We start from the raw sequence: 57,671 nt of genomic DNA, 5'->3' as shown, positions 1-57,671 counted from the left end.
CCGTTACCCTCACCGGTTGGGTTGCCCGCCGACGAGATCACGGCGGCGTGATCTTCATCGATATGCGTGACTGCTCAGGCCTGGCACAGGTGGTGTTCCGCGAAAGTGACGTCGCTGAGCGTGCTCACTCGTTGCGTTCCGAGTACTGTTTGCGCATTACTGGCGTCGTCGAGGCTCGTCCAGAAGGGTCCGAGAACCCGAACCTTGCTTCCGGTGAGATCGAGATCAACGTCACCGAGCTGGAGATTCTCAATGAGGCTGCTCCGCTTCCGTTCCAGATCGATGACCAGTCTAATTCTGGTGAAGTGGGCGAAGAAACCCGCCTGAAGTACCGCTACCTGGATCTGCGTCGCAAGTCCCAGGGTGACGCTTTGCGGCTGCGCTCCGAGGTCAGTAAAGCTGCGCGTCGCGTGCTCGACGCTAATGAGTTCACTGAGATCGAAACTCCTACGCTTACTCGTTCCACCCCGGAAGGTGCCCGCGACTTCCTGGTGCCAGCACGCCTGAAGCCAGGCTCTTGGTACGCGCTGCCTCAGTCCCCTCAGCTGTTCAAGCAGCTGCTGATGGTGGCAGGTATGGAGCGTTACTACCAGATCGCTCGCTGCTACCGTGACGAAGACTTCCGTGCTGACCGCCAGCCTGAGTTCACCCAGTTGGACATCGAGATGTCTTTCGTGGACCAGGACGATGTCATGGCGCTGGGCGAGGAGCTCGCTACCGAAATCTGGAAGCTCATCGGTTACGAAGTTCAGACTCCGATTCCGCGCATGACCTACGCCGACGCTATGAAATACTACGGCTCGGATAAGCCAGACCTGCGCTTTGACATCAAAATCGTCGAATGCACCGAGTTCTTCGAAAACACCACATTCCGCGTGTTCAAGAATGACTACGTCGGTGCCGTCGTTATGCAGGGTGGCGCATCCCAGCCACGTCGCCAGCTTGATGCCTGGCAGGATTGGGCCAAGCAGCGTGGCGCCAAGGGCCTGGCTTACATCCTCATCGGTGAAGACGGCGAGCTGGGTGGTCCAGTGGCCAAGAACATCACAGATGAAGAGCGTGCCGGCATCGCTGAGCACGTTGGCGCACAACCTGGTGACTGTATCTTCTTTGCCGCCGGAGATGTCAAGAGCTCCCGCGCACTCCTCGGCGCAGCTCGTGGTGAGATCGCCCGCAAGCTCGACCTCATTAAGGACGGGGACTGGGCATTCACCTGGATCGTTGACGCACCGCTGTTCGAGCCAGCAGCGGACGCCACGGCATCCGGAGACGTCGCCCTGGGACACTCCGCTTGGACTGCGGTCCACCACGCCTTTACCTCGCCAAAGCCTGAGTGGATCGATAACTTCGAAGAAAACCCAGGCGAAGCAACTGCCTACGCGTATGACCTGGTCTGCAACGGCAATGAAATTGGTGGCGGTTCCATCCGTATTCACCGCCGTGACGTGCAGGAACGTGTGTTCAAGGTCATGGGCATCACCGAAGAAGAGGCGCAGGAGAAGTTCGGCTTCCTGCTAGAGGCATTCTCCTACGGCGCCCCTCCGCACGGCGGCATCGCTTTCGGCTGGGACCGTATCGTCTCCCTGCTGGGCGGGTTCGATTCGATCCGCGATGTCATTGCCTTCCCGAAGTCCGGTGGCGGCGTGGATCCGCTTACTGACGCTCCGGCACCGATTACTCCGCAGCAGCGTAAGGAAGCTGGCATTGATGCCAAGCCGAAGCAAGCAGTGGACGCTGAGGCTGCCAAGTAAGCGCCGTCTTTTACCGTAACTAATGCGAAGTGGCTTGGCTGAAATTGACCAAGCCACTTTCTGCCCTGTTCGCCCAAAGGACACCATTATCAATAAAGGTATGTTACCGAGGGCTTTTTCGACGTAGAATGAGAGCATCCTGAGCTTATGGGTTCACGAAAGGACCATGAAATGCCGACGGAATCGGAGATAGTTGGGCTGGCGGCCGAGCTGCTTACTCGCAGACTCGGTGGCACCCAGACACTCTCCGACCCCGAAACATTGGGTGGTTCCGGCTCGGCCAGGGTGCTCCGCGCCCGCGTTGCTGCCTCGCCATTTTTGGACGAGCGGTCAGTGGTGATCAAGTATGTGCCAGCCTCTGATGATCCCATCGATGACGCAGCGCTGGTACGTGAAATCGTTGCCTACCAGTTCACCAATTCGCTGAGCGAAGAAGTTCGGCCCGGTCCTATGCTGCTCGCTTACGATATCGACCACCGCATCATCGTAATCACCGACGCGGGCGACAGTGAGACGTACGAAGAACTGCTGGCAAGCCCGAATAACGAACTCCGCAAGCAACACCTGCGGAACCTGGGACGCTCATTGGGCAAGCTCCACGTCGGTACCGCCATGCATGAGCCAGACTTCGAGGTTTTGCTCAATCGCATGCTGAAGAGCCACCCAGATACCGCGCACTTGCAGAATTTGCGCGACTTGTCGTTGCTCGCCAGCATTGACAATGGTCTGGAGCTCATTGAGCAATCCGGGGTTGCTGTCCCCGCGGAAGTGCGGGTGGCTGCCAGCGAAGCAAAGCGACGCCTTACTTCCGGAAAACACCGCGCGTTCACTCCGTTTGACTTGTCTCCGGACAACATCGTTTCTGCCAAGCGCACGTATTTCCTGGATTACGAATGGGCTGGTTTCCGCGATGTCACTTTTGACGTGGCCTGCGTTATCGCCGGATTTCCACAATTCGTATCCGCTCAGATCATCTCCGATGACGAGGTCGATGCATTCGTAGAATCGTGGGCCCGCGAAGTTCGAGAGATGTGGCCGAACGCTGACAACATGGACCGACGTGGCAACAGGATCGTGACCGCTTTGGTGGGCTGGGCGCTTGCCAGCGTCGCCTACTTGTACCACGGCTCGATGAACCAGGCAGTGTCCTTGGTGGGGGCGGTTGAGGACACTTCCCTGGGGCAGGAGCTGGAGCCGGAGATCGAAGCACTGGTTGCAGCGGATATTGACGCCGAGTTCAATCTGTTTACGGCTGATTTTCTCTCTGAAGGCACCGCGGAAGGTCGTTTGGTGCGCAAGGACTTGTATGAGACTTTCGAGGCGCTAGCTCGGTTTACGGCCCGTTGGGACGATGGCCGCTTTGCGTCGGTTCGGCGATTCGCGGCCGACATTGTGGAGCGCCTGCGGAACTCAGATGGGTAGCCGTGAGCCAAGAATCGTTGTTTTCCTCCGAACCTGACAATTCTGCGAGTGACTATTTTCACCCATCGCACGACGCACCGTTAGCCGTGCGGATGCGGCCGCGTTCGCTCGATGAGGTGATGGGGCAGGGGCATGTGCTCGGTCCCGGAAAGCCACTGCGTCGCATCATTGAGGGCTCGGGTGAAGCATCGGTGATCCTGTACGGTCCACCAGGCACCGGAAAGACCACCATAGCTTCGCTGATTAGCGCCGCGGCCGGCGACAACTTTGTCGGATTGTCTGCACTGTCATCAGGGGTGAAAGAGGTGCGCGCGGTCATCGACCAGGCCCGACGCGATCTGGTGCACGGCAAACGCACCGTCCTCTTCATCGATGAGGTCCATCGCTTCTCCAAGACTCAACAGGATGCATTGCTAGCTGCAGTTGAAAATCGCACGGTGTTGCTGGTCGCTGCGACCACGGAGAACCCGTCGTTTTCTGTGGTGGCACCGCTGTTGTCGCGTTCGCTGCTTATCCAACTGAAATCTTTGGGGCCGGAAGATATTCGTGCGGTCCTTATGCGGGCGCTTATCGACGACCGGGGTTACGCAGCCAAGTTGAAATCAACCGACGATGCCATCGATATGCTCGTGCAACTTGCAGGCGGAGATGCTCGTCGCAGCCTGACCTACCTAGAAGCCGCCGCCGAGGCGCTTGCTGAAGGGGAGACCCTTACTGCCGAAATTGTTGGTGTGAACATTAACCGAGCGGTTGCCCGCTACGACCGGGACGGCGACCAGCACTATGACATCACCTCGGCGTTCATCAAGTCCATCCGTGGCTCAGATGTCGATGCAGCGTTGCACTATCTGGCGCGGATGATCGACGCCGGTGAAGACCCGCGCTTCATCGCTCGGCGCTTAGTGATTCACGCCAGTGAAGACATTGGGATGGCCGATTCCACAGCGTTGCAAACCGCGATTGCTGCCTACCACGCGGTAAGTTTCATCGGCATGCCGGAAGCGCGCATCACCCTTGCCCACGCGACGGTTCACCTGGCCACCGCGCCAAAGTCGAACGCGGTGTATATGGCCATCGACCGCGCGCTTGCCGACGTCCGTCGCGGCAATGTCGGGGTGGTGCCACCGCATTTGCGCGATGGGCACTATGCGGGAGCCGAGAAACTCGGCAATGCTGTGGGCTACCAGTACCCACACGATGACCCACGAGGCGTAGTCACCCAGCAGTATCTGCCGGATGAGCTTAATCAAGCGGTGTACTACGAACCGACAACGCACGGCGCCGAAAAGCGCCTCCATGACTTTCTGGGTCGCTTACGGAGGATTGTTCGGGGACTTGGCTAGATAATTTAGCTATGGCCGTCGAAAAGCGGTCGGCGAGAGCGGGTAAAGTAGTGTCCCGTAACTTTATTCGCCACCTGAAGCAAGGAACACCTGTCGTGCAGACTCATGAGATCCGGGAACGGTTCACCCAGCACTTTGTTAACGCCGGACACACCGCCGTGCCCAGCGCGTCCCTGATTCTCGACGATCCGAACCTGCTCTTCGTCAACGCCGGCATGGTGCCGTTCAAGCCATACTTCCTGGGTCAGCAGACCCCACCTTTCGAGACCGCGACGAGTATCCAGAAGTGCGTTCGTACGTTGGACATCGAAGAAGTGGGCATCACTACTCGCCACAACACCTTCTTCCAGATGGCCGGCAACTTCTCCTTTGGCAACTACTTCAAAGAAGGTGCCATCAAGCACGCTTGGTCGTTGCTGACCAACTCCGTCGAGGACGGCGGCTACGGCTTCGACCCAGAGCGCCTATGGGTCACTGTTTACCTCGACGATGACGAAGCTGCCGACATCTGGCACAAGCAGATCGGTATTCCGGCCGAGCGCATTCAGCGCCTCGGCATGGCCGACAATTACTGGTCGATGGGCGTACCAGGCCCATGTGGCCCATGTTCTGAGATCTATTACGACCGTGGCCCGGAGCATGGCAAGGACGGTGGCCCTGAGGCTGACGACAACCGTTACCTGGAAATCTGGAACCTCGTGTTCATGCAGAACGAGCGTGGCGAGGGCATCGGTAAGGACAACTTCGAAATCCTCGGCCCACTGCCGAAGCAGAACATCGATACCGGCATGGGCGTCGAGCGTATCGCTTGCTTGCTACAGGGCGTGGACAACGTTTACGAAACCGACCTGCTCCGCCCGGTCATCGACACCGCAGAAAAGCTCACCGGCGCAACATACGGCTCCAACGACCAGGACAACATTCGTTTCCGCGTCATCGCGGACCACTCCCGCACCGGCATGATGCTGATCCTCGATGGTGTCACTCCAGGCAACGAGGGCCGTGGCTACATTCTGCGCCGCCTGCTGCGCCGCATTATCCGTTCTGCACGACTGCTCGGCGCGCAAGGCGCCACCATGGAAGCGTTCATGAACACCATCATGGACACGATGACCCCGTCCTACCCAGAGATTGCGGATTCTCGCGAGCGCATTTTGGCTGTTGCAGTCAACGAGGAGAAGGCCTTCCTCAACACCCTGGAATCCGGCACCAAGCTCTTCGAGGACGCTGCTGCCGAAGCTAAGTCCGCAGGCAAGACCACCATCGCCGGTGACGAGGCGTTCACTCTCCATGACACCTACGGTTTCCCGATTGACCTCACCCTGGAGATGGCCGCCGAGGCTGGCCTCAAGGTGGACGAAGAGGGCTTCCACTCGCTGATGGCAGAGCAAAAGGCCCGTGCCAAGGCCGATTCGCAGGCCAAGAAGCATGGCCACGCCGATCTGACGATCTACCGCGAGTGGGTCGACCAAAACCCAACCGAGTTCGTGGGCTACGACAATCTCGAAGCTGAAGCTCGCGTCCTCGGACTGATCTCGGGTGGTGAAAAGAAGACCACTGTTGGTCAGGGCGACGAGGTTGAGGTCATCCTTGATGTCACGCCGATGTATGCCGAAGCTGGCGGCCAGCTGGGCGACCGCGGCTTGATCCGTGCTGTCGGAGCATTGCTCAACGTCACAGACGTGCAGAAGATCGGCAAGAAGCTGTGGGTACACAAGGCCGTTGTCCAAGAAGGTCAACTGGGATTGGAGGCCGTGACTGCGAGCGTCGATAAGCAGTGGCGTCACGCTGCGCGCCAGGCTCACACCGGCACCCACTTGATCCACGCTGCGCTGCGCCAGGTGCTCGGCCCGACGGCCGTCCAGGCAGGTTCCATGAATAAGCCTGGCTACCTCCGCTTTGACTTCAACTACACCGAAGCACTGACCCCAGAGCAGCTGCACCAGATCGAGCAGATCACGAACCAAGCAGTGGACAATGACTGGGCCGTCAACACCTTCGAGACCACTTTGGCTGAGGCCAAGGCCATGGGTGCGATGGCGCTGTTCGGTGAGAACTACGGCAACGAGGTGCGCCTGGTGGAGATCGGCGGCCCGTTCTCCATGGAGCTGTGTGGCGGAACGCACGTCGCGCACTCTTCGCAAATTGGTCCAGTTGCCGTGCTCGGCGAGAGCTCTGTCGGTTCCGGAGTTCGTCGAATCGAGGCGTACTCCGGCCTGGATTCCTTCAGCTACCTGTCTAAGGAACGCGCTCTGGCTGCCGGTTTGGCCGCCTCCTTGAAAGCACCATCGGAGGAACTGCCGGATCGTATCGCGGCGCTCACCGAAAAGCTCAAGGCTGCCGAAAAGGAAGTTGAGCGGATGCGCCGCGCACAGTTGGTCGCACAAAGCCTTAAGTACGTTGAGTCCGCTCAGGATGTCAATGGTTTCCACGTTATTGCTGTTCAGCTTCCGGCTGGCATCGAAGCTGGCGAGCTGCGCGGCATCGCAACTGAGATGCGCGGCCAGATCGCCAACAAGGATGCCGTTATCGTGCTGGGTGCGGAGTCAGCGGGCAAGGCGCCGTACATCGTTGCAGCGACGAAGTCCGCTATCGCCCGAGGCGTCAAGAGCGGTGATTTGGTCAAGCTCATCGGTCAGTACGTTGATGGGCGTGGCGGCGGTAAGCCTGACATGGCTCAAGGCGCAGGTTCCAACATCGCAGGTCTCCAGGCAGGCTTTGAGGCCGTCAAGAAGGAATTGGAATCTCTTTAGGGACACGCCCGCAAAACTGCAGCTGATTCATTCAGCGAAACGATAGGTTAGATGCATGGTGAAACCGGACATTCCTGGACATGATGATCCAGGGCACGGGCGTCGACTCGCACTTGACGTCGGCACGGTCCGGATCGGGGTTGCTTACTCCAATCGAGAGGCAACCCTAGCCATGCCTTTGGAGACAATCCCGCGTAAGACCGGTCTTAAGGACCGTGACCAGGAAGACATCGAGCGCATCTTGGAGCTGCTTGATGAACACGAGGTTGTTGAGGTCGTTGTCGGCCTGCCACGCGACCTCAAAGGACAAGGCTCGAGCAGCGTCAAGCACGCTAAAGAGATTGCTTTCCGCATTCGTCGCCGCAGCGATGTCATTGTCCGGATGGGCGACGAGCGCCTCACTACCGTCGCAGCGCTCGGCGCAGTGCACGCAGCTGGCAAGACGGAGAAGCAAACCCGCGCGATTATCGACCAAGTGGCAGCAGTAGAGATTCTGCAATCCTGGTTGGACGCTCGACAGCGGTACCTAGAAAGGGCTGAAAGCTGACATGAGAATGGAACCTAAGTACCGGAAGCGTCGTGAACGTGGGCTGGCTGTCCTCGTCGCGTGTTTACTCCTCTTGATTGGAACGGTGGTTTATGTTGCCTATGTGCGAGCCAATCCGCCTAGCTTGATGGACTACCAGGGCACTGGCAACGGTGAAGAGGTAATGGTCGAAATCGCCGAAGGCGAAACTATCTCAGAGCTCGGCCCCGAGTTGGTGGAAGCCGGCGTGGTCAAGTCCAATGGTGCATTCCAAGCCGCTGCGGGACAAAACGATTCCGCCGCAAACGTCACTCCTGGTTTCTATCGGGTACAAAAGGAAATGTCGGCCAAGGAAGCTGTCTCGGCTCTGGTGAACCCTCAGAACAAGGTAGAGCTGCTGCAAGTCCCGGGTGGTCAGACACTTGCGGACGTACGAGTGGTGGGCGGTCAGCTCCGAAAGGGCATTTACTCGACTATCGAGGAAGTGACCTGCAAGCATTCCAACAACTGTGTCAAGGTTGCCCAGCTGGAGCAGGTGGCAGCGACGGCCGATCCGGCGACGCTCGGCGTGCCAGAGTGGGCGCGGGAAGTCGTCGCAAAGCGTGGCAACGATCCGAAGCGGCTGGAAGGCCTCATTATCCCTGGCCAGTACGTGATCAACCCGCAGCACGATGCCACAGCGATCCTGCAGGATCTGATCACGCGTTCGGCGAAACAGTATGAGGAATCGGGCATTGTCGCGCGTTCGCAGGCTATTGGCTTGAGCCCGTATGAGCTGCTCACAGCCGCCTCTTTGGTCGAGCGGGAAGCTCCGCGCGGTGATTTTGACAAGGTTGCCCGCGTTATTCTCAACCGTCTGAAGGAGCCGATGCGACTCGAATTCGACTCCACCGTCAACTACGGTTTGCCGGAACAGGAAATCGCGACCACTGACCAGGATCGCGCCCGCGTGACTCCGTGGAACACCTATGCCAAGGACGGATTGCCAGAGACACCAATCTCTGCTGCTTCGATGGAAGCTATTGCGGCCATGGAGAATCCAGCGCAGGGCGATTGGCTCTTCTTCGTCACCATCGATAAGGACGGCACCACGGTGTTCAACCGCTCCTTTGAGGATCACCAGCGGGATACTCAGAAGTCGATCGACAACGGTGTCTTGGATAGCCAGCGCTGATGGCTAAAGCAGCTGTATTAGGCAGCCCGATCGAACACTCGCTGTCTCCGTTGCTTCATACCGCTGGTTATCGGGCGCTCGGCCTGGACTGGAGCTATGAAAAGCAGGAGTGCACCGCCGAGCAGTTGCCGGCACTCATCTCCCGGGACTATGCGGGATACTCCGTCACCATGCCCTGCAAATTCGCAGCCTTGGAGTTCGCGGACGCGGTAACTCCCAGGGCCAAAGAAATTGGTTCCGCGAACACTTTGGTGCGTACCGACGATGGATGGCTGGCCGATAACACCGACTGTCTCGGCGTCCTGGGCGCTCTAGACGAACTAGGAATCGACAGCCCTACCTCGGCTGTTGTCCTTGGCGCCGGGGGAACCGCACGCGCAGTCCTGTGGGCCCTGCGGGAAAGCGGAGTCACCGACATCACGGTAATGAACCGCAGCGATCGAACCGCCGAGCTGGCAGAGCTTGTCGACGCTCATTGGCTCCCCTTAGGGCCGATCCCGAAAGCCGATGTGGTTATTTCGACGTTGCCCGGAGCCGCTGCTGGTCATCTCGAGATTTCCAGCCCGTTGTTCGACGTCAGCTACAGTCCGTGGCCTCCGCCTTTGATTGCCCAGGCACAGGAGAAGGGGATTCCGTGTGTGGCTGGACACGTTATGCTTGCCCACCAGGCGTATGCCCAGTTTGAGCTGTTCACCGGTTATTCGGCCCCGCGTCCTGAGATGCGGGCTGCTCTGGAATCCGAACTGTTTTAGTTCCGGCAGATTGCTCGAAGGGCAACGGCTCGCCCGCCACGACCGTTTTGAATTATTCTTGTCTACATGGGGGTATATCTGTGGGGGACTATTCTCTGTGGTTTTGACGTGTGCTTTCGGCGTTTGCCAGATTGGTTGACGCTGCCCGCTGCCGTTGTTGCTGCCTATTGCTATCCGAACTGCGTGTGGGGTGGCCTGTTATGGGCTGCGCTCTATAGCCGTCGGGGGATCGGCGGTGGAGATGTGAAGTTGGCGCTGAGTTTGGGCACGGTTGCACTAGCCGGCAATTTTCTCGCTCTTCTCATGGCGATAGCACTGGCATCGCTATTGACAGTTGCTGGCTGTGCTTTAATGCGGCGCCGGTCATTGCCACATGGTCCTTCGATGATTGTGGCAACGTGGCTAGCGGCGTTCGTGCTTCCAAGTGGCCAAATAGGGGGTATCAGCTACTAATGAACCCGGTCACATGAGACAATGTTGGGCATGCTTCGATGGACAACTGCAGGTGAATCCCACGGCCAAGCCCTTATCGCGATGGTAGAGAACATGCCAGCTGGCGTGCCACTGTCATCCGAGGAGGTCTCCGCCCAGCTCGCACGCCGTCGCCTCGGCTATGGGCGCGGAGCGCGCATGAAGTTTGAAGCCGATGAGGTCACGCTGCTCACCGGCGTACGACTAGGCAAAACGCTGGGTAGTCCGGTTGCCATCATGATCGGCAATACCGAGTGGCCGAAGTGGACCACGATCATGTCCGCTGATGCGGTTGATATGTCTGATGAAGAGAATCAGAAAGCATTCGAGTCCGGTCGAGGCGCCCAGCTGACGCGTCCGCGCCCGGGCCATGCGGACTACTCGGGCATGCTCAAGTATGACTTCGAAGATGCCCGCAATGTGCTGGAACGCGCTTCCGCCCGCGAGACCGCGGCCCGTGTGGCAGCAGCAACCCTGGCCCGCAGTTTCCTACGGGAGGTCCTTGGAGTCGAGGTTGTCTCCCACGTTATCGGAATCGGCGAGTATTCCTACGAGGGTGAGCTCCCGAGCTTTGCGGATCTTGAGCAGATCGATGCCTCGCCAGTGCGTGCCCTCGACAAAGATGCAGAAGCGAAGATGATCGCGGAGATCGAAGATGCGAAGAAGTCTGGAGATACTCTGGGCGGTGTGGTTGAGGTCGTAGTCCATGGTCTACCCATTGGACTCGGTTCCCACGTGTCTGGTGAGCAGCGACTGGATGCACAGTTGGCCGCAGCGCTGATGAGCATCCAGGCCATCAAGGGCGTTGAAATGGGCGATGGTTTCGCGCAAGCTCGCAGCCGGGGCAGCGCTGCCCACGATCAAATCGTGCGTGATGGAGCCGGTATTCATCGTGAAAGTAACCGTGCCGGTGGTCTGGAAGGCGGGATGACGAATGGCGAGTCCCTGGTGGTCCGCGCCGCTATGAAGCCTATTTCCACGGTTCCCCGAGCGCTGAAGACTATCGATATGAAAGACGGCAGCGCAGCCAGCGCCATTCATCAGCGTTCCGACGTGTGCGCTGTTCCCGCGGCTGGGGTGGTGGCCGAGGCTATGGTCGCCCTGGTGCTAGCACGCGCTGTATTGGCTAAGTTTGGTGGCGACAGTCTGGCGGAAACAAAGCGGAACGCCGAGAGCTACTTGGCCTACGTGAATCAGCGATTGGAGTTCAAGTAGTGCGTGTGTTGGTCCTAGTAGGTCCACCGGGTGCAGGTAAGTCGACCATTGGGCGTCGTCTAGCTCGCGCCCTCAGCATGGAACTCATTGACACCGATGCCATCATCGAAGAGCGCTTCAGCAAAACCTGCGGCGAGATCTTCTCTGAGCTGGGCGAGCCGAAGTTCCGCGAGATTGAAGAAGAAGTCGTGGCCGAGGCGCTGCAAGGATGCGGCGTCATCAGCCTTGGTGGCGGCGCCGTGCTGAGTCCCAAGACGAGGGACCTACTCGCAGACCTCGAGGTCATTTGGCTGGATGTCTCTGCCGAGGAAGGTCTGCGACGTACTCAGGATGATTCTCGTCCGGTACTACAAGCTGCGGATCCCGCGGCGCGGTACCAGCAGATATTGACTGATCGTGAACCGCTGTACCGCGAGGTAGCAAGCTTCAAAGCACGTACGAATGGCCTTAGCCCACAGAAGATAGTCACTGAAATCTTGTCGCACTTGGAGAACCAATGAGCATTGCAGTAGGGGATTCTTACCACGTCCATATCGGCGCGGGACTACTCGATCGCGTTGCTGAGACCGCAACGAACAAGGCTCTCATCGTGCATCAACCGGTGCTTCGCTCGCAGGCGGAAGCGTTGGCTGCGCAGTTTTCCGAGGCCTACACTTTCGAGATCCCGGATGCCGAAGACGGTAAGACTCTCGGCGTTGCTGAGCGGGCCTGGGATTTTCTAGGGGAGAAGAACTTTAGCCGTTCCGACCTCGTGGTCGGGCTTGGCGGTGGTGCCACTACTGACATCGCTGGATTCATCGCTTCGGCGTGGATGCGCGGGATTCGAGTTGTACAAGTTCCTACCACTCTGCTGGCTATGGTCGATGCTGCGGTTGGCGGAAAGACCGGTATCAATACCGCGGCGGGAAAGAACCTAGTGGGCGCGTTCCACGAACCGCATGCGGTGTACGTTGACCTTGATTTCCTCAAGACACTGCCGGAGGAAGAAATCATTTCGGGTTCTGCCGAGATCATCAAGACCGGCTTCATCGGTGACGAAGAGATCCTGCGCATCTACGAATCGGGCGAGGACAAACTGCCCGAGCTCATCGAACGATCGATCGCAGTCAAGGCGCGAGTCGTAGCAGCCGATCTCAAGGAAAGTTCCCTGCGCGAGATCCTCAACTACGGCCACACTTTCGGACACGCCGTCGAACTAGTCGAAAACTACCGTTGGCGCCATGGCAATGCGGTTGCCGTGGGCATGAGCTTCATCGCCCATCTCTCGCACCAGCAGGGGCTTATCGACGCCCCATTGCTGCAGCGTCACCTCGATATCATCACCAGTGTTGGATTGCCGATCCGTTATGAGGGTGATTTCGATGCCCTGTACGAGGCAATGACTCGCGACAAGAAGAACCGGGGCGGAGGCATTCGTTTTGTGGCCATCACTCAGGTCGGCAAGACGACGCGACTTGAAGGCATGACGAAAGAGCAGTTGCGTGCAGCATTTGAGGCGATGAATCAATGATCTTAGTTTTGAATGGCCCCAACTTGAACCGTCTGGGCAAGCGCCAACCGGAGATCTATGGGCATACGACGCTCGCTGATGTAGAGGCCCGCGTCGGTGAACTCGCCCGCGAGCTCGGGGCAGCAGTCGAATTTCGCCAGTCAAACCATGAAGGCCAGCTCATTGACTGGGTACACGAAGCAGCCGAGAACGGTTGGCAAGTCATCATCAATCCAGGTGGCTACACTCACACGTCTGTCGCACTGCGAGACGCTCTCGTAGAGGTGGAGTTCATCGAGGTACATATCTCTAATGTGCATGCGCGCGAGCCATTCCGCGCTCACAGCTACTTGTCACCGGTGGCCAAGGGCGTGATCGCAGGTCTTGGAACAAAAGGATATGAATTAGCGCTTCGGAGCTTTGTCGAAGAAGTATCATAAGTCACATGACTTCCTTTGCCGATACTCGCTTTTCTAATCGTCGACGTGCCTTGGCTGCCACACTCGCCGGGCAGCGTATTGACGCGATGCTGGTCACTCATTTGACTCACGTTCGATTCCTGTCGAACTTTTCCGGGTCGAATGCTGCATTGTTGGTGTCCAAGGATTTGTCTGCATCCATGTGCACGGATGGTCGCTACACCACTCAGATTGCTCTGGAAGTTCCTGATATCGAGGTGATTATTGAGCGCAATAGTGCCAAAGCTTTGCTCGCCACTGTCGAGGGTCCTCGCCGTGTCGGGTTCGAAGCCGATTATGTCTCTGTTGCGCAACTTGATCGCCTGCAGGAAGCTGTGGGGGAGGACGTGACTCTCGTTCCTGTCACTGGTGTGATCGAAGAACTACGCCTTAAAAAGGACGTTGTCTCCCTGCAGCGGTTGCGTGATGTAGCGGCACTGGCTACGGGTGCTCTGGAAACTGTGCTGCAAGGCGAGTTGCGTGGTCGTTCCGAACGAGATGTCGCCGCGGAACTCGAGTACTTGATGCGTAAGTCGGGAGCCGAACGGCCAAGTTTCGATACCATCGTGGCCTCCGGTCCGAACAGCGCCAAGCCACACCACGGCGCGGGCGATCGGATCATTCGCGACGGTGATTTGCTCACCATCGACTTCGGCGCTCATGACCGGGGTTTTAATTCGGACATGACCCGTACGTTCATGGTGGGTGAGCCCTCGGAGCAGCAGCGGGAAATCTACGAGCTTGTTCGTCAGGCGCAGCTGGCAGGTATTGAAGCTGCGACCCCGGGAACGGCGCTGGTGGACGTCGATAAGGCATGCCGCGACATCATCACCGCGGGCGGCTATGAGGATTACTTTGTACATTCCACCGGTCACGGAATCGGGCTGGACGTGCACGAGGCACCTTATGCAGCTCAGACTGGCGAAGGCGTACTCGAATCTGGCATGACGCTGACGATCGAGCCCGGCATTTATGTTCCTGAAGTGGGGGGAGTACGCATTGAGGATTCGCTCATCATCAGGGATGGCGCGCCTGAGATTATCACCATTATGAATAAGGAACTGATCGTGTTGTAGGATGTACGGGTTAAGACCTATAGAGGGAGAAATTCGTGGCGACTACCGCTGACTTTAAGAACGGCCTTGTCCTCAAGATGGAAGGCAAGCTGAACCAGATCATTGAGTTCCAGCACGTGAAGCCGGGTAAGGGCCCAGCTTTCGTTCGCACCAAGCTCAAGGATGTTGTCTCGGGCAAGATCATCGACAAGACCTTCAATGCCGGTGTCAAGGTTGAGACCGCAAGCGTTGATCGCCGCGACATGACCTACCTGTACTTCGACGGCACCTCCTACGTCCTCATGGATGCAAAGAACTACGAGCAGATTGAGCTCGCTCCGCATCTCATGGGAGATGGTGCAAAGTTCCTGCTGGAAAACATGGTCGTTCAGGTCTCCTTCCACGAAGGTGAGCCACTGTTTGCTGAACTGCCTATCTCTGTTGACCTGAAGATTGAACACACCGATCCAGGCCTGCAGGGTGACCGCTCTACCGGTGGCACCAAGCCAGCAACCCTCGAAACCGGTGCCGAGATTCAGGTTCCGCTTTTCCTGGAGACGGGCAACATCGTCAAGGTTGACACTCGCGACGGCTCTTACCTGTCCCGCGTAAACAACTAATGAGCGACAAGTTCAAGCGTCGCGGCGCGCGCTACAAGGCGCGACGTCGCGCGGTAGACATTCTCTTCGAGGCTGAGGCTCGCGACGTCGATCCGATCGCTGTGATCGAGGACCGCGTCGAGCTCGCTCGCCTCCCGGAACCTCCCGTGGCACCGGTGGCTCCGTACACGCAAGAAATCGTGCGTGGCGTTGCCTTCGAGTTGGATCGGATCGATGAAACGATCGCGCGCTTTCTCGCCGAGGATTGGACGCTGCCTCGCATCCCTGCTGTTGACCGCGCCATCTTGCGCGTGTCTACCTGGGAGTTGCTGTTCAACGCCGAGGTTCCGCGTAAGACCGCCGTGGTTGAGGGCATCGAGCTAGCTTCTGAATATTCCACCGATGTGGCACCGCCGTACATCAACGCAGTGCTTGACGACGTCATGAATCACTCCGACGATTCCACTGCCGAAATCACGGCGGAAGAGCCAACGGAGGATTCCCAGGAAGAACTTTCTGAGGAAACTGTCCCAGCTGAAGCCGTTTCAGTCGAAACTGACGAGCTAAATCAGGATCAGGCTTAGTCCAGATCCACTACACTGGCCTGGCATGAGTACTTTTACAATTGCCGAGGCCAAAGCTCTCGTAGATCCAACCATCGACCCGACCAGCACCCCGGGGTTCAAGGCGTCGAAAGAAAACATTGAACGTCAGGTAGCTGAGATCGAGCCGGAGCTACGAGAACTGCAGGAAAAGCTCTACGCGAATTTCCGCTCGGGCAACAATCCCGGAAACATTCTCATCGTTCTGCAGGGTATGGACACTTCTGGCAAGGGCGGCGTGGTGAAACACACCCTGGATCCATTAGATCCGCAAGGTGTGCACATCACTGGTTTTGGTAAACCAACCAAGGAAGAACTCTCGCACGACTTCCTGTGGCGCATCCGCAAAGCCCTGCCAGGTCCGGGCAAGGTCGGGATCTTCGACCGTTCGCACTACGAGGATGTCATCGTCCATCGCGTGCACGAACTTTCCAGTCCGGAGGAAATCGAGCGGCGCTACGATGCCATCAATGAGTTTGAGAAGGAACTCGTCGACGGTGGCACCACGATCATCAAGGTCTTTCTGCATATCTCCAAAGAGTTCCAGAAAGAAAACCTCACCGAGCGCCTGGAAGATCCAACCAAGTACTGGAAGTACAATCCGGGTGACGTTGACGAACGCGGGCACTGGGACGCATACCAAGAGGCTTACCGGATCGCTTTTGAAAAGACCAGCACTGACGTTGCTCCGTGGTACATCGTCCCGAGCGACAATAAGCCTTATGCCCGCATGGTAGTGAAATTCCTGCTGCTTGATGCCCTCCGCAGCAAGAATCTCGAGTGGCCAGCAGCCGACTTCGATGTCGAAGTGGAAAAGGCTAGAGTAGCTGCTTCCTAGCAGCAAAAAGATGGTCGAGTCCGGTCTTCAGCAGATGCTCTAGCTGGTGATCGGTGAGACCCGCCGCGGTGGGAAAGTTGTATTCCAACCGAGTGAGCGGCGCAGGGGCGTCGATAAGCGCTGCGGACACGAAGAGCGGCGAGGCGTTGGTGTCGTTACAGGCCGGGATGCTCACTTCGGGAAGATCCATGCGCAGCACGATGCTGGATGGCAGCGATAGAAACTGCACGAGGCAGTCGTTGAGGTTCGCCACCCATAGTCGCGCTGTGGGCGTCGGAGTGAGCTGCACTCCTAGCGTTCGGGCTGCAGCGAGGAGTCGGGGATATGTTACTTCCATTGGGCAAACCATTCGCAAGCGGATCCGATTGCGCCGAGTGTGGCGGAAAGGAAGAATCCGAGTTGATTGTCGTCAAGATCCTCGGCTAACGCGAGACCCTGTTTGAAATAGAGATCGCCGTCCACCACGAATGCGGTCGGACTGACGTGGTGGGCATTCCACTCGTTGACGGCGACGAGATTTCGCCATGAATCACGGAACCGAGCGCTGACCAGCAGATTTTCTGCCGTGGCAAAAACCGTGATCGCCACGTCCTCGAATCCGGTGGACACCGATCTTTCGTCTCGGACGAACTCTAAGCCTTCTGCCGAAAAGAAGTCTGCAATGCGATCAAGCATGGTCGCCACCCAATTCATGCCCCAGTGCCTGCGCGAGATGGGGATGGCGCAGATCTCGCAGCGACGTCGCGACACGTTGGTCCGCGAGCGCAAACTCAGTCGCGCCTTCTTTGCCCAGCAGCAGCTTTGGACCAATGCTCGGTATGTTGACCAAAGCTGGCCGACGCAACTCCTTGGAGAGCAGCTCCGCGAACTCAGAGTTGCGCACCGGGTGGGGGGAGACCGCATTGACAGGTCCGGAAGAGTCATTGAAAAGCGCGGCAGCATAAGCATCGACGAGGTCGTCAATGCTCACCCACGACATCCACTGCTCGCCGGTGCCAAGGGAACCACCAAGTCCGGTAGAAAACAATGCCTTGAACACCGGCAACGCTCCGCCGCGCCCAGATAGCACCATGCCGGTACGCATGAGCACTGTTCGTTTAGTGCAGGTCGTTGCAGCAGCTTCCCAGTCGGCTACCACGTCAGCGAGGAAACCTTCGCCGGGACCAGCGTGAACATCGACTGGTTCATCCGTTCCGCACTTCGGGCCGTAGTAGCCGATGGCAGATGCTGAGATAAACGTGTGGCAGGTGGGGCTGGTGGAGACGAGTTCGGCAAGTTTCTTGGTCGGTTCGATGCGGGAATCTCGCAGCGCCTTCTTGTGGGAGTCGCTGAAACGACCGAGAATGGGTTCTCCGGCGAGGTGGATGACAGCGTTTAGGCCGTCGAGAAGCTGCGGGTCTGGCGAGGTGGGGTTCCAGAGCCGTTGGCCTGGTTTGGCCCGCTCGCGGGTGAGTTGGACAACTTCGACTCCAAGCGTGGACAGAAAGGCCGTTAAAGCTCGGCCGACCAGCCCGCGAGAGCCAGTGATTCCGACGGTTATAGCAGTGGGATTAATACGAGCGGCCGAGGTGAGATCGCCAAGGAGCTGGCGCTGCCGATAGGCAAAAGAAGCCCGAAGTGCGGCGCGTGGAACACGAGTGTCCACGACATCTGTCAGCTCCGTTCCTCCTGGGGCATCTTCGAAGCGATGCACGTGGCGCCAGTGGGCGAGTGCCTTGATGGGCGCCGAGACACAGTCGTCGGCGAACTGGCGGCCGCGTCGATAAGCGGTGATGTCGTGGCGTGCGATCCACTTGAGTCCGGCAGGAAGGGCAAATACCGTTGTGCCATCGGCCAAGCTGGCTGCCTGACGCACCGGCGTCATTGGTAGAAACGGGGGAGTGAGGCGGGCGACGGCACCCAAACGGGTGTGATAGGTCCAGACAGTATCGCGATCGAAGGGCAGAAACTGCGTGGTGGTGTAGCTCATCGATCGTGCCTTTCGGTCCGGGACGCCAACCGATGCTAAAGTTGGCTGTTGTCATACCAGCATAGAGACATCCTTTAATGGTCCGCACAGAGAGGCGGGGAAGGAGGTCACGATGAGCGACACCATGGAAACCGAATTGCTGTCCGCAGCAGACGTCGGCCGAACCGTGGCGCGAATCGCGCACCAGATTATTGAGAAAACGGCACTAGACGCAGGCGAATCCCGCGTGCTTCTCCTTGGCATTCCATCAGGAGGCGTGCCCCTTGCGCAGCGCCTGGCTGCCAAGATCGAAGAGTTTTCGGGGGTGACAGTACCCACCGGCTCGCTAGACATCACGCTGTACCGCGACGATTTGCGATCCAAACCGCATCGCGCGCTGCTACCCACCGTGATACCCGAGACCATCGACGACGCAATCGTCATCCTCGTTGACGACGTCCTCTTCTCGGGCCGTACCATCCGCGCCGCACTCGACGCCCTCCGCGACGAGGGGCGCCCGGCAAACATCCAGCTTGCAGTGCTCGTTGACCGCGGACACCGCCAGCTGCCGATCCGCGCCGACTACGTTGGCAAAAACCTCCCCACTTCAAAAGACGAAGACGTTAACGTTCGACTGTCGGAAATCGACGGTCACGACGGTGTCTTTATCAAGCGAGAGAGCTAACACATGAAGCACCTCCTGAGCATTTCCGACCTCAGCAAAGACGAAATCATTGGCCTGCTCGATGAGGCAGACAAATTCCGGGCAGCGCTCGAAGGACGCGAGGTGAAGAAGCTGCCCACCCTGCGTGGCCGCACCATCTTCACCATGTTCTACGAGAACTCCACCCGTACCCGTTCTTCCTTCGAAACCGCCGGCAAATGGATGAGCGCAGACGTCATCAACGTCTCCGCCTCCGGCTCCTCAGTGAAGAAGGGCGAGTCTCTCAAGGACACCGCGTCAACACTAGCTGCGGTAGGCGCCGACGCGATTGTGATGCGACACCCGTCGTCAGGCGCGGCGCAGCAGGTCGCGCAGTGGCTGGGACCAAACGGCCCGTCGATCATCAACGCCGGCGATGGGGCACACCAGCACCCCACGCAGGCGCTTCTCGACGCCGTGACGATGCGCCAACGCCTCGGCCGACTGACCGGCCTGAAGGTAGTCATCGTGGGTGACTGCTTGCATTCACGCGTGGTGCGCTCCAATGTCGAGCTGCACGCAGCTCTTGGCAACGAAGTCGTGCTCGTTGCGCCACCGACGTTGTTGCCTACCGGAGTGGAAAACTGGCCAGTTCGCGTCAGCTACGAGATGGACGATGAGATCAAGGACGCCGACGTCGTCATGATGCTGCGCGTTCAGCAGGAGCGTATGCACGGCGGATTCTTCCCGTCGCACCGCGAGTACGCGACGCTCTATGGCATGTCGAAGGCACGCGCAGCGTCGATGCGCGAGGATGCCATCGTCATGCACCCTGGCCCCATGCTTCGTGGCATGGAAATGAACTACCACGTCGCAGACGGCCCGCAGACGGCAGTGCTGCAACAGGTCAGCAACGGTGTGCACGTGCGCATGGCCGTGCTGTTTACCACTTTGATTGGGACGGAGAGCTAATCATGAACTTCCCTGAAACTGGCCAGCTGGCCCCGGCAGCGTCCGAATCCCTGCTTCTGAAGAATGTAAAGCCTTACGGCGAAGACCTCGTTGACGTCTTCATCGAGGACGGCGTGATCACTCAGATGGGCGCATCGCTGGAAGTGTCTGCGGATCGCGAGATCGATGGACATGGCCAGATCCTGCTCCCAGGCCTGGTAGACATGCACGTTCACCTGCGCGAACCCGGCCGCGAGGACACCGAGACCCTGGCTACCGGCTCTGCCGCTGCTGCCAAGGGTGGCTTCACGGCTGTGTTCACCATGGCCAACACCATCCCAGTCATGGATCAGCCCACCATCGCCGAGTCCGTGTGGCTCAAGTCCCAGGCCATCGGCCTGTGCGACGTCCACCCCATCGGGTCTATCACCAAGGGACTTGAAGGTAAGGAAATCACCGAGTTCGGCATGATGGCCCGCTCGGCCGCCAAGGTGCGCATGTTCTCCGACGACGGCAAGTGCGTGGACAACCCGATGATCATGCGACGCGCCATTGAGTATGCAAAGGGCCAGGATGTTCTGCTTGCCCAGCACTGCGAGGACTTGCGGCTTTCCGACGGCGCACCTGCACACGAGGGCCAGACCGCAGCGCGACTCGGGCTCCGAGGATGGCCACGTGCCGCGGAGGAATCCATTGTCGCTCGCGACTCGCTCCTTACTCGCGACTACGGCACCCGCATGCACATCTGTCACTTGTCTACGGTCGGCTCGGTAGAGCTGGTGAAGTGGGCCAAGGCGCAGGGCATTCCAATCACTGCTGAAGTCACCCCACACCACCTCATCCTCACGGACAAGCTGTTGGAATCCTACGACGGCGTGTACCGAGTGAATCCTCCGCTGCGCGAAGACCACGACACTGCTGCACTGCGAGAAGCACTCCTCGACGGAACCATCGACTGTGTGGCTACTGACCACGCTCCGCATGGTTCTGAAGAAAAGTGCGTCGAATTTGAGCATGCGCGACCGGGCATGCTCGGCCTCGAGACCTCGCTGTCTATCATTGCGGACACTTTCGTGCGCTCTGGACTCGCTGACTGGCGATGGGTAGCAAAGGTCATGTCCGAGCGCCCCGCCGAGATTGTGCGCCTGCCTGGTCACGGCCGCCCAATTGCGGTCGGGGAGCCTGCCAACCTGACCCTGGTTGATCCTGAGCGCACCTGGGTTGCCCGTGGCGAAGAGATGGATTCGAAGGCGGAAAACACGCCGTATGAGGGAATGGAGTTCCATTCCAAGGTGACCACGACGATCCTGCGTGGCCACGTAACATGTGCTGAGGGCAAGGCTGCAGAGCCCAACACTGTATAATTTGCAATATAATGAATAATATCGAATTAGTGAAAGGCTCCACTGTGTTCAACGACGTACCTGCAAAGCTGGTGCTCGCGGACGGCCGGATCTTTACCGGCTTCGGCTTCGGCGCAACCGGCACCACCCTCGGTGAGGCCGTATTTACCACCGCCATGACTGGCTATCAAGAATCGATGACCGACCCATCTTTCCACCGACAGATTGTGGTCGCCGCTGCGCCGCAGATCGGCAATACCGGTTGGAACGATGAAGACTACGAGTCCCATGACCACCGCATCTGGGTGGCCGGTCTCGTGATCCGTGACTTGGCAGCTCGCGTGTCTAACTGGCGTTCCGAGCGTTCCCTAGCAGATGAAATGAAGAAGCAAAACATCATCGGAATCTCCGGGGTAGATACCCGCGCACTCGTTCGTCACCTGCGCGACCATGGTTCCATTGCTGCAGGAATTTTCGCCGGTGAGGACGCGCTCCGCAGCGAGGACGAGCTGCTAAAGATCGTGCAAGACCAGCCGTCCATGGCAGGTGCCGACCTGGCATCTGAGGTCTCCACTGATAAGCCTTATGTGTTGGAGCCAGAAGGAGAGACCAAGTACACCGTCGTGGCCTACGACATGGGCATCAAGTCTCAGACTCCGCGTAACTTCGCAGCACGTGGCATCCGCACTGTAGTCGTTCCTGCCAATACTCCGTTCGAAGAAATTAAGCAGTACAACCCTGATGGCGTCTTCATCTCCAACGGCCCTGGTGACCCAGCTACCGCGGACGCCATGGTCGGTATCGTTGGCGACATCATCTCCGCCGATGTGCCACTGTTCGGCATTTGCTTCGGCAACCAGATCCTTGGTCGCGCCCTGGGTCTGAAGACCTACAAGATGAAGTTCGGTCACCGCGGTATCAACATCCCAGTCAAGGATTTGATCAGCGGTCGTATCGATATCACCTCCCAGAACCACGGCTTTGCGCTGGAAGGTGAAGCCGGGCAAGAGTTCGATTCACCATTCGGTCCAGCGCACATCACCCACGTTTGCCTTAACGACGGCACCGTAGAAGGCGTTGCACTCAAGAGCGGCCGTGCCTTCTCCGTGCAGTACCACCCAGAGTCCGCAGCTGGCCCACACGACGCAAACCCATTGTTCGACCAGTTCCTGGCCCTGCTGGGTTCCAAGTAAACCGACGACCGCTACGAGGAGATAACAATGCCAAAGCGTAACGACATCAAGCACGTACTGGTCATCGGTTCCGGCCCGATCGTCATCGGCCAGGCCTGTGAATTCGACTACTCCGGCACCCAGGCGTGCCGCGTGCTCAAGCAGGAGGGCCTGCGCGTCACCCTGATCAACTCCAACCCGGCCACGATCATGACCGACCCTGAGTTCGCTGACCACACCTACGTGGAGCCGATTCAGCCGGAGTACATTGAGAAGATTTTCGAAAAGGAAATCGCTCAAGGCCACCCAATCGATGCAGTGCTGGCAACGCTGGGCGGACAGACCGCGCTGAACGCAGCTATCCAACTGGATCGCCGCGGCTCCCTAGAAAAGTACAACGTAGAACTCATCGGCGCGGATATTCCAGCTATTCAGCGCGGCGAAGACCGCCAGATGTTCAAGGACATCGTCGCCAAGATTGGTGGCGAGTCCGCTCGCTCCCGCGTCTGCCACAACATGGATGAGGTCCATGAGGCCGTAAAAGACCTCGGTCTGCCCGTAGTCGTTCGCCCATCCTTCACCATGGGTGGCCTCGGCTCCGGCCTGGCCTACAACGATGCCGACCTCGAGCGCATCGCTGGCGGCGGTCTGGCTGCATCCCCTGAAGCCAACGTGCTGATTGAAGAGTCCATCCTGGGCTGGAAGGAATTCGAGCTCGAGCTCATGCGCGACGGCGATGACAACGTGGTTGTCGTCTGTTCCATCGAAAACGTTGACGCTCTCGGCGTGCACACCGGCGACTCCGTCACTGTGGCACCGTCCATGACCTTGACGGACCGCGAGTTCCAGATCATGCGTGACCAGGGCATCGCGATCATCCGCGAGGTTGGCGTTGACACCGGCGGCTGTAACATCCAGTTCGCCATCAACCCGAACGACGGTCGCATCATCACCATCGAGATGAACCCGCGCGTGTCCCGTTCTTCCGCCCTAGCGTCGAAGGCCACTGGCTTCCCAATCGCAAAGATCGCGGCGAAGCTCGCCATCGGCTACACCCTGGATGAAATCACCAACGACATCACCGGCGAGACGCCGGCGGCATTCGAGCCGACGTTGGACTATGTCGTCGTGAAGGCCCCACGCTTTGCTTTTGAAAAGTTCGTCGGTGCCGACGACACCCTGACCACCACGATGAAGTCGGTCGGCGAAGCTATGTCGCTCGGTCGCAACTACATCAGCGCACTCGGCAAGGTCATGCGTTCCTTGGAAAACAAGCAAGCCGGTTTCTGGACCGTGCCGGACGAGGCGTTCGCGGGCGAGCGCGCCACGGACGTGAAGGCTGTGCTCGAAGACCTCAAGCGCCCAACCGAAGGCCGTCTCTACGACGCTGAACTCGCCCTGCGCCTCGGCGCGAGCGTGGAAGAGGTCTACGAAGCTTCCGGCATCGATCCGTGGTTCCTCGGCGAACTGCAGACCCTGGTTGATTTCCGCCAGCGCCTTATCGACGCTCCATTCCTCAATGAAGAGTTGATGCGCTACGCCAAGTTCCTGGGCCTGTCTGACCGCCAGATCGCTGCGCTGCGCCCAGAGTTTGCCGGCGAAGATGGCATCCGACGCCTGCGCTGGTCCCTCGGAATCCGTCCGGTCTTCAAGACCGTTGATACCTGTGCCGCAGAGTTTGAGGCCAAGACCCCGTACCACTACTCCGCATACGAGCTTGATCCGAACGCAGAGTCCGAGGTCGCTCCACAGACCGAAAAAGACAAGGTCATTATTCTTGGCTCGGGCCCGAACCGTATCGGACAGGGCATTGAGTTCGACTACTCCTGTGTGCACGCTGCCCTAGAGCTTTCCCGCGTGGGCTTTGAGACTGTGATGGTCAACTGCAACCCAGAGACCGTCTCCACCGACTACGACACCGCAGACCGACTCTACTTTGAGCCGCTCACCTTCGAAGACGTCATGGAGGTTTACCACGCAGAATGCCAGTCCGGCACCGTTGCAGGTGTCATCGTCCAGCTCGGTGGACAGACCCCGCTTGGCCTAGCGCAGCAATTGCGCGATGCCGGTGTGCCAGTGGTCGGTACCTCTCCGGAAGCCATCAATCTGGCTGAGGACCGCGGTGAGTTTGGTGAAGTGCTGCGCAAGGCAGAGCTTCCAGCCCCTGCTTTTGGTACTGCGACGTCCTTCGAAGAGGCCCGCGCAGTAGCGAACAATATCGGCTACCCAGTTCTCGTTCGCCCGTCCTACGTGCTCGGCGGCCGCGGTATGGAGATTGTCTACGATGAGTCCTCTCTCAAGGACTACATTGAGCGTGCCACTGAGATCACCTCCGACCACCCAGTGCTCGTCGACCGCTTCCTCGACAACGCTATCGAGATCGATGTTGACGCGCTGTGCGATGGGGAAGAGGTCTACCTGGCTGGTGTCATGGAACACATCGAGGAAGCCGGCATTCACTCCGGCGACTCCGCGTGTGCTCTTCCTCCAATGACCCTCGGCGCCGAAGACATCAACAAGGTTCGCGAGTCCACTAAGGCGCTGGCCCATGGCATCGGCGTCAAGGGCCTGATGAACGTACAGTTCGCGCTCAAGGACGACATTCTGTACGTGATCGAAGCTAACCCTCGTGCTTCGCGTACCGTGCCTTTCGTGTCCAAGGCAACTGGTGTGCCACTGGCTAAGGCTGCTTCCCGCATCATGCTGGGCGCCACCTTGGCCGAGCTCAAGGCCGAAGGCATGATCCCATCCGACCACGACGGTGGATCCCTGCCTCTCGACGCTCCAATCGCTGTCAAGGAAGCAGTACTGCCATTCAACCGTTTCCGTCGTCCAGACGGCACCATGTTGGATTCTTTGCTGAGTCCGGAAATGAAGTCCACCGGCGAGGTCATGGGTCTGGCCGATAACTTCGGCGCGGCATATAACAAGGCTGAAGCTGCGGCTTTCGGTGAATTGCCTACTGATGGCACGGTATTCGTCTCCGTCGCTAACCGCGACAAGCGCAGCTTGATCTTCCCGATTCAGCGCTTGGCCACCCTGGGTTTCCATATCTTGGCAACTGCCGGCACCGCAGGCATGCTGCGTCGCAATGGCGTGCCTTGCGAAACCGTGCTTAAGCAACATGAGGCTTCTGAGAACGAGAAGTCGATCGTCGACATGATCAACGCCGGCGACGTCAATCTCATCCTCAATACCCCAGCTGGCACCGCTGGAGCACGTACCGACGGCTACGACATTCGCGCTGCTGCCGTCAACGCGGGTATTCCGTTGGTCACCACCGTGCAGGGCGTCACCGCTGCCGTCCAGGGCATTGAAGCCTTGCGATCCGGCGAGCTTGGTGTCCTTGCCCTCCAGGAGCTCGATCACTCGGTAGGGGAGAAGTAAATGGAAACTTTCGGCAGTAAACTGCTGGCCATCACTGCTGAGCGCGGTCGGCTTTGCGTCGGAATTGACCCGCATCCATCGCTGCTGAACTCGTGGAACTTGCCGGTTTCTGCCGAAGGCGTTGCCGCTTTCTCTCGCATCTGTGTAGAGGCTTTTGGAGACACCGTGGCCGTGGTGAAGCCTCAGGTGGCGTTCTTTGAAGCGTACGGTTCTCGTGGCTACGCCATTTTGGAAGAAACCATGGGTGCGCTGCGAGAGAAGGGCGCGCTGGTGCTTGCCGACGCCAAGCGGGGCGACATCGGATCGACCATGGCAGCCTACGCCATGGCCTGGCTCCACCCGGAATCTTCGCTGGTCTGCGATGCTGTGACCGTGTCCCCATACTTGGGGGTCGGCGCGTTAAGCCCAGCTTTCGAGTTAGCTCAGTCGCACGGAAAAGGTGTGTACGTCTTAGCTGCGACCTCAAACCCGGAGGGTGTCACCATCCAATCCAACGGCAATGATGCCGGCACATCAGTAGCCCAGCAAGTGGTGGATGAGGTCGCTTCCCTCAACGCCATCCACGGCAATGCTGGGGTACCGGGCAACTTCGGAGTGGTGGTCGGGGCAACGCTGGAATCAGCCCCAAGTCTGTCCAAACTCAACGGCTCCGTGCTTCTGCCGGGCGTAGGTGCCCAAGGCGGAACTGCTGCCGACGTTGCGCGTCTGGCTGCGGGCGTGGAGGCCTTGGCGATTCCTAACATCTCCCGCGGTGTTCTCAAGGCAGGACCTGATGTAGCAGCACTGCGCGAAGCTGCCCAATCTGCAGCCCAGGATTTCCCTGGATTAATAAATCCTTAAAGTTCACAAATGACCTGGGAAAACCCCAGGTCATTGTTTTTTGGTGATATCAACATGACATGCGGATATGCGGGTGTCACCACGGCTTTTGTCCAAATAGTGCTAGACTGATCGAAGCTCGCCGGAAACTGCAGGTGAACACCCAGTGCTGGCGACGAGTAAAATCGGCATCCAAGATGCTTTAACAATGAAAACCTATATTAATCGGAGGAACCCGTGGCCCTTCCAAAGTTGACTGACGAGCAGCGCAAAGAAGCCCTCGCCAAGGCGGCTGAAGCCCGTAAGGCACGTGCAGAGCTGAAGGAAAAGCTCAAGCGCGGTGGCACCAACCTGAAGGAAGTTCTCGATCAGGCTCAGGCCGACGAGATCATCGGCAAGACCAAGGTTTCTGCACTGCTCGAGGCTATGCCAAAGGTGGGCAAGGTCAAGGCTAAGGAAATCATGGAGGAGCTCGAGATTGCTCAGACCCGTCGTCTGCGTGGCCTCGGTGACCGTCAGCGTCGCGCCCTCCTCGAGCGCTTCGGTTTCTCCGAGGACGACTAATCCTAATGAGCGGCGATAACCATCGGGGCAATCTGGTCGTATTGGCAGGCCCCTCTGCCGTCGGAAAATCGACGGTGGTTCATCGCCTTCGGGAAGAAGTTCCTGGTCTTTACTTTTCTGTGTCGATGACTACCCGTGCGCCACGGCCAGGTGAAGTCCACGGACGCGACTATTTCTATGTCTCGTCCGAGGAGTTCCAGCAGCATATTGACCGCGGTGAGATGCTCGAATGGGCAGATATTCACGGCGGTTTGCAGCGCTCGGGTACTCCAGCTGGACCGGTGCTGGAAGCCCTGGAAGCTGGGCGTCCGGTCTTGGTCGAGGTTGACTTGGCTGGCGCTCGCAATGTAGTCAAGGCTATGCCTGAAACAGAAACCGTTTTTCTCGCACCACCTTCATGGGAAGTGCTAGTCGAGCGTTTGACTGGACGTGGAACTGAAGCCGAAGAAGTAATCGCGCGTCGGCTCGAAACGGCTCGCGCTGAGCTTGCAGCACAGCAAGAGTTCGATCACATTGTTGTTAATGACAATGTCGACGAGGCGGTTCAGGCGATCTCCGCAATCCTTATGAAGGATTAGGGAAAACCCATCTTGCTGGCTAGAATGAAAGCCCGCATTGAACTTCATGTAAATATCAAACCTTGAAAAGGTGTTAGTGAACCAAGTGAGCAACGAAAACGCCACCACTGCTGCCGTATTTGACCAGCCAGTGGGTATTACCGATCCACCGATCGATGAATTGTTGGACAAGGTATCGTCCAAGTACGCTCTGGTGATCTTCGCTGCGAAGCGAGCTCGCCAGATTAGCAGCTACTTCCAGACGGCGGACGAAGGCGTATTCGAATTCGTGGGTCCACTGGTAACTCCAGAGCCACAGGAAAAGCCACTGTCTATCGCACTGCGTGAGATTAACCGCGGCATGTTGGATCACGAAGAAGGCTAACCACTCTTAGGTTGTCAATGCCCGGCTTTTGCGCACTGTGCGCAAGGGCCGGGTTCTTGTATGTCGGCTTATGGCCCCCATTTGTCTGCATTCCGCTAACGTCTAGGGTGTGAAAGATTCCTTGAAGATAGTCGTTGGCGTTGCGGGCGGTATTGCCGCATACAAGGCGTGTATGCTCGTCAGAATTCTTAAAGAGCAAGGCCACAGTGTGACTGTGGTTCCTACGCCCTCCGCATTGAACTTTGTCGGAGCCGCCACGTTCGAGGCGCTATCGGGCAACCGGGTATCGACCACAGTTTTCGACGCAGTCGATGAAGTTCAGCATGTGCGCATCGGCCAAGAAGCCGATCTAGTGGTCATCGCCCCTGCTACTGCTGATCTCATGGCTCGTTTGGTGGCCGGACGAGCGGATGATCTCCTCACCGCTACGTGCTTGGTAGCGACATGCCCCGTGGTCGTAGCCCCGGCAATGCATACGGAAATGTGGATGCACCCGGCAACTCAGGCCAATGTAGCTACGCTTCGGGATAGGGGAGTCACGGTTCTTGACCCTGCCCATGGTCGTTTGACCGGCAAAGACTCCGGACCGGGACGGCTTCCCGAGCCCCAGCAGATTGCCGATCTCGCCCTCACCGCTTTGCAGACTGGAGGCTATAGCCGAGATCTCGAGGGGAAGCGCGTATTGATTACCGCTGGTGGCACTCAAGAAAATCTCGATCCAGTTCGCTTTCTGGGCAATCGCTCCTCTGGACGCCAAGGCTTCGCATTAGCCGAGGTAGCGGCGCAGCGCGGCGCCCACGTCACTATTGTTGCCGGAAATACCGACGAATTGGATACCCCTTGCGGTGCGGAGATTGTGAAGGTGGTGTCAGCGCGTGAGATGGCTGAGGCCGTCGAGAAGCGGGCTACCGATGCGGATCTGATCATTATGGCGGCTGCGGTAGCGGACTTCCGGCCGGAGACCGAAGCCAATGCAAAGCTCAAGAAGGGGCATGACGACGCCGCCCTGAACGCCATTCATCTGGTGGAGAACCCGGACATCTTGGCAACGACTGTCGAGCGCCGTACGAAGGGCGAACTTGGTGAGTGCGTGATCATTGGATTTGCAGCGGAGACTGGCTCGGACACCCAGGATCCGCTTGAGTTGGCGCAAGCAAAGCTGAAGCGCAAGGGCTGTGATCTGTTGATGTTGAACCAGGTCGGGCATGGCAAGGTCTTTGGCGAATTGGACAATGCGGGCTGGTTGCTTGCGCCAGGTCAAGAGCCCAGGGAGGTACCTGCCGGTTCGAAATTCGAGGTAGCCGCTGCGATTCTAGATGCCGCTAGTGAGCTGTAGGTTTTGCCATTTTAGACAGCTTGGTCTATTGTTGGTTTCACTCGATAATATCTCATGACCTTTTGAAAGAAGCACCTTGACTAACGCACACTCCGCGGTCCGCCTGTTTACTAGCGAATCTGTCACCGAGGGGCATCCGGACAAAATTTGTGATGCCATTTCGGACACGATCCTCGATGCACTGCTGACCGTCGACAAGAATGCTCGCGTCGCCGTTGAAACGGTGGTCACCACCGGCCTCGTCCACATCGTGGGTGAGGTTCGCACCTCCGGTTACGTGGAGATCCCGGTGCTGGTGCGCCGAAAGCTGCGCGAGATCGGATTCACTAGCTCCGAGGTGGGCTTTGACGGCACCACTTGTGGCGTGACTGTGGCTATCGGTGAGCAGTCCCAGGAGATCGGCGCCGGTGTGGACCAGTCGCTAGAGATTCGCGACGGGGAAGTAGAAGACGAGGACTCTCGTGCCGGCGCCGGTGACCAGGGCCTGATGTTCGGCTACGCCTCCAACGAGACCGATGAGTTTATGCCGCTACCAATCGCGTTGGCTCACCGGTTGGCTCGTCGCCTGACGCAAGTGCGCAAGGAAGGCATCGTCCCTAATCTCCGCCCAGACGGCAAGACTCAGGTTACCTTCGCCTACGATGCCGATGACCAGCCGAAGTACCTGGACACCGTGGTCATTTCTACTCAGCATGGCCCTGAAGCCACGCAGGAATGGCTACGCGAACAGCTCCAGGAGCATGTCCTCAATTGGGTGATCAAGGACGCTGGCTTGGAGGCATTTGTCACCGATGAGCTCAAGCTTTTGGTCAATCCATCCGGCTCCTTCATCCTTGGAGGCCCAATGGGCGATGCTGGTCTAACTGGGCGCAAGATCATTGTGGACACCTACGGTGGCATGGCCCGACACGGCGGTGGTGCATTCTCCGGCAAGGATCCAAGCAAGGTGGACCGCTCTGCCGCATACGCCATGCGATGGGTGGCTAAGAACATCGTGGCGGCTGGTCTTGCGGCACGCGCTGAGGTTCAGGTTGCCTACGCAATCGGCCGCGCAACTCCAGTGGGTCTGTACGTGGAGACTTTCGGTACGGCACGCCAGGGCTTGACTGATGAGGCCATCCAAGCAGCGGTGTCTGAGGTCTTCGACTTGCGCCCAGCAGCCATCATTCGCGAGCTTGACCTGCTTCGTCCGATCTATGCCCAGACTGCTGCGTATGGCCACTTCGGCCGCACCGACCTCGACCTCCCGTGGGAGCAGCTCAACCGAGTAGAGCAGCTGCGCGCTGCGGCTCTGGGGTAACATAATTGGTCATGAAAACCCGCACGCCAGCAACACATTTGCCTGTGGCGCGGGTTTTGCCATTGCTCGGGCTCGCACACTTGGATCGCACCTTCGACTACCTGGTCGACACCGAGCAAGACGAGGCCGCCCAGCCCGGCGTGCGGCTACGCATCAGGTTTAGTGGCAGGCTTGTCGACGCCATCCTGCTCGAACGCCTTCCCGAAAGCGATCACCCCGGCCGACTGAGTTGGCTAGAGCGGGTGATCTCAACTGACATCGTCTATCCTCCTGCGACGGCGCAGCTTATTGATTCGCTGTGCGATCGCTATGCGGGAACCCGGTCTGATTTAATTCGCGCGGCGATTCCAGCGAGGCACGCAGGCGCGGAGTCTGCGGATACTACCTCGGCGTGGGAGGAGCTCGGCCAAGCCCAGGAGCCGGATCTTTCGGACTGGGCACTGTATGCCAACGGACAATCCTTCGTGGACGCGGTGTTGGATGGCGCTGCGGCCCGCGCAGCGTGGCAGATCTGCCCTGGGGTGCCGTGGTGGCGAAGCGTGGCCGCCCTCGCAGTTAAGACGGCAATCGATGGCGGTGGGGTACTCATCGTGGTTCCCGATCAGCGAGATGTCGACCTTGTGGAAAGCGCGCTGCGGGAAATCGTCGCCGCCAAACAAGTCACTACGCTGACGGCGGCACTGGGGCCACAAGCACGGTACCGTCGCTTCTTGTCAGTTCTCCACGGCCAATCCAGGATTGTCGTGGGCACACGCAGCGCGGCCTTCGCCCCGGTGCATAATCTGCGTTTGGCAGTTGTGATGTTCGATCACGATGAGAACTTGGTCGATCCCCGCGCACCATATGTCCATGCCCGCGAGGTGATTACCACGCGAAGCCACCAACACGGCTGCGCCGTCTTACTCGGCGGACATGCGCGCAGTGCAGAATCCCAGCTCTTGGTGGAGACCGGATGGGCCCACGATATTGCGCCGGAACGAGATACCATCCGACTGCGCATGCCACGGGTACAGGGAATCGGGGAGCATGAGTTGGCCCGTGACCCGCTAGCGAAGCAGTCCCGAATTCCTCATGTGGCTTTCGAAGCCATTCGGGAGGCCATTTCGGCCGATCTGCCGGTACTGGTCGTTTCTCCGCGCAAAGGCTACGTACCTAGCCTGTCCTGTGGCAACTGCCGAACATCTGCCCGGTGCCGATCCTGCAACGGACCATTGGCGATACCGCAGGGGGACAGTCAGCAGCCGGGCATGGTCTCGTGCAGGTGGTGTGGACGCCCAGAAGCTGCGTTTCGCTGCAGCAACTGTGGTTCTTCAAAGCTGCGTGCAATGGTGTTTGGCAGTGATAGAACTGCCGAAGAGCTTGGCCGGGCGTTTCCCGGGGTGCGGGTAGTGAACTCCGGCGGCGCGAAGATCATTGATGAAGTTCCTGACCAGGCTGCGATAGTGGTGGCCACCCCTGGCGCAGAACCACGTGGCAGGTATGGGGCCGCTGTCTTAGTTGATCCGTGGGCGCTGCTCAGCAGGCCAGATCTGCGTGCCATGGAAGACACGCTGGCCAAATGGTTCGCCGCGGCCTCTCTGGTACTGCCCGCTAGCAAGGGTGGTCGGGTAGTTGTCACGGCGGAGACAACGCTGCGAGCTACGCAAGCACTTATTAGGTGGGATCCCGTGTGGGCTGCGCGAATGGAGCTCTATCAACGCAAGGAGGTGGAGCTTCCGCCAACCGTCCATATGGCCGTCGTCGATGGTCCAGTGCGGGCAGTCGAGTCCTTCTTGGAACTTGTCGAGCTGCCACAGAACGCCCAATTGCTGGGACCAGTTGATTTGCCAATGGGAGTAACGCTGCCAGGAGAATACGACGAGAACGCCTGGGGCCCAGCACAGCGATACCTCATTCGAACACCACTCGGTCCCCGGGCGGAACTTGGTAAGGCGCTCCGAGTTGCCCTCGTGGCGCGTGCAGCGCTGAAGGAGACCGCGCCACTAAGGGTGCAGGTCGATCCAATCAATATCGGCTAGTGGCTAAGATGACCACCAGAGACTTCTATACCAATAGTGAAAGAGGCGTAACGTGACAGTTCGTGCAGTCCGCATGTTCGGCGACCCGGTGCTTCGAACCCGGGCCGACGAGGTGACCGATTTTGATGAGTCCCTCGCCACACTCATTGACGACATGTTGGAAACCATGGACGAGTACCAGGGTGTTGGCCTGGCCGCCAACCAGGTAGGCGTTACCCGACGGGTTTTTGTCTACGATTGCTCCCACGTCACCGAAGGCTCGCGAGGACATGTCGTGAACCCGGTATGGGAAGCGATCGGGGAGGAAACGCAGGTGGGGGCTGAAGGTTGCCTGTCGATTCCGGACATATCCAAAGATACGGAGCGGTACGAGAAGGTGCGGGTCAGTGGCGTCGATAAGGCAGGCGAGTCTGTTTCCTTTGAATGCGAGGGCCTGTTAGCACGGTGTGTGCAGCACGAAACCGACCACTTAGACGGCGTGCTATTCCTGCAGCGCCTTACTCCTGAGCTGCGCAAGGAAGCAATGGCGGAGATTCGAAATTCGGAGTGGTTCAACAAATGAAACTAGTGTTCGCGGGAACTCCAGAACCCGCCACTGTCGCGCTGCAGCGGCTGATTGACTCAGATCATGAGGTCATCGCTGTTATTACCCGGCCTGATGCTCGCAAAGGTCGGGGGCGGACACTGCACCCTTCACCAGTGGCAGCACTGGCAGCGGAGCACGGTATCGAAGTGCATAAACCCACGAGCCTGAAGCCGGACACGGAAGATGGACAGGCGATTCGCGCGCGCTTGGAAGAGCTACAGCCGGACTGCATACCCGTTGTGGCATACGGAAACCTCGTGACGAAGGATCTGCTGGACATCGCGCCGCACGGCTGGGTTAACCTGCACTTTTCGCTGCTTCCTGCGTGGCGCGGAGCGGCCCCAGTGCAGGCCGCGATCGTCGCTGGCGATGACATCACCGGCGCCACCACTTTTCGCATCGAGGAAGGGCTAGACACCGGCCCAATTCTGGGCACCCTGACCCAGCAGATTAAGCCCACCGACACAGCTGACACCTTGCTAACTTCGCTGGCTCATTCCGGAGCAGAGCTTTTGGTCGCCACCATGGATGGGCTCGAAACCGGCGCACTGCAGCCGATGCCACAAAGCGGAGAACCGACCTACGCTGCAAAAATCACCAAAGACGATGCCAGGATCAACTGGAACCAGCCGGACTTCGCCATCGACCGCATGATCCGCGGATACACACCAGCGCCCGGCCCCTGGACCGAGCTCGGGGCGGAACGCTATAAAATTGGCGCGGTACAACTCACTGACAGCGACACCCTCCAGCCAGGTCAGATCAACGTGACCAAAAATGAAGTCGCTGTAGGCACGGGCTCGAACGACCTGATCATCACCCATATCCAGCCACCTGGCAAAAAGATGATGCCCGCCGCCGACTGGGCGCGTGGTGCCGCACTCGAACAAGGACAGGAATTCACCTCATGAGCCTCGGTCAAACAGGCGGCTTCCGCGCGCGGAGCCAATCCGGAGACAAGCCTCCGGCAGCTAAGCAACCGAACCGTGGCAGCTCCGGGCAGAAGCCGAAGCAGGCAGCAGGCAATAGGCGGCCGCGGCCTAACGAGGGGGATCACGTTCAGGGGATCGTGGCGATGGGCGTCGATAAGGCCCGCGCCGTTGCTTTCGAAGTGCTCCTCAGCGTCGCCACGAAAGACGCATACGCAAACCTCGTTTTGCCCAAGACGCTGCGCACCCACAAACTTTCCGGGCGTGACGCCGCCTTTGCTACGGAGTTGACCTACGGCAGTCTGCGCACGCTGGGCGTGCTGGACGCTGTCATCAACGCAGTGTCCTCCCGTCCGGAGGACAAGGTCCAGTCCGGTGTCCTAGCGGCATTACGTCTGGGCGCCTACCAGGTGCTTTATACGCGCGTAGAGCCACATGCGGCTGTAGATACCACCGTGCGTATCGTTGAAGGAATCGGGCAGGAAAAGGCGAAGGGTTTTGCCAACGCGGTCATGCGTTCCATCACTCGCAAAACACCTGAGCAATGGTTCACCGAGCTCACCCCATCCGGAGATCTGGCTGCCATGGCTTTCCGCCACGCCCACCCGGAGTGGATCGCACGCAGCTTTGCCAAGTCGCTGCCGGCGGACGAACTGGAAGCGGCATTGGCTGAGGACTCCGCGCGCCCTCGGGTACACCTCGTGGCACGACCAGGAGAGATCACCGGGGAAGAGCTAGCGCTCATCTCCGGCGGCGAGGAAGGCACCTATTCGCCGTACGCGGTCTACCTTGAGGGCGGCGACCCAGGCGCGGTAGAACCAGTGAAGGAAGGGCTCGCCGCGGTACAAGATGAAGGCAGCCAGATCATTGCCCGTGCAGTGACGGTCGCCCCGGTTGAGGGAGCTGACCAGGGGCGTTGGCTGGATCTTTGTGCTGGCCCGGGTGGTAAGGCTGCGCTCATCGGCGCGCTTGCTCGTATCGACGGCGCCCGCGTGGATGCCGTGGAGATTGCGCCGCACCGCGCCCGTCTCATTGAAAACACCGTGCGAGATTTGCCAGTGAAGGTCCACGTGGCCGACGGTCGCCGCCCTGGACTCGAAGGGGGATACGACCGCGTGCTTGTCGACGCTCCTTGCTCCGGCCTCGGTGCACTTCGCCGTCGTCCCGAGGCCCGTTGGCGCAAGAAGGAGTCGGATATCGCTGAGCTTTCGCAGCTGCAGTTCGAACTTCTCAGCTCTGCGGTCGATCTTGTTCGGCCCGGTGGCGTTATCGTGTATTCGACGTGTTCGCCTGACATCCGAGAGACCCGGAACGTGGTGGATAGGGCCATTGAAGAACTCGGTGTGCAAGAGCTCGATGCGCAGCAATTGACCTGTGGCATGGAATCCGTGGGCGAAGAAAAGTCCGTGCAGATGTGGCCCCACCGCCACGGCACAGACGCCATGTTCTTCGCCGTGCTCCGACGCCCCACCACAGACAACGACTAGCTCTCTAGGATGGAAGCATGACCACCTTCACACGCCCCATTATCGCTCCCTCAATTCTCGCTGCTGACTTTGCGGCCCTAGGTGAGCAGCTGCGCGCCACGGACAACGCGGACTGGATTCACGTTGATGTGATGGACGGTCACTTCGTCCCCAACCTCTCCTTCGGTGCTGATGTCACCGCCGCAGTGAACCGCAGCACCGACAAGCAGCTCGACGTGCACCTCATGATTGAGAATCCAGAGAAGTGGGTCGATTCCTACATCGATGCGGGTGCGGACTGTGTGATCTTCCACGTTGAGGCAACCAGTGATCCGGTGTCTCTTGCCAAATACATCAAAGCCAAGGGGATTCGCGCCGGATTCTCCCTCCGCCCCGGCACCCCGATCGAGGACTACCTAGACATCGTTCCGGAGTTCGATCTGGTGCTCGTTATGAGCGTGGAGCCAGGTTTCGGCGGGCAGAGCTTTATGCCTGATCAGTTGGAAAAAGTCCGTACGTTGCGTTCGTTGATTGACGAGCAAAACTTGAAGTGTCTTATTGAGATCGACGGTGGTATCAATGCATCCACCATCACCCAGTCCGCCGAGGCTGGTTGCGATGCCTTCGTCGCCGGGTCCGCCGTTTACGGCGCCATGGATCCTGCCGCAGCCATCGATGAGCTCCGGAAGTTGGCGACGCTGGACTAATGCTGATGAGTCCAGAAATTCGCCGGGCACTGGAGCTTGCTCTTGAAGCCGGCGAAAGTGTGCGGGGAACGACATCTCCGAACCCACCCGTCGGATGCGCGATCGTTGATTCAGACGGCGACATCGTTGGAGTAGGAGCGACCCAGTCGCCGTCCGGCTCTGGCGAGCATGCCGAGGTCATGGCGCTGCGGGCAGCTGGGGATCGGGCTCGCGGGGCCAGCGCCGTCGTTACGCTCGAGCCGTGTAACCATACCGGTCGCACCGGACCGTGCACCCACGCGCTTGTCGACGCCGGAATCACCGCTGTCTACTACGCCACCCGCGACCCCAATCCTTTGGCAGCGGGCGGAGCAGAGTACTTGCGCGAGCATGGTGTCTCTGCCACCTACTTAGGGTTAGACGTTCCCGCTCTGCAGTTCTGGCTGACAGGTGTTCGGTTAGGTCGGCCGCATGTCACCGTCAAGATGGCCAGTACGCTGGATGGCTTCTCGGCTGCCGAGGACGGAACGTCGCAGTGGATCACAGGGGAAAAGGCGCGTCAGCATGCCCATCGAGATCGGGCTTGCCGAGATGCGATCGTTGTGGGCACGGGGACCGTCATGGCGGACAATCCAAAGCTCACGGCGCGTAATCCAGACGGCTCGCTGTACCCTCACCAGCCACAGCCGGTAGTGATCGGTCGTCGACCAATTCCGCAGGGCAGCCACCTGGACCGCGATGACGTGCTGCGCTTTGAGTCGATTGACGCAGCGCTCGCCGATCTATGGGAACGCGGGCTGCGGGACGTGCTGGTGGAAGGTGGGCCCCGACTGGTCGGATCTTTCCTGAGCGCGGGACTCGTGGATACCATCCACAGTTATCTCAGCCCTTCGATACTCGGCGGGGGATTGCCTGCAGTAAATCTTGGGTTGGAACGGCCAACGACGTTGACGGATATCAGACGATTCCAGATTCAGCACATTTTACGACTCGGTGAGGATATCCTTATCCAATCAACAGTGCGTGCGACGCAGAAGGAGTCAGGGACTTAAGTGTTTACCGGCATCATTGAAGAGCTGGGTACCGTAACCGGCATCGAGAACTTAGGCGATTCCATCCGTCTCACCATCGGCGCGCACACAGTTCTCGCCGATTCGAAGCTTGGCGATTCCATCGCAGTGAACGGCGTGTGCCTCACCGTCGCGCAGCGCGACGCTGAGCACTTCATGGCCGATTGCATGCAGGAGACGCTGGACCGCTCAAGCCTGGGCGGCCTCAAGTTGGGCGATGCGGTCAACCTCGAACGAGCGGCGTTGGTCAACTCTCGGCTGGATGGGCACATCGTACAAGGTCATGTCGATGCAACTACCACGCTTGTTTCCCGCCAACACTCCGAGCACTGGGACGTACTCCGATTCGAGCTGCCTAAGGAACTTGCCCCATACGTGGTGGAAAAGGGATCGATCGCCATCAACGGCACATCGCTGACAGTCTCAACTCTCGGCGCGGACTTCTTCGAGGTTTCTCTTATCCCCGTGACCTTGCGGGACACCGTATTTGGGTCACTGGAGGTGGGCGGAATTGTCAACCTTGAAGCCGATGTCATTGCCAAGTATGTGGAGCGCATGCTTCAAGCGCGCGACTAAGACCTACCCATGACTTCATCAAACACTCATCGAGATTAGGCTAGGACATCGTGGTGAACAATATTTCCGAAGAACCAACCAACCAGGTTCGCTTGGACTCCGTTGAGGATGCGATCGCGGACATCGCAGCCGGCAAGGCCGTCGTGGTGGTCGACGACGAAGACCGTGAGAACGAGGGGGACCTCATTTTCGCAGCAGAAAAGGCCACCCCCGAACTGGTTGCCTTCATGGTGCGATACACCTCCGGCTACATCTGCGCCTCACTCACCGAGCAAGACGCTGACCGCCTCAACCTGCCGCCAATGATCGCGCACAATGAAGATGCGCGTGGCACTGCGTACACAGTCACTGTCGACGCCAACACCGGGAGCACGGGTATCTCCGCCTCGTCTCGTTCGGAGACGTTGCGCCGCCTCGCGGATCCAACCTTCTCTGCTGATGACTTCACCCGCCCCGGCCATGTCGTGCCACTGCGCGCACGTGAGGGTGGCGTTCTCATCCGCGCTGGACACACCGAAGCCGCAGTGGACTTGGCTCGCATGGCCGGGCTGCGACCAGCTGGCGTGCTATGCGAAGTAGTCAGTGAGCAGGATCCGACCGACATGGCTCGCGGCCCTGAGCTGCGCGCATTTGCCGACGAGCACGGCCTGAAGATGATCTCGATCGAACAGCTCATTGCTTGGCGTCGTATTCACGAGATTCAGGTCCGGCGCGTGGTAGAAACCCGCCTTCCAACCGAGTTCGGTGAGTTCCGCGCTGTGGGATACCAGAGCACTATCGACGGTATGGAACATGTCGCGCTAGTAGCAGGAAACCCCGAGGCCGATGGCGGCGAGGACGTGCTCGTGCGGGTTCATTCAGAGTGTTTGACCGGAGATGTCTTCGGCTCGCGTCGTTGCGACTGTGGCCAGCAGCTCCATGCCTCTATGCAGATGGTGCAGGAGGCCGGTCGGGGCGTGGTGTTGTACATGCGTGGCCACGAAGGTCGCGGTATTGGGTTGATGGCCAAGCTCAAGGCCTATCAGCTGCAGGATTCGGGAGCAGACACGATAGACGCCAACTTGGCTCTGGGACTGCCTGCCGACGCCCGCGAGTTCGGTACCGGAGCGCAGATTTTGAACGACCTGGGTGTCAAGACCATGAATCTGATCTCGAACAACCCGGACAAGCGCGCGGGGCTGTCTGGTCACGACCTTCGCATCGTGGGTCGGACCGCAATCAATGTGGACATCCACCAGGACAACATCAAGTACCTGCGGACCAAGCGCGATCGAATGGGTCATAACGTACCCGGGCTGGATGAAGCATTAGGAGACGCTGGTGAGTAACGAAGGACGTCCCGGCCTGCAGCTTGTCGACGCCACCGGCCTCCGGGTAGCAGTAGTAAGTGCCACGTGGAATGCCGATATCTGCGATCAACTCCACGCCCGCGCTATTGCGGTGGGTAAGGAATGTGGAGCTGAGGTGTCGGAGTATCGCGTTGTTGGTGCTCTCGAACTCGGCGTTGTGGTGCAGGAGCTGGCTGATAATTTCGATGCCGTGGTCGCGCTCGGCTGCGTGATCAAGGGCGGAACGCCGCATTTTGACTACGTTTGTGACTCCGTCACCCAAGCGCTGACCCGAATTGCGTTGGACTCGCGTACCCCGATCGGCAATGGTGTGCTCACGACCTTGACCCACGAGCAGGCTGTGGATCGCAGTGGCGTACCTGGATCGATGGAAGACAAGGGGGGAGAATCGATGCTCGCAGCATTAGACTCTGCTCTGGTGCTTTCCCAGATTCGCCGGGCTACGCGCTAAGCTTGGGAATTGAATTTTAGGGAAGAAAGAAGAATCCACAGTGTCCGAACTTGAAAAGGAGCGGGAGCGCTTAGCAGCGCTGCACTCCGTGACCACGACCACTAAGCCGTGGGAGTTTGAGCTCCGCTCGAAGTACTTGCAGCGCATGTCGTGGGTGGCTATTGCCGTCGTCATGGCCGTGCACATCTTTATGGCGCTGGTCGTTGGTGTCGATTACACAGGCGCTGCGGTGACCACTATTGACAAGTTTTCCTTCATCGGTGTCGGACTGATCATCTCCTTCTTCGCGTTTCATCTGAGTCGCCCACGGGTGCGCGCTAACAGTGACGGGGTAGAGGTCCGCAATTTCATCGGCACGCGGTTTTATCCTTGGTCTGTGGTCTATGGGCTTAGTTTCCCTAAGGGAGACCGCATGGCTCGCCTTGAGCTACCAGAATTCGAGTACGTTCCGATGTGGGCGTTCCAGTCGGGCGACGCTGGTCGCGTAGTCAGGGCCGTGACCGAGTTTCGTGCTCTCGAAGATAAGTACATGCCGGAAGACTAATCCTTGGCAGATCCATCAACCTACCGCCCGGCCGCCGGAACTATACCGACTCAGCCGGGTGTCTATCGTTTCCGAGATGAACACTCCCGGGTGGTTTACGTAGGCAAGGCCATCAATCTTAGATCTCGCTTGTCGAACTACTTCCAAGACCTGATCCAGCTGCATCCGCGGACCCGCCAGATGGTCCAAACCGCTGCGAGTGTCGAGTGGACTGTCGTCGGCAGTGAGGTGGAAGCGCTCCAGTTGGAGTACACGTGGATCAAGAAGTATGACCCGCGCTTTAACGTAAAATATCGCGATGACAAGTCCTACCCTTATCTAGCAGTCACCATGAACGAAGCCTTTCCGCGTGCGTTCGTTTACCGGGGCGCGCAGCGCAAGGGCATTCGATACTTCGGGCCTTATTCTCACGCGTGGGCCATCCGCGAAACCCTCGGCTTACTCACGCGAGTGTTCCCGATGCGTACCTGCACTCAAGGGGTGTTCAATAGGCATGCTCAGCTAGGCCGACCGTGTTTGCTCGGGTACATCGACAAATGCAGTGCCCCATGCGTGAACAAAGTCACCGCACCGGAACACATGGACATCGTTCGGGGGTTAATTTCCTTCCTCGCTGGCAATACCGCACCAGTGACCAAACGGCTCCAACAGCAGATGCACGAAGCAGCTGAATCGATGGACTTTGAAAAGGCCGCACGGCTACGCGACGACCTTGCCGCCATATCCAAGGTAATGGAGCGCCAGTCTGTCGTGTTCACCGACGGTACCGACGCAGATGTCATCGCCACTTTTGGTGATGAACTAGAAATGTCGATCCAGTTGTTTCACATTCGGGATGGCAGAGTGCGGGGGCAGCGCGGATTTGTCGTCGAAAAGCCTGCATCCAGCACTGACGTCGATGCTGAGGCTGAGCTTGTCACCGACTTCCTCATGCAGTTTTATGGCGATGCAGCGGAGCGGGAAGCGGAGATTCCGCGCGAGATTCTGGTGTCTGTTGCTCCTGCCACTGGACCCGAGGTCGAACAACTACTCGCTGAGCTGCGAGAAGGGCCAGTGCACATTCGAGTGCCACAACGCGGCGAGAAGCGTGAGCTGATGGAAACTGTGGCCGGCAATGCTAAGGAAGCGCTGCGTCAGCACAAACTTAAGAGGCAGGGAGATCTCACTACACGTTCCGCGGCTCTGCAGCAGTTGCAAGAGGCGCTGTTCATGGACGATGCGCCGCTGCGTATTGAATGCACCGATATTTCCCACATCCAAGGCACCGATGTGGTGGCGTCACTAGTGGTCTTTGAGGATGGGCTGCCGAAGAAGTCGGACTATCGACGCTATCGCATCAAAGAGGCGGCGGGGGACGGGCACTCCAACGATGTTGCTTCCATCGCTGAGGTGACGCGGCGACGTTTTCTTCGGCACAACCAGGACAAGACTGCAGTTCCTGACGCAGAAGAGTTCGATGGCACCCGCTTTGACGACGAAAAGGTAGAGGAATTCACCACGACGGGGAAGCGGTTTGCGTACCCGCCGCAGCTTTACATCGTTGATGGCGGGCTACCTCAGGTCAATGCGGCTCAAGAAATCTTTGATGAGCTCGGCATTAATGATGTCATGCTGATCGGTTTGGCTAAACGCCTGGAAGAGGTATGGCTCCCTGGTGAGGATGAACCGCTCATTCTGCCTCGCAACTCTCAGGCACTATATCTGTTGCAGCACATTCGCGACGAAGCTCACCGCTTCGCCATTACCTATCACCGCCAGCAGCGTTCCAAGCGCCTGCGGGTATCGGAGCTGGATGGAATCCCAGGCCTGGGGACGCAGCGCAAGTCCGAATTGGTGAAGCACTTTGGTTCCGTCAAGAAGCTGCGCGAAGCGGGTCTTAGCGATATTGAAGCAGTCAAGGGCTTCGGACCTGGACTAGCTCAGAAAGTTTATAATCACCTCCATTCCCAGGGGTCCTAGTACATCCGCCCCTTCAGTTAGTCATCACGATATGATGTGGGCATGACTGAAAACGGCATTGTGGTGACACCAGAGGACGACAGCGCGCTGACTCGCGCGGCTGTGGTCTCCACTGTGAGCGACAAAATTTCGGGTGACGCCCCGGTACTCATCACCGGAATGTCCGGCGCTGGTTTGAACTCTGCGGCCCGCGTGTTGGAGGACATGGGCTGGTATGTGGCCCAGAACCTTCCGGCTAAATTGGTACTGCAGATGGTGGAAATGTGCAGCACCGAAGACTCACCAGTTGACCGCCTTGCCTTAGTGTCAGACGTGCGGTCGCGTCCGTTTAACGGCAACTTGGTTCAGGTAATCGATGAACTCGATGCACGAGGTCACCGGCCGATCATTCTGTTCATGGAGGCACGCGACGACATCCTCATTCGCCGCTTCGACTCTGTTCGTCGCACCCACCCAATGCAAGGTCCAGACACATTACAACACGGAATCACCCGCGAACGCCGCACGATGTTTGAGGTGAAAGAACAGGCTGACATCGTCATTGATACGTCGGATCTGTCTGTGCACGATCTTCGTCGCGCGATTGAGTTCAGCTTTGAGTCTGTGACCTCCAACAAGACACACGTCACCTTGCAGTCCTTTGGATTCAAGCGCGGTGCGCCCCACGACACTGACCTCATCCTTGATGTTCGATTCTTGCCTAACCCATATTGGGTAGGAGATCTGCGCAAGTTCCGAGGCGTCGACAAGCCAGTTTCCGACTACGTCCTGGCACAGAAAGCTGCACGGGAGTTTATTGACAGCTTCGTCGAGATGTTTAACACCATGATTGCGGGCTACCGCCGTGAGGGTAAGCGATTCGTCACCGTGAGCATTGGTTGCACGGGTGGTCACCACCGTTCTGTGGCGATGGCTGAAGAGATCGGACGAATCTTGTCTGAGAACAGCGAACTTGAGGTGGCAGTGATCCACCGCGACATCAAACTTAGCTAACTGAACTTCGACCATAAGGAACTCATGTCTTCCGACCATTTCGCCGTACCCGAAAGCCTCAGTTCGATTGTGTGCTTGGGCGGCGGTCACGGGCTATTTCAAACACTGCGTGCTGCTCGAAGCCTTAACCTCGCTGACATCAGCGCCATTGTTACCGTCGCAGACGATGGCGGATCGTCCGGTCGTATTCGTCGCGAACTAGGCCATATTCCACCTGGCGACCTGCGCATGGCACTGTGTGCCCTGGCGCGGGACGACGAGGAAGGTGCGATGTGGGAATCAGTGCTACAACATCGTTTTGGTGGCACCGGTGCACTGGCAGGTCATGCCGTGGGAAATCTGTTGATTTCGGGACTGACGGATGTGTTGGGCAGCGAAATGCTCGCCCTGGATGCCGTCGCAAAGCTCACTCGATCCTACGGTCGCGTCATTCCGGTATGTCCGCAGCCACTCGACATCGAAGCTGAGGTCGCTGGGCTTGCCGACGACCCTCGAATTATGCGCATGTTGCGGGGCCAAGTAGCTATCGCCAGCACTCCCGGAGAGGTGCGCCGCGTCCGTCTCATTCCGGATGGTCCTGTTGCGTCGAAAGACGCCCTGGATGCTATCGAACGAGCAGACATGATCACGCTCGGTCCTGGATCGTGGTTTTCCAGTGTGATTCCGCACCTGCTAGTGGGAGACATCGTGGAAGCGATCAGCGCCTCGAAGGCACTTCGCGTGGTTGTCTTGAATCTGTCTAACACCCAGTTGGAGACGACCGGGTTTTCCATGGAGCGTCACATTCATATGCTGATGCAGCATGCGCCTAATTTAAAGGTTGATCGGATTCTGGTGGATAAGGCATCACCGATCGATCTGACCGATCTCACTCATTTGGAACGCGCCGCCGCCGCAGTGGGGGCGATGGTTGTGGTCGACGATGTACGTCAATACAACGAGAACGGATTAGCCACTGAACGACATTGCCCAGAAAAGCTGGCGGAGTCGTTGGTTCGCCTGTATCAAACCGGCTAGAATACCCGAAGGTTCATTCACCGAAGAGAAGAGGAATTGGCGTGTCACTGACTGCCCAGGCAAAAACTGAGTTGGCTGAGACCGCCCTCACTCGATCAAGCGCTCGTTCGGCCGAGGTGGCCGCCATCGTGCGCTTCGCCGGGCACCTCGAAATGCTCGCTGGACACCCGGTCTTGGAGATCGAACTTGACTCACAGGCCGTGGCCCACCGGGTGCGTGATGCCATTAGCGAGCTGTTCTTCAAGAATGTCCAACTGAACACCATCGGCCCTGGTGGCATGAGTAAGAACACCCGTTATGTCCTTCGTCTTACCGAAGGGGTGGATGATGTCATCCGCCGGCTCGGCCTAGTCACTCGGTCTGGGCATGCGGTTAGGGGTCTTCCACCACAGGTTGTCGCTGGAACAGTAACTGACGCGGAAGCTGCCTGGCGCGGAGCTTTCCTCGCAACCGGAACGCTCACCGAACCCGGTCGCACCTGCACGTTAGAAATCGAATGCCCTTGCCAGGAAGCCGCGTTGGCACTGGTGGGATGTGCACGTCGGATGGGCATCGCCACCAAAACTAAGGAAACCCGGGGCAGTGAACGGGTGTACGTTCGCGATGGCGAAGCAATCGGCGCACTACTGACGCGCATGGGTGCCATGAGTACCCGCATTGAGTGGGAGAAGCATCGGGAACGCAAGGCTCAGCAACATGGCGGGCAGCGCCTAGCAAACTTTGATGATGCGAATCTACGACGCTCTGCGCGAGCAGCCATTGCCGCAGCAGCCCGCGTAGAACGAGCCTTGGAGATTCTAGGAGATGACATCCCACCTCATCTCGCTGAAGCTGGACGACTCCGTATCCTGCACCGGCAGGCATCGCTCGAGGAGCTGGGCCGATTGGCAGACCCACAGATGACCAAGGACGCTGTTGCAGGTCGTATCCGGAGACTGTTGTCGATGGCGGATGGGCGAGCTGCCGAACTCGGCATTCCGGACACCAATGCGGCAGTGACGGAAGAGCTTCTCGACGAACTGTAGTGTGTGGCTTTCCTCACATCGAGCGCTCCGTATTGTGCGGAGCGCATTTTCAATTCGGGGGTAACCCGGATCATCTTCCCGCCCAGTCTTGAGGAAATGGCACAGTTTCCGCCTGCTGTGGGCCTGAGTCACTGCCTGAAATTAATTGGCCTGAGCACGCCATTTCAGCCTCCAGTGCCATTTGGCTCAGTATGACGTCGCAAATCCAGGGCGTTTGGAAGGTACGGAAAGCAACATTTCGATCCCTGAGATCAGTCACGGTTCCTGCAGGAAACTCACTAAACGGTCATTGTTTTATGTCTGTTTGTGTGGGTTTATCGGGGGAGGGAACCGGAAGCAAAGAAATTCACCGCTGCAGGGTTGTCAAACCGTAGGTACGCTGAAGTCATACGCGGATGCATCAACGCCGAACAGTTGGACTCTAGGCTGTGACAAAAGGCAACGAAGCATTCTCGGTGCACATAACGCCTACTTTGAGGAGAAAACTCGTGACCATTCGTGTGGGAATTAATGGCTTTGGCCGCATCGGCCGTAACTTCTTCCGCGCCGTTCTCGAGCGTGGATCTGAGATCGAAATCATCGCAGTTAACGACCTGACCGACAACGCAACCCTGGCACAGCTGCTGAAGTACGACTCCATCCTGGGTCGCCTGGGCAAGACCGTTGAGTTCGACGATGAGTCCATCACCGTTGACGGCAAGAAGATCATCGTTACCGCAGAGCGCGATCCAAAGAACCTCAAGTGGGGCGAGTGGGGCGTAGACGTAGTCGTCGAGTCCACCGGCTTCTTCACCAAGAAGGAAGACGCACAGGCTCACATCGACGCTGGCGCCAAGAAGGTCATCATTTCCGCTCCAGGTAAGGGTGTCGACGGCACCTTCGTTGTTGGTGTTAACCACACCGACTACGACCCAGAGACCATGACCATCGTCTCCAACGCATCCTGCACCACCAACTGCCTGGCTCCAATGGCTAAGGTGCTCAACGACAAGTTCGGCATCGTCAAGGGCCTCATGACCACCATCCACGCTTACACCGGTGACCAGCGCCTGCACGACGCTCCTCACAAGGACCTGCGTCGCGCCCGTGCAGCTGCAGTCAACATCGTTCCTACCTCCACCGGTGCAGCTAAGGCTGTTGCCCTGGTACTCCCTGAGCTCGAAGGCAAGCTCGATGGCTTCGCAATGCGCGTTCCAGTTATCACCGGTTCCGCAACCGACCTCACCTTCGAGGCTTCCCGCGACGTCACCGTTGAAGAAATCAACGCTGCTATGAAGGAAGCTGCAGAGGGCGACCTCAAGGGTGTGCTCATGTACTCCGAGGATCCACTGGTTTCCTCTGACATCGTCACCGACCCTCACGCATCCATCTTTGACTCCGGCCTGACCAAGGTCATGGGCAACCAGGTCAAGGTTGTCTCTTGGTACGACAACGAGTGGGGCTACACCAACCAGCTCGTTTCCATGACCGAATACGTCGGCGAGCGCCTCTAAGTTTTCGCTAGACTTTAAGTAGTGGCCCGCACCCTAATGGGTTGCGGGTCAGCTGCCTATTTAGCCCTAGTTTTTGCAGCAATTTCAGGAGAAAAGACCCAATATGAAGAACCTCAAAGACCTCCTTACTGAAGGTGTCGAAGGCCGCAACGTCCTCGTTCGCTCCGACCTCAACGTCCCACTGAACGACGCCGGTGACATTACCGACCCAGGTCGCATCAACGCCTCCCTCCCAACCATCAAGGCGCTGTCCGAGGCCGGTGCCCGCGTCATCGTCATGGCACACCTTGGTCGCCCAAAGGGTGAAGTTAACCCTAAGTTCTCCCTCGCACCATGTGCAGAGGCATTGTCTGAAGCCCTCGGGCAGTACGTGGCTCTGGCCGGCGATGTCGTCGGTGAAGATGCACACGAGCGTGCCAATGGACTCAACGACGGCGACGTCCTCCTCCTCGAGAACGTCCGTTTCGATGCCCGTGAGACCTCGAAGGATGAAGCGGAGCGTGGCGAATTCGCAGACCAGCTCGTTGCCCTGACCGGCGACAATGGCGCGTTCGTTTCTGACGGCTTCGGCGTAGTCCACCGCGCGCAGGCGTCGGTTTACGACGTCGCAAAGCGCCTGCCTCATTACGCTGGCGGCCTCGTTGAGAAGGAAATTGACGTACTCAAGCGCATTGCCGACGAGCCAGTGGCACCGTACGTAGTTGTCCTCGGCGGTTCTAAGGTTTCTGACAAGCTCGGCGTAATTGAGGCATTGGCTCCAAAGACTGACGCCCTCATCATCGGTGGCGGCATGTGCTACACCTTCCTCGCAGCTCAGGGCTACAACGTGCAGAAGTCCATGCTGCAGGAAGAAATGATCGATACCTGCAAGGACCTGCTCGAGCGCTTCGGCGACAAGATCAACTTGCCAGTAGATCTCGCATGGGCCCCTGAGTTCTCCGCAGATGCCGAGAAGTCCATCACTGGTCTGGAAGACACCCCAGAAGATCAGCTCTCCCTGGATATCGGACCAGAATCTATCAAGAAGTTCGCTGAGGTTCTTGGTTCCGCAAAGACCATCTTCTGGAATGGCCCAATGGGCGTCTTCGAGTTCGAGGCCTTCTCCGACGGCACCCGCGGTGTAGCTCAGGCCATCATCGACGCCACCGCCAACGGTGCATTCTCTGTAGTCGGCGGCGGCGACTCCGCAGCTTCCGTCCGCGTCCTCGGCTTGAACGAAGAGGGCTTCTCCCACATCTCCACCGGCGGTGGCGCATCCCTCGAATACCTCGAGGGCAAGGATCTGCCTGGCGTCGCAGCGCTGGCATAAGAAAGGACACTGAAACCTCATGGCACGTAAGCCACTTATCGCTGGCAACTGGAAGATGAATCTGACTCACCTCCAGGCTGTTGGCTCCGCGCAAAAGCTCGCCTTCAAACTGCCAAAGGACCGCTACGAAAAGGTCGACGTCGCACTCATGGTGCCGTTCACCGACATTCGCAGCATCCAGACCTTGGTCGATGGCGACAAGCTCGAATTCACCTATGGTGCTCAGGACGTTTCCGTCCACGAATCCGGCGCCTACACCGGTGAAGTTTCCGCTGAGATGCTGAAGGCTCTCGGATGCACCTGGGTCGTTGTCGGTCACTCTGAGCGACGCGAGTACCACGCAGAATCTGACGATGTCGTTGCCGCCAAGGCAGCTGTCACTATCAAGCACGACATGACTCCTATCGTTTGTGTCGGTGAAAAGCTCGACATCCGCGAGGCCGGCACTCACGTCGAGTTCGTTGTCAACCAGACCAAGGCGTCCCTGGCTGGCATCGAGGACCTGTCCAAGGTAGTCATCGCCTACGAGCCGGTCTGGGCTATTGGTACTGGCAAGGTAGCTTCCGCCGCTGACGCTCAGGAAGTGTGCGCAGCTATCCGCGGCGCCATCGCCGAGCTTGCTGGTGAAGAAGTTGCAGCAGGCATGCGCATCCTTTACGGCGGATCTGTGAAGACTGACTCCGTTGGCGAACTGGTATCCCAGCCGGACGTGGATGGCGGCCTTGTCGGTGGCGCTTCCCTCGATGGCGAGCAGTTCGGCGAGCTCTGCGCTGCAGCAGCTGCTGCAGTTTAAACCCGCGCGTTGGTTAACTTTGGCCATTGGCACTCGTGTACAATGGCTGAAGTTAACCGCTTTTTACCTTTAAGGACGTCTTTTCATGGCTCTCGCACTCCAAATTGTCCTGGTGTTGGCCAGCGTTTTGATGACCGTTCTGGTCTTGCTGCACAAGGGCAAGGGCGGCGGCTTGTCTAGCCTCTTCGGTGGCGGAATGCAGTCTAACCTTGCTGGTTCCACCGTGGTGGAGAAGAACCTCGACCGGTTCACCATCATCACCGCCGTGATTTGGATCGCCTGCATTATCGGGCTGAACCTGCTGCAAACCTACAGCTAAGCCCTCATCTCTACAGGCTCCTCACCGCATCGACGGGCGAGGGGCCTTTGTTATTCCCAGCGGGAATAGCGTGCTGCCCGTGGCGAGGGCGCGTCGACATCCCAAACTTTCGGCAGCGGATGGATACCGTAGTACCAATCCAACGCAAATTCTGCGATGGTGTCCCCGTTTTCACTCATGGCGCACGCTTCAGCACTGGCGCGATCCCGACAGACACCCACACAGGTCGGTTCATATGACAGCCAACCATCTTGCAGGTAGCCACCCTGAAAAACTAGCCACACCCGGTCAGAATAGCTCGTCATTTCCTGGCGCATGAATTGCGAAAGCTCCGGAGAGAGCTCCCGGGTCACAGCAATGACGTGCCCGCCGAATCCACTCGTATCCGAGTAGACGACGTAGAGGGTTGTAGCTGCGTCAGGGCGTGGCATCTTCCGCCAAATACAGGCGAGTGCTCACCCGGCCACGCGCCCCTGCAGCAGGCCAATCAAGGTAATCAGATCCGGCGATCACGTGTCCAGCAGCCTCCGCCTTTTCGGCCCCGGAAACTAGGAGCCAGACGTGCTGGGCTACGTGGATGGCTGGCATAGTCAAAGTGACTCGTTCTGCTGGTGGCTTCGGGGAATCAAAAACTGGCAGAACCAGTTTCGATGATTCTTGAACCGCGTCGGTGTGAGGGAAGAGGGAGTTGACGTGCCCTTCACCACCCATGCCGAGCAAGTGCAGGTCAAAACCCTTTGGTGCCCATTTTTCCAACTCGGAGTTGTACCAAGCCGCCGAGTCTTCCGGTGTGAGCGACCCGAGCCGATAGGAGTGAATCCAATCCGGGTTGACCGCTACGTGATCGAGGAGTGCAGCGCGGGCTTGCCCCTCATTGGAATCGGGGTGATCGACAGGGACAACGCGCTCATCCCCGAAGAAGATGTGTACGCGCGACCAATCGACACGGACGGCAGGGAAGTCCTCCTGCTGGTTGGTGGCAGCCCAGTCAAGTGAGCGGAGCTCTTCGAGCAGACCGATCCCGGCACCACCGCCGGTCAGCACGACTCGAGCGACGCCGTCGTCGTAAAGCCCGTGCCCGGCTTGCGCCTGCGCAATCAGTTGCACGAAATCGTAGGCTGCTCGGGCAACGAGGTGAGTCTTGTCAGAGACGTTGACGACCTGCACTTTTATACCTCCTGGACTCGGTAGAGACCGCGCAGAGCCTTGGCGTAGGCGTTGTCTGGATCCAAGTGGCGTAGCTCCTCGGCAAGACAGTCAGACAGCCCGCGGCGGCCCACTGCGACGAGGGATGGCGGACAGCCGGGGAGCTGTACGGACATCGTGTGGGCATCGACGACTTCGACTACCACAGGGCCCGTCGGCCGGTGCAGTTCGATCTTTGTCACTGGATGACAGAGCTCTCCGTGACAGTCAATCTCATTGCACTCGTCGGAAGTGTGATGGAGACGAATCGGTACGGCGAGACGATCGGCAAGCCAGCCAGCGGCGATCCTCACCGAAGGATCTTTGGGACCGTAGATGTCGACGGACTCGACTGGTTCGTGTGGTGGCTGATCCAACGCAGATGCGAGCACGCCACGCCATTGGGTAAGTCGCGACCAGGACAAGTCAGAATCGCCCGGAGCGTAGTGATTGCGACGAGACAGCGGAGCAGTTGGGCTGGGATCATTAGCTACGTCGGTGATGCGTCGCTGAGCAATAAGGCCGATGGAATCTTGTGCCAACTGCTTTGGCGCGGCGCCAGGCCACCAAGCAACAATCGGGGTGTCGGGCAACAACAGCGGGGTCACTAGAGACGCGAGATGCTCGATGATTTCACCAGTGACCCGCATGATGATGATTTCGGAGGCACCGGCGTCGCCACCGATGCGAATCGAAGCATCCAATTGCGTTGGGGCAGTCACATCTCCGGTGACCAACAGCAGCACACGCGATGGGTGCTCTCCAGAGGAATCATTGATCGAATGCAGGATTTCATCGAGCGGAGAGTCCGCGGAAGTCACCACAATGAGCGTCAACACGCGACCTGTAGTTACTTGGTTACCCATTTCACGAATAGCGCTGAGCTGCTTAGCGATATCACGAGTGGTCGTGTCTTCGAGATCGAAAATCATCTTTGGTCAGTGCTCCTATGGTCGTCGCCAAGCGCGGCCCTCGCGGGCCATCATGCGGTCGGCACTTTCCGGTCCCCACGTGCCCGCAGGATAATCGTCAGGCTTGCCGCGGTTTTCCCAGTACTCGAGGATTGGATCCAGGATTGCCCAGCTCAGCTCGACTTCCTCATTGGTAGGGAAGAGGCTGTTTTCATCTAAGAGAGCGTCAAGGATGAGGCGCTCGTAGGCTTCGGGGGATTCCTCAGTAAACGCCTCAGAGTAAGCGAAGTCCATGTTCACATCGCGTACTTCCATGGTGGAACCCGGAACCTTAGAGCCGAAACGCATGAGAACACCCTCATCGGGCTGCACACGAATCACGAGAGCGTTCGGTCCCTGAGCCGAGGTCATCGATTCATCAAAAGTGAGCGGAGGTGCCTGTTTGAACACTACGGCGATCTCAGTCACGCGCCGGCCAAGGCGCTTGCCAGTGCGCAGGTAGAAGGGAACGCCTGCCCAGCGGCGGGAATTGATTTGCAACGTGCAAGCCGCGAAGGTTTCGGTGTTGGAGTCAGGGTCAAAGCCCTCCTCTTCGCGCAGGCCTACCACTCGCGTGGAACCCTGCCACCCGGCGGTGTACTGGCCGCGCGCGGTGGTCTTGGCAAGCGGGTATACCGGAGCGGTCGCGCGCAACACCTTGATCTTTTCGGTGCGCAGCTCGCGCGGGTTGTACGTGATTGGCTCCTCCATTGCCATCAGGGCCAGCAGCTGCAGTAGGTGGTTCTGGATCACGTCACGAGCGGCACCGATGCCGTCGTAGTAGCCTGCGCGACCGCCCAAGCCGATGTCTTCGGCCATGGTGATCTGCACGTGGTCAACGAAGTTCGAGTTCCACAGCGGATCAAAAAGCTGATTGGCAAAGCGCAGCGCCATGATGTTCTGCACGGTCTCTTTGCCCAGGTAGTGGTCGATGCGGAACACCGAATCTTCGGGGAACACGGAGTTGACCACTTGGTTGAGTTCCCGGGCGGTGTCTTGATCGTGGCCAAATGGCTTCTCGATGATCACTCGGCGCCACGAGCCGTTGTTGCCGCGGGCCATGTTGGAGCGATCCAACTGGTGCACGACGTCATCGAAATAGTCAGGGGGCACGGAGAGATAGAACGCCCAGTTACCAGCGGTACCACGGGAAGTGTCTAGCGACGACAGCGTTTCGGCCAAGGTGTCGAAAGCTGCCTCGTCGTCGAATGCACCGGAAACGAAGTGCATGCCTTCCGCTAGGCGCTCCCAAACATTCTGACGAATCTCCGTGCGAGCGCCGGAAATAACGGCTTCGTAGACGTAGTCCTCAAATTCCTGCTTCGACCAGGGGCGTCGGCCGAAGCCAACGAGCGCGAATCCTGCGGGAAGTAAACCGCGATTAGCAAGGTCATAGATAGCAGGCAGGAGCTTCTTGCGGGCAAGGTCGCCCGTGACTCCGAAGATCACCATGCCGGAAGGGCCGGCGATGCGTGGTAAGCGTTTGTCTTGTGGATCCTTGAGCGGATTCACCCATTGTTCGCTTTGTGCAGGCACGCCTAAACCTTTCCGGTACTGATGATGTTTGCTGGCCGTATTCTAAGCCAGCTGACCTTCCATCGAAGTTAGCAGGTCATTCCAACTGCTAATAAATTTCTCCACGCCTTCGCGCTCCAGCACCGCGAAGACATCTTCGGCGTCGATTCCAACGGCCATGAGCTGCGCAAAAAGTTCGACTGCGGCCGCTTCCTTACCGGAGAGAGTGTCCGCGGTGATGTCCTCAGAATCGAGCACTGCACGCAAGGTTGGCTCCGGCATGGTGTTGACGGTGTTTGGTCCCGCAAGCTCGGCGACATACATGGTTGCCGGGTATTCGGGGCTCTTCACGCTTGTCGACGCCCAGAGCGGCCGCTGCACATTCGCCCCAGCGGGAAGTTCAGCTGCTGCGAATGTCTTTTCATAGGCAGCGTAGGCCAGGTGTGCGTTGGCTACGCCTGCCTTGCCCTTCAGAGCTAGCGCTTCATCGGTACCGATGGCGTCCAGGCGCTTGTCAATTTCGGAATCCACGCGGGAGACAAAGAAGCTCGCGACGGAATGAATCTTGCTGACGTCAAGTCCTGCCTCATGCGCGCGGGTGATGCCGTCAATGAAGGCAGCCATCACTTCTTGGTACCTGGCGACTGAGAAGATCAAGGTGACGTTGACGCTGATGCCTTCGGCGAGAGCGTCAGCTACGGCAGGCAAAGATTCAGGAGTAGCCGGGATCTTGATCATGACGTTGTCACGACCGACGCGCTCAAAGAGTTGGCGGGCCTGGGCCAGCGTTGCGTCACGGTCAGCAAACAGACGCGGATCCACTTCAATGGAGACGCGACCGTCCTTGCCATCAGTTGCCCGGTAGATCTCGGCGAATTCGTCGCACGCAGCACGGACATCATCGATGGCCATCTCGTAAACAGCTTCGTCCACTGCAGCGCCGCGTTCCTTCAGGGTCGCGATCTGCTCGTCGTAGGCAGTGCCGGAGGTCATGGCACCAGCGAAGATGGCTGGGTTGGTGGTCACGCCCACAATTCCGGTGGTTTCAATCATCTCGCGCAGGTTGCCTGTCTTCAGGCGGTCACGGGAAAGATCATCGAGCCAGACCGACGTGCCGATTTCGGCGAGTTTTGCTACTTGAGTCATCAATTACGCTCCTAGGGATTCCCGAGCGGCAGCGACCACAGCTTCTGTGGTCAGGCCAAACTCGCGGTACAGGGTTTGGTAGTCAGCGGATGCGCCGAAGTGCTCTAGGGAGACGGCCTTGCCATGGGTGCCGAGGAAACGGAACCACGGCATCGCGATACCGGCCTCGACCGATACACGAGCAGTGACAGCAGCAGGGAGGACTTCTTCCTGGTAAGTAGCATCCTGCTGCAGGAATAGATCCATCGAAGGCATAGAGACGACGCGGGCCTTGATTCCGTCCTTAGCAAGTACCTCAGCGGCCTCAACAGCGATCTGGACCTCGGAGCCGGAGCCCATGAGGAGAATGTCTGGGGTGCCCTCAGTGTCTACGAGCACATAAGCGCCCTTTGCGACTCCCGCCATCGCCTTTTCCTTGGTGCCCTCAAGCACAGGGACGTTCTGACGAGTCAGGGCAAGGCCCTTCGGGCCTGCAGGAGCTTCGATCGCGCACTTCCAAGCAGCTGCCGTTTCGTTGGCATCTGCTGGTCGCAAGATCGTCAAGTTCGGAATCGCGCGCAGCGCAGCGAGCTGCTCGATTGGCTGGTGGGTAGGACCGTCCTCACCGAGGCCGATGGAGTCGTGCGTCCACACGTAGTAGGTGTCGATCCCCATCAGGGCAGCCTGACGTACCGCCGGACGCATGTACTCAGAGAAGATGAGGAACGTGCCACCGTAAGGGTAGTTGCGGCCATGCAGCGCCATGCCGTTGAGGATCGCGCCCATCGCGTGCTCGCGAATACCGAAGTGCAGGTTGCGGCCGTACGGGGACGTGGACCAGGTCTCAGTGGTGATGGACTCAGGGCCGAAGGACTTTTCGCCCTTGATCACCGTGTTGTTGGAACCTGCGAGGTCGGCGGAACCGCCCCATAGCTCAGGGATGGTCTTTCCGAGCACCTGGAGGGTTGCCTCTGATGCCTTACGCGTCGCGACGCCCTTTGGATCTGCATCCCACGTCGGCAGCTCCGCTGCCCAGGCCTCTGGCAGCTCGCGAGAGTTGGCGCGGTCGAAGAATGCCTTGCGTTCTGGGTGAGCGGCGGCCCAGGCGTCGAAAAGCTCCTGCCACTTGGCTTGCATCTCATTGCCACGATCGCCGGCCTTGCGGGTGTGAGCCAGAACGGCGTCGTCAATGAAGAAGTGCTGCTCTGGATCGAAGCCGAGTTCGCGCTTCGTGGCGGCGACCTCCTCTGCGCCCAATGCGGAACCGTGGGAGGCACCGGTGTTCATCATGGTTGGAGCAGGGTAGGCGATGATGGTGCGCAGACGGATGAAGGTAGGTCGGTTGGTTTCGGCCTTTGCCTTCTCGACGGCGTCAAGGATGGCAGCCACGTTTTCGCCACCGTCGATCTCAATCACCTGCCAGCCGTAAGCACGGTAGCGAGCACAGACATCTTCAGTGAAGGCGATCTGGGTGTTGTCCTCGATGGAGATGCGGTTGTCATCCCAGAACACGATGAGGTTGCCCAGCTGCTGAGTACCCGCCAGGGAACACGCCTCGGCGGTGACGCCTTCCTGGACGTCGCCATCAGAAGCGATGACGTAGACGAAGTGGTCCCAAATGGATTCACCAGGTGCGGACTCTGGATCGAGCAAACCGCGCTCGCGACGGGCAGCCATGGCCATACCGACTGCAGAGGCCAGGCCCTGGCCCAGCGGGCCGGTCGTGATCTCGACGCCCTTGGTGTGGCCGTACTCAGGGTGACCTGGGGTCAAAGCGTCCCACGTGCGCAGCGCCTTTAGGTCGTCCATTTCCAACCCGAAGCCTGCGAGGTAGAGCTGAATGTATTGAGTCAGTGAGGTGTGGCCACAAGAGAGGACGAAACGATCGCGACCAGCCCAGTCAGGGTCGTTCGGATTATGGTTCAGCACACGCTGGTACAGGGTGTACGCCAGCGGTGCCAAACTCATCGCGGTACCCGGGTGGCCCGAACCCACCTTTTGAACTGCATCGGCAGCCAACACGCGGGAGGTGTCGATTGCCTTGGTGTCCAATTCGGACCAATCGGCAGGGTAGGAGCGCTCGGTAAGAGCCTGCAGCTCTGGAGAAAGTGCCACGGGGTAGTCCTTCTATTCGGATAGGCAGTAAATGAAAAGCGCTTCAAGGCAGCAACTGTCAGGAGCCGCCGAAGCTCACGATGACCAGTTTAGTGAATTTCCCCGGGTGGGTATCCGATTCGTCAATACTGGTGGCTAAGGGCTACCATGACTCAGTTAGCATTTCTACCCCCGGGAACTATGTCACCTCGAGACACGACCACTCTCGGTAGCGTCTATGTCCACAACTCTTTCAGAGGTGGCAGGGCGCAAGAATGCAATTCACCCATTAACGGATCTGTGCTGGAGGATTTCCTTTGGAGACAATCAAGGCTTATATCGCGCTGACGAAGCCTCGGGTGATTGAGCTCCTCTTAGTGGCTACCATCCCCGCCATGCTCCAGGCAGAACGTGGCGAACACAATGCGGCGCTGATTCTGCTCACCGTGATCGGTGGCTGGATGGGCGCAGCTGCGGCGAACACCTTCAATATGGTGGCCGATTCAGACATCGACAAGGTGATGGGTCGAACGCAGAAGCGTCCGTTGGCTAAAGACACCGTCTCAAATCGGGCAGCAACGATATTTGCCTGGACGCTGACTGTCGTCAGCTTCTTCTGGCTATGGCTGTTGTGCAATTCGCTGCTGGCAGCGGTGTTCGTCATGCTCACCATCGCCTTTTATATTTTCGTCTACACCAAGTGGCTGAAGCGTTCTACCCCCATGAACATCGTGTGGGGTGGCGCTGCCGGATGTATGCCCGTGGTGGTGGGCTGGGCTGTCATTACTGACAATCTGCCCGCCGGAACTCCTGCCAACTGGTGGCAGGCAATTGTCATGTTCATGGTCATCTTCTTCTGGACGCCACCCCATACGTGGGCTCTGGCGATGAAGTACCGGGAAGACTACAAGGCTGCTGGCGTGCCTATGCTGCCCGTCGTTAAGCCCCCACACGAGGTAACCCGCCAGATCGTTTGGTACACCTGGGCAACCGTATTGACCACGCTCCTTTTGGTTCCTGCGACCGGATGGCTCTACGCCGTGGTAGCGGTGCTAGCGGGCATCTGGTTCATCTGGACGGCAACGCGACTTCACGGCAAGGTCTCACGTGGTGAGGAAACTAAGCCGCTCGCGTTGTTCATCCTTTCCAACAACTACTTGGCGGCCGTGTTTGTCGCGCTGTCGATTGATGCGATCTTGAACCTTAACACCTTGGGCAGTCTCATTTAGCCCTCTTGTGTTTTACTTAGTGGCATGGGACTTTCTACTGCCATTGGCCTCGCCACCTCGGCGGGGCTCAACGCTTATATACCTCTGCTAGCCTACGGACTGCTTGCACGCTACACGGACATCGTGTCGCTGCCTGA

At 58.5% G+C, this 57,671-nt stretch carries 55 protein-coding genes (2 of these 55 only partly in view); 46 read left to right on the top strand and 9 right to left on the bottom strand.

Annotation, left to right across the window (positions count from 1 at the left end; genetic code table 11):
- The 15 genes from aspS to CKALI_RS06125 form a co-directional block, all read left to right on the top strand.
- A protein-coding gene (aspS, locus tag CKALI_RS06200; RefSeq protein WP_156192475.1) for an aspartate--tRNA ligase crosses the window boundary here: on the top strand, positions 1-1,751 show its 3' portion. Its footprint begins 52 nt before the window's first position; only the last 1,751 of its 1,803 coding nucleotides appear in the window; the start codon falls outside the window, past its left edge; the stop codon is at positions 1,749-1,751.
- A gap of 171 nt (positions 1,752-1,922) precedes the next feature.
- On the top strand, positions 1,923-3,173 hold the full coding sequence (locus CKALI_RS06195) for a phosphotransferase family protein (RefSeq protein ID WP_156192474.1): 1,251 nt from the start codon (positions 1,923-1,925) through the stop codon (positions 3,171-3,173).
- A gap of 2 nt (positions 3,174-3,175) precedes the next feature.
- Positions 3,176-4,516 carry a replication-associated recombination protein A gene (locus tag CKALI_RS06190; RefSeq protein ID WP_407643739.1) on the top strand — a complete coding sequence of 447 codons (1,341 nt, stop codon included), beginning with the start codon at positions 3,176-3,178 and terminating at the stop codon, positions 4,514-4,516.
- Between the two features lie 95 nt (positions 4,517-4,611).
- Positions 4,612-7,269, top strand: a complete 2,658-nt coding sequence (gene alaS / locus CKALI_RS06185) for an alanine--tRNA ligase (RefSeq protein ID WP_156192473.1) — start codon at positions 4,612-4,614, stop codon at positions 7,267-7,269.
- 55 nt (positions 7,270-7,324) lie between these two features.
- Entirely contained in the window at positions 7,325-7,816 is a 492-nt protein-coding gene (gene ruvX / locus CKALI_RS06180) for a Holliday junction resolvase RuvX (protein WP_156192472.1), read from the top strand.
- A gap of 1 nt (position 7,817) precedes the next feature.
- The gene (mltG, locus tag CKALI_RS06175) at positions 7,818-8,969 is read left to right on the top strand and encodes an endolytic transglycosylase MltG (RefSeq protein ID WP_156192471.1); all 1,152 of its coding nucleotides are present in this window, start codon (positions 7,818-7,820) and stop codon (positions 8,967-8,969) included.
- Positions 8,969-9,721 carry a shikimate dehydrogenase gene (locus CKALI_RS06170; protein ID WP_156192470.1) on the top strand — a complete coding sequence of 251 codons (753 nt, stop codon included), beginning with the start codon at positions 8,969-8,971 and terminating at the stop codon, positions 9,719-9,721. Before mltG ends, CKALI_RS06170 begins: the two co-directional genes overlap by 1 nt.
- Before the next feature lie 483 nt (positions 9,722-10,204).
- Positions 10,205-11,407, top strand: coding sequence for a chorismate synthase (aroC, locus tag CKALI_RS06160; RefSeq protein ID WP_197079644.1), 1,203 nt, complete (start codon positions 10,205-10,207; stop codon positions 11,405-11,407).
- Positions 11,408-11,412: 5 nt separating this feature from the next.
- Positions 11,413-11,907, top strand: coding sequence for a shikimate kinase (locus CKALI_RS06155; protein ID WP_326519779.1), 495 nt, complete (start codon positions 11,413-11,415; stop codon positions 11,905-11,907).
- Positions 11,904-12,917, top strand: a complete 1,014-nt coding sequence (gene aroB / locus CKALI_RS06150) for a 3-dehydroquinate synthase (protein ID WP_156192466.1) — start codon at positions 11,904-11,906, stop codon at positions 12,915-12,917. Before CKALI_RS06155 ends, aroB begins: the two co-directional genes overlap by 4 nt.
- Entirely contained in the window at positions 12,914-13,336 is a 423-nt protein-coding gene (gene aroQ, locus CKALI_RS06145; protein ID WP_156192465.1) for a type II 3-dehydroquinate dehydratase, read from the top strand. Before aroB ends, aroQ begins: the two co-directional genes overlap by 4 nt.
- Positions 13,337-13,341: 5 nt before the next feature.
- Positions 13,342-14,430 carry an aminopeptidase P family protein gene (locus CKALI_RS06140; protein WP_156192464.1) on the top strand — a complete coding sequence of 363 codons (1,089 nt, stop codon included), beginning with the start codon at positions 13,342-13,344 and terminating at the stop codon, positions 14,428-14,430.
- Positions 14,431-14,465: 35 nt separating this feature from the next.
- The gene (gene efp / locus CKALI_RS06135) at positions 14,466-15,029 is read left to right on the top strand and encodes an elongation factor P (RefSeq protein ID WP_156192463.1); all 564 of its coding nucleotides are present in this window, start codon (positions 14,466-14,468) and stop codon (positions 15,027-15,029) included.
- Positions 15,029-15,592: a transcription antitermination factor NusB gene (nusB, locus tag CKALI_RS06130; RefSeq protein WP_156192462.1), complete on the top strand. Its 564-nt coding sequence runs from the start codon at positions 15,029-15,031 to the stop codon at positions 15,590-15,592. The genes efp and nusB overlap by 1 nt, the downstream gene beginning before the upstream one ends.
- Before the next feature lie 25 nt (positions 15,593-15,617).
- Complete coding sequence (locus CKALI_RS06125) at positions 15,618-16,448, top strand: PPK2 family polyphosphate kinase (protein WP_156192461.1); 831 nt, start codon at positions 15,618-15,620, stop codon at positions 16,446-16,448.
- Here CKALI_RS06125 and CKALI_RS06120 read toward each other — a convergent pair.
- The 3 genes from CKALI_RS06120 to CKALI_RS06110 are packed head-to-tail and all read right to left on the bottom strand — an operon-like array spanning position 16,429 to position 18,417.
- Positions 16,429-16,785: a type III secretion system chaperone family protein gene (locus CKALI_RS06120; RefSeq protein ID WP_197079642.1), complete on the bottom strand. Its 357-nt coding sequence runs from the start codon at positions 16,783-16,785 to the stop codon at positions 16,429-16,431. The genes CKALI_RS06125 and CKALI_RS06120 overlap by 20 nt on opposite strands.
- Positions 16,776-17,123, bottom strand: coding sequence for a YbjN domain-containing protein (locus tag CKALI_RS06115; RefSeq protein WP_197079641.1), 348 nt, complete (start codon positions 17,121-17,123; stop codon positions 16,776-16,778). The genes CKALI_RS06120 and CKALI_RS06115 overlap by 10 nt, the downstream gene beginning before the upstream one ends.
- Positions 17,116-18,417, bottom strand: coding sequence for a TIGR01777 family oxidoreductase (locus tag CKALI_RS06110; RefSeq protein WP_156192458.1), 1,302 nt, complete (start codon positions 18,415-18,417; stop codon positions 17,116-17,118). Before CKALI_RS06110 ends, CKALI_RS06115 begins: the two co-directional genes overlap by 8 nt.
- 112 nt (positions 18,418-18,529) lie before the next feature.
- Here CKALI_RS06110 and pyrR point away from each other — a divergent pair, with 112 nt between their 5' ends.
- The 29 genes from pyrR to secG all read left to right on the top strand — a co-directional run bounded on the left by pyrR (position 18,530) and on the right by secG (position 49,436).
- On the top strand, positions 18,530-19,081 hold the full coding sequence (gene pyrR / locus CKALI_RS06105) for a bifunctional pyr operon transcriptional regulator/uracil phosphoribosyltransferase PyrR (protein ID WP_156192457.1): 552 nt from the start codon (positions 18,530-18,532) through the stop codon (positions 19,079-19,081).
- Positions 19,082-19,084: 3 nt separating this feature from the next.
- Positions 19,085-20,011 (top strand): aspartate carbamoyltransferase catalytic subunit, encoded by a 927-nt coding sequence (locus CKALI_RS06100; RefSeq protein ID WP_156192456.1) that lies wholly within the window; start codon positions 19,085-19,087, stop codon positions 20,009-20,011.
- 2 nt (positions 20,012-20,013) lie between these two features.
- The gene (locus CKALI_RS06095; protein WP_156192455.1) at positions 20,014-21,354 is read left to right on the top strand and encodes a dihydroorotase; all 1,341 of its coding nucleotides are present in this window, start codon (positions 20,014-20,016) and stop codon (positions 21,352-21,354) included.
- A gap of 11 nt (positions 21,355-21,365) precedes the next feature.
- A complete protein-coding gene (carA, locus tag CKALI_RS06090; RefSeq protein ID WP_156192454.1) occupies positions 21,366-22,526 on the top strand; it encodes a glutamine-hydrolyzing carbamoyl-phosphate synthase small subunit in 1,161 nt (386 codons plus the stop codon).
- 27 nt (positions 22,527-22,553) lie between these two features.
- The gene (gene carB / locus CKALI_RS06085; protein WP_156192453.1) at positions 22,554-25,892 is read left to right on the top strand and encodes a carbamoyl-phosphate synthase large subunit; all 3,339 of its coding nucleotides are present in this window, start codon (positions 22,554-22,556) and stop codon (positions 25,890-25,892) included.
- Complete coding sequence (gene pyrF, locus CKALI_RS06080; RefSeq protein WP_156192452.1) at positions 25,893-26,732, top strand: orotidine-5'-phosphate decarboxylase; 840 nt, start codon at positions 25,893-25,895, stop codon at positions 26,730-26,732.
- 216 nt (positions 26,733-26,948) lie between these two features.
- Positions 26,949-27,275: an integration host factor, actinobacterial type gene (gene mihF, locus CKALI_RS06075; protein WP_156192451.1), complete on the top strand. Its 327-nt coding sequence runs from the start codon at positions 26,949-26,951 to the stop codon at positions 27,273-27,275.
- A 5-nt stretch (positions 27,276-27,280) separates the two neighbouring features.
- Positions 27,281-27,853, top strand: a complete 573-nt coding sequence (gene gmk / locus CKALI_RS06070; protein WP_156192450.1) for a guanylate kinase — start codon at positions 27,281-27,283, stop codon at positions 27,851-27,853.
- A gap of 76 nt (positions 27,854-27,929) precedes the next feature.
- Entirely contained in the window at positions 27,930-28,217 is a 288-nt protein-coding gene (rpoZ, locus tag CKALI_RS06065; protein ID WP_156192449.1) for a DNA-directed RNA polymerase subunit omega, read from the top strand.
- 109 nt (positions 28,218-28,326) lie between these two features.
- The gene (coaBC, locus tag CKALI_RS06060) at positions 28,327-29,553 is read left to right on the top strand and encodes a bifunctional phosphopantothenoylcysteine decarboxylase/phosphopantothenate--cysteine ligase CoaBC (RefSeq protein ID WP_156192448.1); all 1,227 of its coding nucleotides are present in this window, start codon (positions 28,327-28,329) and stop codon (positions 29,551-29,553) included.
- 76 nt (positions 29,554-29,629) lie between these two features.
- The gene (gene metK, locus CKALI_RS06055; RefSeq protein WP_156192447.1) at positions 29,630-30,853 is read left to right on the top strand and encodes a methionine adenosyltransferase; all 1,224 of its coding nucleotides are present in this window, start codon (positions 29,630-29,632) and stop codon (positions 30,851-30,853) included.
- 11 nt (positions 30,854-30,864) lie between these two features.
- On the top strand, positions 30,865-32,871 hold the full coding sequence (locus tag CKALI_RS06050) for a primosomal protein N' (protein WP_156192446.1): 2,007 nt from the start codon (positions 30,865-30,867) through the stop codon (positions 32,869-32,871).
- 52 nt (positions 32,872-32,923) lie between these two features.
- The gene (gene def, locus CKALI_RS06045; protein ID WP_156192445.1) at positions 32,924-33,433 is read left to right on the top strand and encodes a peptide deformylase; all 510 of its coding nucleotides are present in this window, start codon (positions 32,924-32,926) and stop codon (positions 33,431-33,433) included.
- Positions 33,430-34,368 (top strand): methionyl-tRNA formyltransferase, encoded by a 939-nt coding sequence (gene fmt / locus CKALI_RS06040; RefSeq protein ID WP_156192444.1) that lies wholly within the window; start codon positions 33,430-33,432, stop codon positions 34,366-34,368. Before def ends, fmt begins: the two co-directional genes overlap by 4 nt.
- The gene (locus CKALI_RS06035; protein ID WP_156192443.1) at positions 34,365-35,873 is read left to right on the top strand and encodes an RsmB/NOP family class I SAM-dependent RNA methyltransferase; all 1,509 of its coding nucleotides are present in this window, start codon (positions 34,365-34,367) and stop codon (positions 35,871-35,873) included. The genes fmt and CKALI_RS06035 overlap by 4 nt, the downstream gene beginning before the upstream one ends.
- A 17-nt stretch (positions 35,874-35,890) precedes the next feature.
- A complete protein-coding gene (gene rpe / locus CKALI_RS06030; RefSeq protein ID WP_156192442.1) occupies positions 35,891-36,559 on the top strand; it encodes a ribulose-phosphate 3-epimerase in 669 nt (222 codons plus the stop codon).
- Between the two features lie 5 nt (positions 36,560-36,564).
- The gene (gene ribD, locus CKALI_RS06025; RefSeq protein ID WP_156192441.1) at positions 36,565-37,590 is read left to right on the top strand and encodes a bifunctional diaminohydroxyphosphoribosylaminopyrimidine deaminase/5-amino-6-(5-phosphoribosylamino)uracil reductase RibD; all 1,026 of its coding nucleotides are present in this window, start codon (positions 36,565-36,567) and stop codon (positions 37,588-37,590) included.
- Positions 37,591-38,184 (top strand): riboflavin synthase, encoded by a 594-nt coding sequence (locus tag CKALI_RS06020; protein ID WP_156192440.1) that lies wholly within the window; start codon positions 37,591-37,593, stop codon positions 38,182-38,184. It begins immediately after the preceding gene.
- A 62-nt stretch (positions 38,185-38,246) separates the two neighbouring features.
- Complete coding sequence (locus CKALI_RS06015; protein WP_156193679.1) at positions 38,247-39,512, top strand: bifunctional 3,4-dihydroxy-2-butanone-4-phosphate synthase/GTP cyclohydrolase II; 1,266 nt, start codon at positions 38,247-38,249, stop codon at positions 39,510-39,512.
- Positions 39,505-39,984 (top strand): 6,7-dimethyl-8-ribityllumazine synthase, encoded by a 480-nt coding sequence (ribH, locus tag CKALI_RS06010; RefSeq protein ID WP_156192439.1) that lies wholly within the window; start codon positions 39,505-39,507, stop codon positions 39,982-39,984. Before CKALI_RS06015 ends, ribH begins: the two co-directional genes overlap by 8 nt.
- 40 nt (positions 39,985-40,024) lie before the next feature.
- Positions 40,025-40,528, top strand: coding sequence for a PH domain-containing protein (locus CKALI_RS06005; protein WP_231580416.1), 504 nt, complete (start codon positions 40,025-40,027; stop codon positions 40,526-40,528).
- A 3-nt stretch (positions 40,529-40,531) separates the two neighbouring features.
- On the top strand, positions 40,532-42,487 hold the full coding sequence (gene uvrC, locus CKALI_RS06000; RefSeq protein WP_156192438.1) for an excinuclease ABC subunit UvrC: 1,956 nt from the start codon (positions 40,532-40,534) through the stop codon (positions 42,485-42,487).
- A gap of 42 nt (positions 42,488-42,529) precedes the next feature.
- Entirely contained in the window at positions 42,530-43,480 is a 951-nt protein-coding gene (gene rapZ / locus CKALI_RS05995) for an RNase adapter RapZ (protein WP_156192437.1), read from the top strand.
- A gap of 24 nt (positions 43,481-43,504) precedes the next feature.
- Positions 43,505-44,497, top strand: a complete 993-nt coding sequence (locus tag CKALI_RS05990) for a gluconeogenesis factor YvcK family protein (protein ID WP_156192436.1) — start codon at positions 43,505-43,507, stop codon at positions 44,495-44,497.
- 35 nt (positions 44,498-44,532) lie between these two features.
- Positions 44,533-45,522, top strand: coding sequence for a DNA-binding protein WhiA (gene whiA / locus CKALI_RS05985; protein ID WP_156193677.1), 990 nt, complete (start codon positions 44,533-44,535; stop codon positions 45,520-45,522).
- Between the two features lie 488 nt (positions 45,523-46,010).
- The gene (gene gap, locus CKALI_RS05980) at positions 46,011-47,015 is read left to right on the top strand and encodes a type I glyceraldehyde-3-phosphate dehydrogenase (protein WP_156192435.1); all 1,005 of its coding nucleotides are present in this window, start codon (positions 46,011-46,013) and stop codon (positions 47,013-47,015) included.
- Between the two features lie 103 nt (positions 47,016-47,118).
- Complete coding sequence (locus tag CKALI_RS05975; protein ID WP_156192434.1) at positions 47,119-48,324, top strand: phosphoglycerate kinase; 1,206 nt, start codon at positions 47,119-47,121, stop codon at positions 48,322-48,324.
- Between the two features lie 19 nt (positions 48,325-48,343).
- Positions 48,344-49,117, top strand: a complete 774-nt coding sequence (tpiA, locus tag CKALI_RS05970; protein WP_156192433.1) for a triose-phosphate isomerase — start codon at positions 48,344-48,346, stop codon at positions 49,115-49,117.
- An 85-nt stretch (positions 49,118-49,202) separates the two neighbouring features.
- Positions 49,203-49,436, top strand: coding sequence for a preprotein translocase subunit SecG (secG, locus tag CKALI_RS05965; protein WP_156192432.1), 234 nt, complete (start codon positions 49,203-49,205; stop codon positions 49,434-49,436).
- Between the two features lie 50 nt (positions 49,437-49,486).
- Here the strand turns inward: secG and CKALI_RS05960 are convergent, their stop codons facing one another.
- From CKALI_RS05960 to tkt, 6 genes are read right to left on the bottom strand one after another with little or no spacing between them, the layout of a single operon-like run.
- Positions 49,487-49,867: a hypothetical protein gene (locus tag CKALI_RS05960; protein WP_156192431.1), complete on the bottom strand. Its 381-nt coding sequence runs from the start codon at positions 49,865-49,867 to the stop codon at positions 49,487-49,489.
- A complete protein-coding gene (gene pgl, locus CKALI_RS05955; RefSeq protein WP_407643764.1) occupies positions 49,854-50,609 on the bottom strand; it encodes a 6-phosphogluconolactonase in 756 nt (251 codons plus the stop codon). The genes CKALI_RS05960 and pgl overlap by 14 nt, the downstream gene beginning before the upstream one ends.
- The gene (locus tag CKALI_RS05950) at positions 50,606-51,553 is read right to left on the bottom strand and encodes a glucose-6-phosphate dehydrogenase assembly protein OpcA (RefSeq protein WP_156192429.1); all 948 of its coding nucleotides are present in this window, start codon (positions 51,551-51,553) and stop codon (positions 50,606-50,608) included. The genes pgl and CKALI_RS05950 overlap by 4 nt, the downstream gene beginning before the upstream one ends.
- Before the next feature lie 15 nt (positions 51,554-51,568).
- The gene (zwf, locus tag CKALI_RS05945) at positions 51,569-53,107 is read right to left on the bottom strand and encodes a glucose-6-phosphate dehydrogenase (protein ID WP_156192428.1); all 1,539 of its coding nucleotides are present in this window, start codon (positions 53,105-53,107) and stop codon (positions 51,569-51,571) included.
- Between the two features lie 42 nt (positions 53,108-53,149).
- Positions 53,150-54,232 carry a transaldolase gene (gene tal / locus CKALI_RS05940; protein WP_156192427.1) on the bottom strand — a complete coding sequence of 361 codons (1,083 nt, stop codon included), beginning with the start codon at positions 54,230-54,232 and terminating at the stop codon, positions 53,150-53,152.
- 3 nt (positions 54,233-54,235) lie between these two features.
- The gene (tkt, locus tag CKALI_RS05935) at positions 54,236-56,326 is read right to left on the bottom strand and encodes a transketolase (protein ID WP_156192426.1); all 2,091 of its coding nucleotides are present in this window, start codon (positions 56,324-56,326) and stop codon (positions 54,236-54,238) included.
- Between the two features lie 296 nt (positions 56,327-56,622).
- Between tkt and CKALI_RS05930 the strand changes: the two genes are divergently transcribed.
- Together CKALI_RS05930 and CKALI_RS05925 are read left to right on the top strand one after the other, a co-directional pair.
- Positions 56,623-57,534, top strand: a complete 912-nt coding sequence (locus tag CKALI_RS05930; RefSeq protein ID WP_156192425.1) for a heme o synthase — start codon at positions 56,623-56,625, stop codon at positions 57,532-57,534.
- Positions 57,535-57,558: 24 nt separating this feature from the next.
- Positions 57,559-57,671, top strand: partial view of a DUF4126 domain-containing protein gene (locus CKALI_RS05925; protein WP_156192424.1) — the start only. It continues 463 nt past the right edge of the window; only the first 113 of its 576 coding nucleotides appear in the window; it begins with the start codon at positions 57,559-57,561; its stop codon lies beyond the right edge, outside the window.

It is taken from the genome of Corynebacterium kalinowskii (assembly GCF_009734385.1).
GTDB classification, from domain to species: Bacteria; Actinomycetota; Actinomycetes; order Mycobacteriales; family Mycobacteriaceae; genus Corynebacterium; species Corynebacterium kalinowskii.
This window is presented reverse-complemented; position numbering and strand designations above follow the sequence as displayed.

Coding starts and splice junctions, on each gene's coding strand:
- CKALI_RS05960 (WP_156192431.1), bottom strand. CDS start 49,867: ATGCCACGCCCTGACGCAGCTACAACCCTCTACGTCGTCTACTCGGAT.
- secG (WP_156192432.1), top strand. CDS start 49,203: ATGGCTCTCGCACTCCAAATTGTCCTGGTGTTGGCCAGCGTTTTGATG.
- CKALI_RS06170 (WP_156192470.1), top strand. CDS start 8,969: ATGGCTAAAGCAGCTGTATTAGGCAGCCCGATCGAACACTCGCTGTCT.
- pyrF (WP_156192452.1), top strand. CDS start 25,893: ATGGAAACTTTCGGCAGTAAACTGCTGGCCATCACTGCTGAGCGCGGT.
- CKALI_RS06140 (WP_156192464.1), top strand. CDS start 13,342: ATGACTTCCTTTGCCGATACTCGCTTTTCTAATCGTCGACGTGCCTTG.
- carA (WP_156192454.1), top strand. CDS start 21,366: ATGAATAATATCGAATTAGTGAAAGGCTCCACTGTGTTCAACGACGTA.
- CKALI_RS06195 (WP_156192474.1), top strand. CDS start 1,923: ATGCCGACGGAATCGGAGATAGTTGGGCTGGCGGCCGAGCTGCTTACT.
- tal (WP_156192427.1), bottom strand. CDS start 54,232: ATGACTCAAGTAGCAAAACTCGCCGAAATCGGCACGTCGGTCTGGCTC.
- aroB (WP_156192466.1), top strand. CDS start 11,904: ATGAGCATTGCAGTAGGGGATTCTTACCACGTCCATATCGGCGCGGGA.
- CKALI_RS06110 (WP_156192458.1), bottom strand. CDS start 18,417: ATGAGCTACACCACCACGCAGTTTCTGCCCTTCGATCGCGATACTGTC.
- CKALI_RS06115 (WP_197079641.1), bottom strand. CDS start 17,123: ATGCTTGATCGCATTGCAGACTTCTTTTCGGCAGAAGGCTTAGAGTTC.
- gmk (WP_156192450.1), top strand. CDS start 27,281: ATGAGCGGCGATAACCATCGGGGCAATCTGGTCGTATTGGCAGGCCCC.
- tpiA (WP_156192433.1), top strand. CDS start 48,344: ATGGCACGTAAGCCACTTATCGCTGGCAACTGGAAGATGAATCTGACT.
- CKALI_RS06100 (WP_156192456.1), top strand. CDS start 19,085: ATGAAGCACCTCCTGAGCATTTCCGACCTCAGCAAAGACGAAATCATT.
- CKALI_RS06120 (WP_197079642.1), bottom strand. CDS start 16,785: ATGGAAGTAACATATCCCCGACTCCTCGCTGCAGCCCGAACGCTAGGA.
- nusB (WP_156192462.1), top strand. CDS start 15,029: ATGAGCGACAAGTTCAAGCGTCGCGGCGCGCGCTACAAGGCGCGACGT.
- carB (WP_156192453.1), top strand. CDS start 22,554: ATGCCAAAGCGTAACGACATCAAGCACGTACTGGTCATCGGTTCCGGC.
- CKALI_RS05990 (WP_156192436.1), top strand. CDS start 43,505: ATGTCTTCCGACCATTTCGCCGTACCCGAAAGCCTCAGTTCGATTGTG.
- CKALI_RS05975 (WP_156192434.1), top strand. CDS start 47,119: ATGAAGAACCTCAAAGACCTCCTTACTGAAGGTGTCGAAGGCCGCAAC.
- rpe (WP_156192442.1), top strand. CDS start 35,891: ATGACCACCTTCACACGCCCCATTATCGCTCCCTCAATTCTCGCTGCT.
- CKALI_RS06050 (WP_156192446.1), top strand. CDS start 30,865: ATGAAAACCCGCACGCCAGCAACACATTTGCCTGTGGCGCGGGTTTTG.
- aroC (WP_197079644.1), top strand. CDS start 10,205: ATGCTTCGATGGACAACTGCAGGTGAATCCCACGGCCAAGCCCTTATC.
- pyrR (WP_156192457.1), top strand. CDS start 18,530: ATGAGCGACACCATGGAAACCGAATTGCTGTCCGCAGCAGACGTCGGC.
- CKALI_RS06095 (WP_156192455.1), top strand. CDS start 20,014: ATGAACTTCCCTGAAACTGGCCAGCTGGCCCCGGCAGCGTCCGAATCC.
- CKALI_RS05950 (WP_156192429.1), bottom strand. CDS start 51,553: ATGATTTTCGATCTCGAAGACACGACCACTCGTGATATCGCTAAGCAG.
- CKALI_RS06125 (WP_156192461.1), top strand. CDS start 15,618: ATGAGTACTTTTACAATTGCCGAGGCCAAAGCTCTCGTAGATCCAACC.
- mltG (WP_156192471.1), top strand. CDS start 7,818: ATGAGAATGGAACCTAAGTACCGGAAGCGTCGTGAACGTGGGCTGGCT.
- ruvX (WP_156192472.1), top strand. CDS start 7,325: ATGGTGAAACCGGACATTCCTGGACATGATGATCCAGGGCACGGGCGT.
- CKALI_RS06035 (WP_156192443.1), top strand. CDS start 34,365: ATGAGCCTCGGTCAAACAGGCGGCTTCCGCGCGCGGAGCCAATCCGGA.
- rapZ (WP_156192437.1), top strand. CDS start 42,530: ATGACTGAAAACGGCATTGTGGTGACACCAGAGGACGACAGCGCGCTG.
- fmt (WP_156192444.1), top strand. CDS start 33,430: ATGAAACTAGTGTTCGCGGGAACTCCAGAACCCGCCACTGTCGCGCTG.
- aroQ (WP_156192465.1), top strand. CDS start 12,914: ATGATCTTAGTTTTGAATGGCCCCAACTTGAACCGTCTGGGCAAGCGC.
- ribD (WP_156192441.1), top strand. CDS start 36,565: ATGAGTCCAGAAATTCGCCGGGCACTGGAGCTTGCTCTTGAAGCCGGC.